At 47.2% G+C, this 57,671-nt stretch carries 36 protein-coding genes and 2 pseudogenes; 20 read left to right on the top strand and 18 right to left on the bottom strand.

The window, feature by feature from the left end; translation table 11 throughout:
• Positions 1-31: 31 nt before the first annotated feature.
• Positions 32-973: a LysR family transcriptional regulator gene (locus L5L98_RS00190; RefSeq protein ID WP_173245870.1), complete on the bottom strand. Its 942-nt coding sequence runs from the start codon at positions 971-973 to the stop codon at positions 32-34.
• Between the two features lie 123 nt (positions 974-1,096).
• Between L5L98_RS00190 and L5L98_RS00185 the strand changes: the two genes are divergently transcribed.
• Positions 1,097-3,085: an alkyl/aryl-sulfatase gene (locus tag L5L98_RS00185; RefSeq protein WP_263138098.1), complete on the top strand. Its 1,989-nt coding sequence runs from the start codon at positions 1,097-1,099 to the stop codon at positions 3,083-3,085.
• Positions 3,086-3,256: 171 nt separating this feature from the next.
• Here L5L98_RS00185 and L5L98_RS00180 read toward each other — a convergent pair whose 3' ends face one another.
• Together L5L98_RS00180 and L5L98_RS00175 are read right to left on the bottom strand one after the other, a co-directional pair.
• Positions 3,257-3,802, bottom strand: coding sequence for a hypothetical protein (locus tag L5L98_RS00180; RefSeq protein WP_263138097.1), 546 nt, complete (start codon positions 3,800-3,802; stop codon positions 3,257-3,259).
• An 88-nt stretch (positions 3,803-3,890) separates the two neighbouring features.
• The gene (locus tag L5L98_RS00175) at positions 3,891-4,760 is read right to left on the bottom strand and encodes a 4'-phosphopantetheinyl transferase family protein (RefSeq protein WP_287478963.1); all 870 of its coding nucleotides are present in this window, start codon (positions 4,758-4,760) and stop codon (positions 3,891-3,893) included.
• A 650-nt stretch (positions 4,761-5,410) separates the two neighbouring features.
• Here L5L98_RS00175 and L5L98_RS00170 point away from each other — a divergent pair.
• From L5L98_RS00170 to L5L98_RS00135, 8 genes are all read left to right on the top strand, one after another.
• Positions 5,411-6,280 carry a transcriptional regulator gene (locus L5L98_RS00170; RefSeq protein ID WP_263138096.1) on the top strand — a complete coding sequence of 290 codons (870 nt, stop codon included), beginning with the start codon at positions 5,411-5,413 and terminating at the stop codon, positions 6,278-6,280.
• On the top strand, positions 6,277-14,397 hold the full coding sequence (locus L5L98_RS00165; RefSeq protein WP_263138095.1) for a type I polyketide synthase: 8,121 nt from the start codon (positions 6,277-6,279) through the stop codon (positions 14,395-14,397). The genes L5L98_RS00170 and L5L98_RS00165 overlap by 4 nt, the downstream gene beginning before the upstream one ends.
• Positions 14,394-16,691 carry a PfaB family protein gene (locus L5L98_RS00160; protein WP_263138094.1) on the top strand — a complete coding sequence of 766 codons (2,298 nt, stop codon included), beginning with the start codon at positions 14,394-14,396 and terminating at the stop codon, positions 16,689-16,691. The genes L5L98_RS00165 and L5L98_RS00160 overlap by 4 nt, the downstream gene beginning before the upstream one ends.
• On the top strand, positions 16,688-22,681 hold the full coding sequence (locus tag L5L98_RS00155) for a beta-ketoacyl synthase N-terminal-like domain-containing protein (protein ID WP_263138093.1): 5,994 nt from the start codon (positions 16,688-16,690) through the stop codon (positions 22,679-22,681). Before L5L98_RS00160 ends, L5L98_RS00155 begins: the two co-directional genes overlap by 4 nt.
• Before the next feature lie 123 nt (positions 22,682-22,804).
• Complete coding sequence (pfaD, locus tag L5L98_RS00150) at positions 22,805-24,451, top strand: eicosapentaenoate synthase subunit PfaD (protein ID WP_263138430.1); 1,647 nt, start codon at positions 22,805-22,807, stop codon at positions 24,449-24,451.
• Positions 24,452-24,806: 355 nt separating this feature from the next.
• Entirely contained in the window at positions 24,807-24,983 is a 177-nt protein-coding gene (locus tag L5L98_RS00145) for a DUF1328 family protein (protein ID WP_028760636.1), read from the top strand.
• Positions 24,984-25,006: 23 nt separating this feature from the next.
• A complete protein-coding gene (locus L5L98_RS00140; RefSeq protein ID WP_028760637.1) occupies positions 25,007-25,201 on the top strand; it encodes a hypothetical protein in 195 nt (64 codons plus the stop codon).
• Positions 25,202-25,345: 144 nt separating this feature from the next.
• Entirely contained in the window at positions 25,346-27,025 is a 1,680-nt protein-coding gene (locus tag L5L98_RS00135; protein ID WP_263138092.1) for a diacylglycerol kinase family protein, read from the top strand.
• Between the two features lie 50 nt (positions 27,026-27,075).
• Here L5L98_RS00135 and L5L98_RS00130 read toward each other — a convergent pair whose 3' ends face one another.
• The 3 genes from L5L98_RS00130 to L5L98_RS00120 form a co-directional block, all read right to left on the bottom strand.
• Positions 27,076-27,735 carry a hypothetical protein gene (locus L5L98_RS00130; protein WP_263138091.1) on the bottom strand — a complete coding sequence of 220 codons (660 nt, stop codon included), beginning with the start codon at positions 27,733-27,735 and terminating at the stop codon, positions 27,076-27,078.
• A gap of 213 nt (positions 27,736-27,948) precedes the next feature.
• The gene (locus L5L98_RS00125) at positions 27,949-29,025 is read right to left on the bottom strand and encodes a major royal jelly family protein (protein WP_263138090.1); all 1,077 of its coding nucleotides are present in this window, start codon (positions 29,023-29,025) and stop codon (positions 27,949-27,951) included.
• A gap of 109 nt (positions 29,026-29,134) precedes the next feature.
• Positions 29,135-30,505 carry a sigma-54 interaction domain-containing protein gene (locus L5L98_RS00120; RefSeq protein ID WP_219250162.1) on the bottom strand — a complete coding sequence of 457 codons (1,371 nt, stop codon included), beginning with the start codon at positions 30,503-30,505 and terminating at the stop codon, positions 29,135-29,137.
• A gap of 246 nt (positions 30,506-30,751) precedes the next feature.
• Here L5L98_RS00120 and L5L98_RS00115 point away from each other — a divergent pair, with 246 nt between their 5' ends.
• Both L5L98_RS00115 and L5L98_RS00110 read left to right on the top strand, forming a co-directional pair.
• Positions 30,752-31,207: a hypothetical protein gene (locus tag L5L98_RS00115; protein ID WP_028760642.1), complete on the top strand. Its 456-nt coding sequence runs from the start codon at positions 30,752-30,754 to the stop codon at positions 31,205-31,207.
• Positions 31,208-31,483: 276 nt separating this feature from the next.
• Positions 31,484-32,038 carry a BON domain-containing protein gene (locus L5L98_RS00110; RefSeq protein WP_105249747.1) on the top strand — a complete coding sequence of 185 codons (555 nt, stop codon included), beginning with the start codon at positions 31,484-31,486 and terminating at the stop codon, positions 32,036-32,038.
• A 285-nt stretch (positions 32,039-32,323) separates the two neighbouring features.
• On the opposite strand, the gene L5L98_RS00105 is transcribed toward L5L98_RS00110, so the two are convergent.
• From L5L98_RS00105 to L5L98_RS00095, 3 genes are all read right to left on the bottom strand, one after another.
• Positions 32,324-32,728, bottom strand: a complete 405-nt coding sequence (locus tag L5L98_RS00105; RefSeq protein ID WP_263138089.1) for a DUF3224 domain-containing protein — start codon at positions 32,726-32,728, stop codon at positions 32,324-32,326.
• Positions 32,729-32,857: 129 nt separating this feature from the next.
• Positions 32,858-33,634, bottom strand: coding sequence for a hypothetical protein (locus L5L98_RS00100; RefSeq protein ID WP_105249748.1), 777 nt, complete (start codon positions 33,632-33,634; stop codon positions 32,858-32,860).
• Between the two features lie 213 nt (positions 33,635-33,847).
• Complete coding sequence (locus tag L5L98_RS00095) at positions 33,848-34,987, bottom strand: polysaccharide deacetylase family protein (protein WP_263138088.1); 1,140 nt, start codon at positions 34,985-34,987, stop codon at positions 33,848-33,850.
• A 331-nt stretch (positions 34,988-35,318) separates the two neighbouring features.
• Here L5L98_RS00095 and L5L98_RS00090 point away from each other — a divergent pair, with 331 nt between their 5' ends.
• Both L5L98_RS00090 and L5L98_RS00085 read left to right on the top strand, forming a co-directional pair.
• Complete coding sequence (locus L5L98_RS00090) at positions 35,319-37,955, top strand: TonB-dependent receptor (protein WP_263138087.1); 2,637 nt, start codon at positions 35,319-35,321, stop codon at positions 37,953-37,955.
• Between the two features lie 66 nt (positions 37,956-38,021).
• Complete coding sequence (locus L5L98_RS00085; RefSeq protein WP_263138086.1) at positions 38,022-39,527, top strand: tryptophan halogenase family protein; 1,506 nt, start codon at positions 38,022-38,024, stop codon at positions 39,525-39,527.
• A gap of 9 nt (positions 39,528-39,536) precedes the next feature.
• Here the strand turns inward: L5L98_RS00085 and L5L98_RS00080 are convergent, their stop codons facing one another.
• Positions 39,537-40,466, bottom strand: coding sequence for an AraC family transcriptional regulator (locus L5L98_RS00080; protein WP_173245916.1), 930 nt, complete (start codon positions 40,464-40,466; stop codon positions 39,537-39,539).
• 504 nt (positions 40,467-40,970) lie between these two features.
• Between L5L98_RS00080 and L5L98_RS00075 the strand changes: the two genes are divergently transcribed.
• The 4 genes from L5L98_RS00075 (at position 40,971) to L5L98_RS00060 (ending at position 46,277) form a co-directional block, all read left to right on the top strand.
• Positions 40,971-42,263, top strand: coding sequence for an MFS transporter (locus tag L5L98_RS00075; RefSeq protein ID WP_263138085.1), 1,293 nt, complete (start codon positions 40,971-40,973; stop codon positions 42,261-42,263).
• Positions 42,260-43,102 carry an ROK family protein gene (locus L5L98_RS00070; protein ID WP_173245922.1) on the top strand — a complete coding sequence of 281 codons (843 nt, stop codon included), beginning with the start codon at positions 42,260-42,262 and terminating at the stop codon, positions 43,100-43,102. The genes L5L98_RS00075 and L5L98_RS00070 overlap by 4 nt, the downstream gene beginning before the upstream one ends.
• Positions 43,099-45,840: a family 20 glycosylhydrolase gene (locus L5L98_RS00065; RefSeq protein WP_263138084.1), complete on the top strand. Its 2,742-nt coding sequence runs from the start codon at positions 43,099-43,101 to the stop codon at positions 45,838-45,840. The genes L5L98_RS00070 and L5L98_RS00065 overlap by 4 nt, the downstream gene beginning before the upstream one ends.
• A 194-nt stretch (positions 45,841-46,034) precedes the next feature.
• Entirely contained in the window at positions 46,035-46,277 is a 243-nt protein-coding gene (locus L5L98_RS00060) for a hypothetical protein (protein WP_006080930.1), read from the top strand.
• 131 nt (positions 46,278-46,408) lie between these two features.
• Here L5L98_RS00060 and L5L98_RS00055 read toward each other — a convergent pair whose 3' ends face one another.
• From L5L98_RS00055 to L5L98_RS00045, 3 genes are all read right to left on the bottom strand, one after another.
• A complete protein-coding gene (locus L5L98_RS00055) occupies positions 46,409-46,918 on the bottom strand; it encodes a YgjV family protein (RefSeq protein WP_263138083.1) in 510 nt (169 codons plus the stop codon).
• A gap of 139 nt (positions 46,919-47,057) precedes the next feature.
• Positions 47,058-47,669 (bottom strand): Crp/Fnr family transcriptional regulator, encoded by a 612-nt coding sequence (locus tag L5L98_RS00050; RefSeq protein WP_263138082.1) that lies wholly within the window; start codon positions 47,667-47,669, stop codon positions 47,058-47,060.
• A gap of 23 nt (positions 47,670-47,692) precedes the next feature.
• Positions 47,693-48,319: a fumarylacetoacetate hydrolase family protein gene (locus L5L98_RS00045; protein ID WP_263138081.1), complete on the bottom strand. Its 627-nt coding sequence runs from the start codon at positions 48,317-48,319 to the stop codon at positions 47,693-47,695.
• A 207-nt stretch (positions 48,320-48,526) separates the two neighbouring features.
• On the opposite strand from L5L98_RS00045, the gene L5L98_RS00040 reads away from it, so the two are divergent.
• Positions 48,527-50,554 (top strand): methyl-accepting chemotaxis protein, encoded by a 2,028-nt coding sequence (locus tag L5L98_RS00040; RefSeq protein WP_263138080.1) that lies wholly within the window; start codon positions 48,527-48,529, stop codon positions 50,552-50,554.
• 19 nt (positions 50,555-50,573) lie between these two features.
• On the opposite strand, the gene L5L98_RS00035 is transcribed toward L5L98_RS00040, so the two are convergent.
• Together L5L98_RS00035 and L5L98_RS00030 are read right to left on the bottom strand one after the other, a co-directional pair.
• Positions 50,574-51,587 (bottom strand): succinylglutamate desuccinylase/aspartoacylase family protein, encoded by a 1,014-nt coding sequence (locus L5L98_RS00035; protein WP_028760658.1) that lies wholly within the window; start codon positions 51,585-51,587, stop codon positions 50,574-50,576.
• Positions 51,588-51,712: 125 nt separating this feature from the next.
• A complete protein-coding gene (locus tag L5L98_RS00030) occupies positions 51,713-52,291 on the bottom strand; it encodes a MarR family winged helix-turn-helix transcriptional regulator (protein ID WP_198572063.1) in 579 nt (192 codons plus the stop codon).
• A 230-nt stretch (positions 52,292-52,521) separates the two neighbouring features.
• Here L5L98_RS00030 and L5L98_RS00025 point away from each other — a divergent pair, with 230 nt between their 5' ends.
• Positions 52,522-53,727: an MFS transporter gene (locus tag L5L98_RS00025; protein ID WP_263138079.1), complete on the top strand. Its 1,206-nt coding sequence runs from the start codon at positions 52,522-52,524 to the stop codon at positions 53,725-53,727.
• A gap of 98 nt (positions 53,728-53,825) precedes the next feature.
• Here L5L98_RS00025 and L5L98_RS00020 read toward each other — a convergent pair whose 3' ends face one another.
• Both L5L98_RS00020 and L5L98_RS00015 read right to left on the bottom strand, forming a co-directional pair.
• Complete coding sequence (locus L5L98_RS00020; protein WP_011790067.1) at positions 53,826-54,389, bottom strand: PhnA domain-containing protein; 564 nt, start codon at positions 54,387-54,389, stop codon at positions 53,826-53,828.
• Positions 54,390-54,523: 134 nt separating this feature from the next.
• The gene (locus L5L98_RS00015) at positions 54,524-56,743 is read right to left on the bottom strand and encodes a TonB-dependent receptor (protein ID WP_263138078.1); all 2,220 of its coding nucleotides are present in this window, start codon (positions 56,741-56,743) and stop codon (positions 54,524-54,526) included.
• Between the two features lie 336 nt (positions 56,744-57,079).
• Here L5L98_RS00015 and L5L98_RS00010 point away from each other — a divergent pair.
• A pseudogene (locus L5L98_RS00010) lies at positions 57,080-57,424 on the top strand (TIGR02453 family protein); the annotation flags it as partial.
• A gap of 13 nt (positions 57,425-57,437) precedes the next feature.
• Here the strand turns inward: L5L98_RS00010 and L5L98_RS00005 are convergent.
• Positions 57,438-57,671 (bottom strand): annotated as a pseudogene (locus L5L98_RS00005) (IS4 family transposase); the annotation flags it as partial.

Below are 57,671 nucleotides of genomic sequence, written 5' to 3'. Positions count from 1 at the left end.
AAAACTGCAACAAAGCTCTGAATCGCTAGCCCTAGCTGCTCGCTAGATTCAGAGCTTTTTTATTCACAGTATTTGCACTCGCATTGAGCAATAAACGCCGTAGCCATTGGTGGCTCGGGTTTTGGGTATATTTACTGCTCCACACCATATACAAATCAATTGGCCTTGTTTTCAGGGGCATAGGTAAAATCTGTAAGCCGAACATCTCAGCGTACTGACTGGCGTACCGCAAAGGCGCTATGCCTATCGTCTCACTTTTGCCGACAGTTGCAAACATACTCAATAAAGATGATTGCTCACTGTACATTTTGCGCCTTGGTAACACGCCTTCGGTAAACAAATCCCCTGCAGTCAAATTAAAACGCCGCATATTTAAAAAGACGTGTTTCTCCTCAAAATACTGCCCATGGGTGATAGCACCTTGAATACGAGGATGCTGCAAACTGACGATACAAACGAGGGTTTCGGTGAAGAGTAATTTGCTCGAGAGCAAACTTTGCTGCGCGGGCTTAATGTCTATGGCAACGGCGACCCGCTCAAGCAAAATATCGCGATATAGCTCATCCTCCTGCGGCGGCGACTCGCGGAAAATGACTTCAATATCCGCATTCTGTAATAAAGCCTGCACGCCTGATTGCAGCGCTTCGATAACCGACTCATTAGCATATACATAAAAGCGCCGCTGGCTCGAGTTGGGATCAAAATGCTCAAACCCCAGTAATACGGTTTCAATATCCGCCATGGGCTGCTCAAATTTACGGTACATCTCCCGTGCCACCGATGTAGGCTCAATTCCCCGTCCAACTCGATTAAACAGCGACTCCCCGACCCAAGCCCTGAACCGGCTTATCGCATTGCTCACGGAAGACTGAGTTAAATCTAACTCCTGCGCCGCTTGGGTGAATGAACGAGTACGGTAAACCACCATAAACACGCGTAATAAATTTAAATCTAATGGCTTTCGTGTCGGCATAAGGGAGCGCACTCATTCACTATATGAATATTACAACCCAAGCTAACTCGAGTTATCTAAATACACAAGCTGGCTATACTCAAACCATCAACGACACTATCCCACTTTTTAGTAGGTAAAATAATGCAAAAATCTTTGATGACAATGAGTATTATCGCAAGCTTCTCTTTAAGCGCCGTGGCCGCGGAACACGAGCATGAACATATTAGCCTGCACTATCAGGGAAAGCCTGCCACCGAGCAAACCATTGCGGTAAACAAAGCCACGGCAGCAAGCCTTAATTTTGCCGATAAAAAAGCCTTTGAAGAGTTTTCTAAAAATCTTATTGCTGAACTAGATGAACCAACAGCAGCCATTTTACGTGCCGATTTCAGCTTTATTGGCGACAAAACCCCAGACACAGTAAACCCTTCACTTTATCGCCAAGCCCAGTTGAATATGGTGTCTAACGGCTTATACAAGGTCACAGATGGCATTTATCAAGTGCGTGGCACAGACTTATCGAACTTAACCCTTATCCGCGGTAAAACGGGTTGGATCCTTTATGACGTGCTGCTGACCAAAGAAGCGGCAAAATTATCCCTCGAATTTGCGCTAAAACACTTGCCAGAGGGCAATAACTTACCCGTAGTCGCAATGATTTATTCCCACAGTCATGGAGATCATTTTGGCGGCTCCCGCGCCATCAAAGACATGTTCCCAAACGTCAAAGTCTATGGTTCCAATAACATCACCAAAGAAATTGTCGACGAAAACGTGCTTGCCGGTAATGCCATGAGCCGCCGCGCCGCCTATCAATACGGCGCAACATTAGAGCGAAACGATCAAGGCATTGTCGATGCCGCACTTGCTAAGGGATTATCCAAAGGCGAAGTGACCTACGTTAAACCCGATGTCACCTTAAATGCCAAAGACAAGTGGGAAACACTCACCATTGATGGTATCGACATGGTGTTTATGGATGCCTCAGGCACAGAAGCCGCCTCGGAAATGGCCACCTATATTCCCTCAATGAAAGCATTGTGGACCGCAGAGCTCACCTTCCACGGCATGCACAACATTTATACCTTACGCGGGGCAAAAGTTCGAGATGCGATAAAATGGTCTAAGGATATCAACGAATTACTGACTCATTTTGGTAATGATGCACAGGTTATATTCACTGCCCACTCAGCCCCCGTATTTGGCAATACTGATATAAACCAATACTTAAGAATGCAAAGGGATAACTATGGCCTAGTGCATAATCAAACCCTGCGTTTAGCCAATAATGGCGTGGGTATTCAAGATATTGGCGATGCGATTCAAACCACTATCCCTAAGGCTGTGCGCGATACTTGGTACACCAATGGTTACCATGGCACCTACAGCCATAATGCCAAAGCCGTGTACAACATGTACCTTGGCTATTTCGATATGAATCCCGCCAACTTAAACCCACTACCGACAAAAGATGAAGCGACGAAATTTGTGGAGTATATGGGCGGTGCCAAAGCCGTAGTGAAACACGCCAAAGCCGACTATGCCCAAGGCGAGTACCGTTTTGTGGCCACCGCACTCAATAAAGTCGTGATGGCAGAACCTAATAACAAAGAGGCAAGACAATTACTTGCCGATACCTATGAGCAACTGGGTTATCAAGCCGAAGGTGCTGGCTGGCGCAACATTTACCTCACTGGCGCCCAAGAGTTACGCGTAGGCATTCAACCCGGCGCGCCTAAATCGGCCTCTGCAGATATTTTAGGAGAAATGGACATATCGACCCTATTTGACTTCCTCGCCGTAAAAGTCGATAGCCTCAAAGCTGCTGAACTTGGGCTAATCAGGCTTAATGTGATTAACCCCGACACCCAAGAAACGCTCTATGTTGAACTAAGTAACGGTAATTTAAGCAATATTAAGGTTGATAAACCGATGGAGGCCGATGCCAATCTTTATATTGATAAACGCTATATTACGGGGATTTTACTCGGAAAAGTCACACTTAAAGAGTTACTGGCTAAGGGTACTGCCAAGTTAGAGGGTGATAAAGATGCCTTCGGTAAGATAGCGTCGACCTTAGTAAAGTTCGATGAAAGCTTTGAAATCGTCCCACTACCAAGCGCGAAATAACCAAATCAACGCCCTGAATCTTCAGGGCGTTTTATGGAAAAATTACACTAGCACTAACCATTCTGACACTTGGCGAGTCGTGTTCTGTAAGCAAAAGAGTGAAGTACGGATAGCCATTTGCACGACATGTTCTCTTGTGCAATCTTTAAAGGCCAGATTAAAATAAGAGAATTAATTCGCTGACTCTGGCGTTGGGACTGAAGTTTTGCACTCAAGCAATAACTGCTGAAAATGTGCGCCTAAGTCTTGCTGGGCAAATTGCTCGCTCGCGGTCACCATTTGCTTAAGGCTTTGTAAGGCTTGATCTAAACCTTGTTGCTCGATAAGACTTTTAGCATAAACCGCCGCATCGGCGCCCTTTTGTAGCAAGCTCGCGACCTGATCAAAACTGATGTCTTGCTCCATTACTTTCTGTAAGTCACCCAGCAGTTCTGCCACTTTAGCCGACTCCACCAGCGAGCCTTCAACATTGACTAACTTACCCAGCGGATCTTGGCTGAGTTTTTCAGCCACACAGGCCGAAACTGTGCCTGCTGCCGCGCTTTGAGCCACAACATCTAAGCCATTGGCACGAATTTGCTCAACCACTTGCTGCAACTGTGGATCTTGGGCTAACCAAGCCTGCTCCAATTGCTGCTTTTCATCGCCACCAAAATAACCACAACCAGATAGCAACACCATCATAGTGGCAGGTATTAGGCACTTAATCCGTTTCATTGTTAAACCTCATTTATTTCATTCAAATTCAAAATATTATGGGCGTGACTATACCCAGCAATGTTTAACCGAAGATGAATAAGACAAGTTAACCATAATTGGCAAGTAAGGCTTCTATGCTGCTCAGTTGCGCCGTTAGCATTATGGAAATCTCGGTGTTACCAGCATGCCCTAAGCTCACGGCAAAACGGTATTCCTCGGTCAAACGCCCAAAATAGGTTTGCCAATACAATGAACTTGCATCAATGGTTTGCAGCGGGATATTAGGATAGACACTCAGCAAAGGCGCCACACCACAGAACGGCATCAACGCTGCATCTTGGCATCTAAGTTCAACAGATCCGGCCACCAATTTATCGAATGGCTTTAGATCAAAGCCGAAGGATTTAAGCGACTGCGCTAAACCTAGGCCAGTCGCCTTAATATAGGATTCCTTTAACGCCCATAAATCGAAAAAGCGCTGCCGCTGACTCGCTTCATCGGCGAGAGCGAGCAAGGCTGACGTTTCTTGGGCGGAAAAATAATGATTTAGGATTGGATAGATATCCGTCTTCGGCCGCGATCTTTCAATATCGACCCCAAATAAACCAGACTCAACACCATGAAACTGAGTCACACCAATCAATAACCAATCGCCGCTATGGCTTAAATTAAACTCAAGCCCCGTTTGCTGTTGCAATTTTGTCGTTAAACTCGGCTTACCCTTAGCGCCATATTCAAAACACCACTCGTGTGGCGATAAATCAGCATAGCGAGATAACACGGCCCGCAACGCTGCCCTGACCTGTAATCCCTTCATTTGCGCCTTGGGATCGCGATAACGCGCAACCTTTGCCAGTTCATCCTCACTTAACCAAGACTCGGCGAGTGATGTTTGCGGCAATGAAATATCACTCAGTGGAATAAAAAATAGATCCACATTCACGCCGTTTTTGCTAGATGTTCTGGAGTCGGTCATTTGAGGGCCTTGCAGGACAAAGCCTTGCGGCTGATGGTTATCATTGTCTGGCTTTTTGGAGAGCACTTAGCAACATTCATATCTGGGTATTGTCTTGATTCATCATTCTCTGAGTTCATTATGCATCTTAAATAGTTTCAACTAAGCCCGAGTTCAATTCTTAGCAGCACTCTAATTAGAGCAATTCTTAGAACGCCCCTGAACGCCATCCTATGCGCAAATTTTTGCAGCAATTGCGCCAAGGTTTTGCGCCCAAATTAACAGGTTTAGCCGCACAGTCTGATTCCTTGCAGAGGAGGCTTAAGCCAATATTGGGCTATTTTACCCCGCTAACTCAAAAAAGCGGTCTTTATCGCCCCTAAAAATTTAATTCTTCCACTATCAAAGTATTAAAAAGCCCAAGCGGTCAACGAAAACCCAACATAACGCACAGAAAATACCATTACTCAACGAAAGCCAATAAATTCCAGTCCCAGATGATTGTATCGACCCGAAACCTCAGGTAATCTGCATCCCCATTAAGTGACACAGATGATAAGAAGCACAGGTTTTACGATGAGTGTCACTATGTTCTTCAAGAGTGCCACAGCTGACTCAGCCAAAATGGCTTCTCAGTCCCAATAGATTATGTCGGATGATAATTATTATTAATGGCAGCTCGCGACTCTCAATCTAAAGCGCCGTCTTACGCCCCTAAGAGCACAACTCAAGCGGCGAAAAAAGACAGCGCACCTCGGCATAGAAACGCCACCACCACGCCTGAAATGCGACTCTTTATCCAGCAATCGGATCTGAGCGTCAGCCAGTTGGCAAAAATTTTAAATATTACTGAGGCAACAGTCCGTAAATGGCGGAAGCGTGAGTCCATTAGTAACAGTTCGAACACGCCCCATCACCTCAATACCACGCTCACCCCGATGGAAGAATATGTGGTGGTGGGATTACGCTATCAACTCAAACTCACCTTAGATAGATTACTTCAGGTTACCCAAACCTTTATTAACCCCAATGTGTCGCGCTCCGGCCTTGCCCGTTGCTTAAAGCGCTACGGCATATCGCGGCTCGATGAATTTGAAGCACCGCAAGTCCCCGAACGCTATTTTAATCAATTGCCTGTGACGCAAGGCAGCGATATCCAAACCTATACGGTCAATCCAGAAACCTTGGCTAAGGCGCTCGCATTGCCGAGTACCGACGGCAATACTGTGGTGCAAGTGGTATCACTCACCATACCGCCGCAGCTCACTGAGCAAGCTCCAAGCTCAGTACTATTAGGCGTAGACACAGCAAGTGATTGGATTTACCTCGATATTTATCAAGACAGCAATACCCAAGCGACCAATAGATATATCGCCTATGTCCTCAAACATGGGCCGTTTCATTTACGAAAGTTGCTCGTTCGCAACTATCACACCTTCTTAGCCCGTTTTCCCGGTGCCCATGGCACGCCAAAGACAAACGCGGCTGGATCCCAAAACAAGGTCACCGTATCCAGGTCGACCCGTGGAGACTCTTTATGAGCCATACCCCTTCTGTACCTAATTCTGCGACTGAGTCAAAAAAAGATAAACGACTCAACAAACGTTTAAAAGATATGCCCGTTGCCATCGTCGGCATGGCCAGCATCTTCGCTAACTCGCGTTATTTAAATAAATTTTGGGATTTGATCAGCGAAAAAATCGATGCCATTACTGACATCCCAGACACCCATTGGCGCGCCGAAGATTACTACGATGCCGACAAAAGCAAAGCCGATAAAAGCTACTGTAAACGCGGTGGTTTTTTACCAGAAGTCGACTTCAATCCAATGGAATTCGGTCTGCCGCCCAATATTCTTGAGCTGACAGATACCTCGCAACTGCTGTCGCTGATTGTCGCCAAAGAAGTGCTTGCCGACGCCAATCTGCCCACCGATTACGATCGTGATCGTATCGGCATCACCCTAGGCGTAGGCGGTGGTCAAAAAATCAGTCAGAGCTTAAACTCGCGTCTGCAATATCCAGTGCTTAAAAAAGTATTCAAAAGCAGCGGCCTGAGCGATGAAGACAGCGAAATGCTGATCAAAAAGTTCCAAGACCAATATATCCACTGGGAAGAAAACTCTTTCCCAGGGTCCTTAGGCAACGTGATTGCAGGCCGTATCGCCAACCGGTTTGATTTTGGCGGCATGAACTGTGTGGTCGATGCTGCCTGTGCGGGCTCGCTTGCCGCTATGCGTATGGCACTAACTGAACTGACCGAAGGTCGCAGCGACATGATGTTAACCGGCGGTGTCTGTACTGACAACTCGCCGTCCATGTACATGAGCTTCTCAAAAACGCCAGCCTTCACCACTAACGAAACCATTCAACCCTTTGATATCGATTCAAAAGGCATGATGATCGGCGAAGGGATCGGCATGGTCGCGCTTAAACGCCTTGAAGATGCCGAGCGCGATGGCGACCGAATTTATGCCGTCATCAAAGGCGTTGGCGCCTCATCTGACGGTAAGTTTAAGAGTATTTATGCGCCGCGCCCTGAGGGCCAAGCTAAAGCTCTCGAACGCGCTTACGACGATGCAGGTTTTGCCCCGCACAGCATTGGCTTAGTTGAAGCCCATGGCACGGGTACTGCCGCAGGTGATGTGGCTGAATTCAATGGCTTAAAATCGGTATTTGCCCAAGGCAATGACACAAATCAACATATCGCGTTAGGTTCAGTGAAATCCCAAGTGGGCCACACTAAATCAACCGCAGGCACTGCGGGGGTGATCAAAGCCGCGCTAGCGCTGCACCACAAGGTATTGCCTGCGACCATTAACGTTAGCAAGCCTAATCCAAAACTAAATATCGAAAGCTCACCATTCTATTTAAATACCGAAACTCGCCCATGGTTCCAGCGCGCCGATGCAACGCCGCGCCGTGCAGGTGTAAGCTCCTTTGGTTTTGGCGGCACGAACTTCCATCTTGTATTAGAAGAATACAAACCTGAGCACAGCCGTGACGAGCAATATCGTCAGCGCAGTGTGCCGCAGACGCTATTATTTGCCGCAGCCAATAAAGCCGCGCTGCTTAGCGAGTTAAAAGCTGCGCTGAGCCAAAGCGTGAACACGAGTGCAAACGCGAATAAGAGCAGCGCTGCGAGCCTGAATGCTATCGCTCAGCAATATCCGCTGCGCGCACTGGCAAGCACAGATGCCCGTTTAGGTTTTGTGGCTAAGGATATCGCTCAGCTGCAAGCTCAGTTAAATCAATCGATTGCGCATTTAGAAAGCGGGCACCTAGAAACCAGTGCAAGCGAGGCGTGGCAATTACCTTCTGGGATCAGCTACCGCTCCCATGCCTTGGTCGCTAAAAATGAATCAAAGAAAGTAGCCGCCCTGTTTGCCGGTCAAGGTTCACAGTACCTGAACATGGGCCGCGAACTCGCCTGCCATTTCCCTGAAATGCGCCAACAAGTGATGGCCAGCGATAAGGTATTTGCTCACCACGGCCAAACGCCGTTATCGAACATCCTTTACCCTATTCCGGCATTCGATGCCGATGCGGTTAAAGCCCAAGAAGCGGCGCTGACCAATACCCTGTTCGCCCAAAGCGCCATAGGCGCGGTTTCAATGGCGCAATATTCGCTATTAACGCAAGCGGGTTTTGCACCCGATATGGTGGCAGGTCACAGCTTTGGTGAATTGTCAGCCCTTTGCGCGGCAGGTGTGATTTCCAATGAAGATTACGTCGAACTGGCCTTCGCCCGTGGGCATGCCATGGCGCAAGTGCCGAGCGATACTGGGACTCAAGTTGATTTAGGAACCATGTTCGCGATTATTCTTAAGCAAAAGAATGATATCGATGCGATCAATAGCTGTTTAGCCCAGTTTGATAGCGTTAAAATTGCCAACTACAACGCGCCGACGCAATTAGTCATCGCAGGTGGCACAGAGCAAACTCAGCTGGCCGCGAAAGCCATTAGTGAACTGGGCTTTAAAGCGATTGCCCTGCCTGTCTCAGGCGCGTTCCATACCCCATTGGTTGGACACGCACAAAAGCCATTTGCCAAAGCCATTGATAAAGCTAAATTCAGCGCGCCTTCAGTCGCACTTTATGCCAACGGTACGGGTCAATTGCACCCAAGCGATGGCAAAGCCATTAAAGCAGAATTCAAACAACACATGCTGCAATCGGTTCGCTTTAGCGAACAACTGCAGGCCATGTATGACGCTGGCGCCCGTGTGTTTGTTGAGTTTGGCCCTAAGAACATACTGCAAAAGTTAGTTGAAAATACCTTAGGTGAACACTTAAATGAGCTTTGCCTTGTCAGCATGAACCCGAATCCTAAGGGCGACAGTGACAGTCAATTACGCTTAGCCGCAGTACAACTCGCGGTAGCCGGTGTGGCGTTAACTGAGGTTGACCCCTATCAAGCCGTCACGTCACAAGAAATTGCCGAGCGTGAAGCGCCATCGGCGATGAACATCAAACTCACCGCCACTAACCATATTAGTGCTGCGACCAAAGCTAAGATGGCCAAATCCCTCGCCACAGGCAGTGTGACTAGCCAAGTGCAATATGTGGATCGCATTGTTGAAACGGTTGTCGAAAGAGAAGTCGAAAAAATCGTTGAGAAAGAAGTCATCGTCGAAAAAGTTGTTGAAAAAATAATAGAAGTGGAAGCGAATCAAGTGGCAACTGTTGAAATGAAACAAACATCCCCAAGCGTTGTGCAAGGCTTAAGCAATCACCAGCAGCAAGCGACGGCGCAGTTAAGCCCAAGCACAGCAAGCGTCAGCGGCGATGCATTAACGGCATTTTTCAGCGCACAATCTCAAGCGGCGCAGTTGCATCAACAGTTTTTAGCTATCCCGCAGCAATACGGCGATACCTTCACGACACTGATGACAGAACAAGCCAAGATGGCAAGCCTTGGCATTGCAATCCCTGAAAGCCTGCAACGCTCGATGGAAATGTTCCACCAGCATCAAGCGCAAACCCTGCAAAGTCACGCCGAATTTATGCAGCTACAAAGCAGTAGCAGCCAAGCAGCCTTAGCCATGTTAAACAATGCACCGATTAACTTTACTCCAGCAGTTGCAAGTCAGCCACGAGCAACTTCGCCGGCTCCTGCACCTGTTGCTCCAGCGCCTGTTGCTGCAACGACAATGCCACATAATGCTGCACCAGTAGCGGCTCAAGCTGTTGCGACGAAACCCGCGGTTAGCACACCTGTTGCGCCTGTTGTGCAAACCGCTCCCGTTGCTTATTCACCTGCTGTGACTGTACAAGTTGCGCCTGCCGCTCCTGCATTAGTCATGCCTGCTGTAGTGATGCCAGAAGTGACACCTGTGGCACCAGCAACGAGCGGTTTAAGCGCTGCGTTAGTACAACAAACCATGATGGCTGTGGTGGCCGATAAAACAGGCTACCCCACTGAAATGCTAGAGCTTGGCATGGATATGGAAGCCGATTTAGGTATCGATTCGATTAAGCGCGTTGAAATCTTAGGCACAGTGCAAGACGAACTGCCGGGCTTACCTGAACTCAGCCCAGAAGATTTGGCCGAGTGTCGTACCTTAGGTGAAATCGTTGACTACATGAACAGCAAACTGCCTGCGGCTGGCCAAGTTGTAGCTTCTACAACAGCGCCAACAGCTCCTGCCGTTAACGGTTTAAGCGCTGCGTTAGTACAACAAACTATGATGGCAGTGGTGGCTGATAAGACAGGTTACCCCACTGAAATGTTGGAACTTGGCATGGATATGGAAGCCGATCTCGGTATCGATTCCATTAAGCGCGTTGAAATCTTAGGCACAGTACAAGACGAACTGCCGAGTTTACCTGAGCTCAGCCCAGAAGATTTGGCTGAGTGCCGTACCTTGGGTGAAATCGTTAACTACATGAACAGCAAATTGCCAGCGGCTGGCCAAGTTGTAGTTTCTACAACAACGCCAACAACTCCTGCAGCCAGCGGTTTAAGCGCTGCGTTAGTGCATGCTTCTGAAATCGAGAGCACTATGATGGCTGTGGTGGCCGACAAGACGGGCTACCCCACTGAAATGCTGGAGCTCAGCATGGATATGGAAGCCGATCTCGGTATCGATTCAATTAAGCGCGTTGAAATCCTAGGCACAGTGCAAGATGAGCTACCAGGTTTACCTGAGCTGAATCCTGAAGATCTGGCCGAGTGTCGCACCTTGGGTGAAATCGTTAACTACATGCAAAGTAAGCTTACACAAAATGACAAGCTGCCTGCAGCGGGCGCAGTTATCGTAGCAACTCATGTGACAACTGCCGCGCCTGCCGCCAGCGGTTTAAGCGCTGCGTTAGTGCAACAAACCATGATGGCTGTGGTGGCCGACAAGACAGGCTACCCCACTGAAATGCTGGAACTGAGCATGGATATGGAAGCTGATCTAGGTATCGACTCCATCAAGCGCGTTGAAATCTTAGGCACAGTGCAAGACGAACTGCCGGGCTTACCTGAGCTGAATCCTGAAGATCTGGCCGAGTGTCGTACCCTAGGCGAAATCGTTGACTACATGAACAGCAAACTACCTGCGGTTGGCTCGGTTTCAGCTACAACAGCAGCGCAAGTCACTGTTACCACTACAACAAATAATGGCTTAAGTGCTGCACTTGTCCAACAAACCATGATGGCTGTGGTGGCCGACAAGACAGGCTACCCCACTGAAATGCTGGAACTCAGCATGGATATGGAAGCCGATTTAGGTATCGACTCCATCAAGCGCGTTGAAATTTTAGGCACAGTGCAAGACGAGCTACCGGGCTTGCCTGAACTTAATCCTGAAGATCTGGCCGAGTGTCGCACCTTAGGTGAAATCGTTAGCTATATGCAAAGCAAGCTAGGCCAAAACGCGGTAAGCCAGAATGCCGCGCCAGTTAGCGCTGTCGTTCAGCCTGAACCTACTATCGATTTACCGCCACACAGTGAGGTGGTGCTAAAAAAGTTGCCAGCGGCGGCTGAGCTAGCGCAACTATCGCCACAGCAATCGTCAAAGCAATCAGCGCAACAAGGCCTGCCACGCGTTTTTGCTAAAGATGCCTGCATTATCATTAGCGATGATGGCCACAATGCTGGCGTACTTGCCGAAAAATTGCATGCTCAAGGTCTAACGGTTGTGGTTGTGCGCTCGCCTGAAAGCCTTGTGGCCAGTGCATCACCGCTCAATAGCCACATTGCCAGCTTCACATTGGCGGCGATTGACGATGCCAGCATTGGTGCCGTAATTAATGAGATCAAAAGCTTAGGTACGGTTGCAGGCTTTATTCATCTGCAACCACAACATAAAAACTCAGCCGATGCGAAAGGTTTAGTGTTGTCCAGTGCCGCCAAGGCATCCGTCGAGCAAGCGTTCTTGTTCGCCAAGCACTTACAACCGTTTTTAACAACAGCAGCGACCGCCAATACTGGTAGTAGTTTTATCAGCGTCAGTCGTATCGACGGTGGTTTTGGTTATCTCAACCACAGCCAAATTGCCCGCAGCGAGTTAAACCAAGCAGCATTGGCAGGTCTGACGAAAACCTTGAGCCACGAGTGGCCAAGCGTGCATTGCCGCGCCTTAGATATCGCGCCAGCACTTGATGCCAAGCAACTGGCCAATGCAGTGATCGCTGAGCTCTTTGCAACCGATAACGTATTGGAAGTCGGTGTTAGCCAAGGCGCAGCCCAAGCACTTGAGCGTGTAACCTTAGTTGCTGGCAAGGCTGATACCCGCCACAGCGCGGCAAACTTGACGAGTGCAGATAAAATACTGGTGACCGGTGGCGCAAAAGGCGTGACCTTTGAATGTGCGCTAAGTTTAGCCAAACGCAGCAAGGCGCACTTTATCCTTGCTGGCAGAAGCAGCCAACAAGCCATTCCCGCTTGGGCACAGGGTAAGAATAACAGTCAACTTAAAGCCACAGCTATTGCCCACATTCAAAGCTTGGGTGAGAAACCCACGCCAAAACAAGTGGATGCCTTAGTATGGCCCGTTCAAAGCAGCCTAGAAATTGCAGCCGCACTAGAAGCCTTTACCGCTGTGGGCGCGAGCGCCGAGTACTTAAGTCTCGATGTTAACAATCCAGATGCGATCGCCAGCACGATAGTGCCGATCACCGAGTTGTCGCCTATTACTGGCATCATCCATGGTGCGGGCGTACTCGCCGATAAACACATCCAAGACAAAACCTTAGATGAGTTGGCACGGGTTTATGGCACTAAGGTCACAGGCATTAGCAATCTGCTAGCCGCACTGGATTTAGATAAAGTAAAACTGATTGCCCTATTCTCTTCGGCGGCGGGTTTTTACGGCAATACTGGCCAAAGCGATTACGCCATGTCCAACGACATACTCAACAAAGCCGCACTGCAACTGGCGCAGCAACTGCCAAATGCCAAAGTGATGAGCTTCGATTGGGGTCCGTGGGACGGCGGCATGGTGAATCCTGCGCTGAAAAAGATGTTTATCGATCGCGGTGTTTATGTGATCCCGCTAAAGGCAGGCGCTGAGTTATTTGCTAGCCAATTACTGAGCAACACAGGCGCACAATTGCTGGTCGGTACTGATATGCAAGGCACAGTTCCAAGTGACGAGCAAGCAACTCAAGGTAGCAATCTAAAAAAGCCTGAAGCGGATCTGACCACTGACGCGTCGGATCCGCATGCTTTGGCATCAACACTTGCTGCAATCGCTTTCACGCGACCGCTAACACTGCAGCGCGCACTGGACCCTAAGGCAATGATCTTTATTGAAGATCACTGCATTAACGGTAATCCCGTATTACCGACTGTGTGCGCGATTCAGTGGATGCGTGAAGCCGCCTTTGATGTGCTCAAGCAACCAGTCAAAGTGCAAAGCTACAAGCTGTTGAAGGGCATTATTTTCGACACTGCCGTGTTACAAAATGGAGTGTTAGAAAGTGCAGCCCCCATCACGCTGGAACTTGAACTTGTACCGATTGCGTTAACGGATAAAGCAACGGAAGACACAGACGAGTGCATGAGTAGACAATTCAGTGCCTTAATCAGCTTTGAAGGTCGTCCGCAATATCAAGCTATCCTAGTCGTTGATGATGCTGTTGATGACGCGGCTAACGATTACTTAGCCACTAACAGCAAAGCAACCGCCTTTGACGCGCAAAGCTTGGCGGGACTTTCTGTCATCACAACTGCGGGCAGCCTTTACAGCGACGGCACACTTTTCCACGGCCCAAGACTGCAAGGTATTGAGTCGGTGGTGAAGTTTGACGATGCGAGCTTAATCGCCAAGGTGAGCCTACCCCATGTTGCGTTAGCAGACTGCGGGGATTTTGTGCCTAATCTCACGCCTAAAGGCTCACAAGCCTTTGCGGAAGATTTGTTGCTACAGGCGATGCTGGTGTGGGCGAGACTCAAATATGGCGCGGCAAGTTTGCCATCAAGCATTGGTGAGTTTATCTCCCATGCGCCGTTTGCCTTTGGCGATAAAGGGTATCTAGTGCTCGAGGTGGTAAAACACTCAGGCCGTGCCCTTGAAGCCAATATTGCTCTGTATCATCAAGATGGCCGCTTAAGCTGCGAGATGAACAACGCCAAAGTCACCATCAGCAAAAACCTTAACGGTGCATTCTTAGCTAATAAAGTTGCTAATAAAGCCATTGAAAGCGTGGAGGCAAAAGTCGAGTGAATTTAGCCCACACTTTAGTAACTATACATAGCGGCCAAACTGAAACGTCGATAGCAGACACGGCTATGACTGAAAAGCTTGCCAAGCCACTGCGTATTGCAGTGTTGCTTGGCGACGCGGTCAATCTTGACTCTCACTCAGCCCAAGTATTAGAGACGTTTGCGGAACGTGAAAGAGTTCAAATTTGCGCTTTAGATGCTGCCCCATCTACAACACAAGAGCCGACAGCTCATGAACCAAAAGTGCATGAACCGTCAGTGTATGAGCAAAGCTCGCTCACTGCCTTGTTAGGCCAAGCAACAACAGCCATTGAGCAAGGCAAGCTCGTTGAACTTAAATTCAATGATGGCAATCTGCCCCAGCCTTTGGCTCAGTCCCTGTATTTGCTTGATGGTTTACGTGCCGCCAAACTGCGTCTTCACGCCCACGCGTTTATTGCTGGCTTTGCCGCTGGCAATCAAACTACAGGTGTTGCAAATGCAGCGGCTGTTGCAAATGCGGCGTTAGTAGCGGCAAAGCGCAGCCCTGCACAAACCGTTCAGCATCAACTCGTCGCCAACACTCTCAACGGGGCCTTTGTTGCGCTGCGCCAAGGCGTAACCGCCCTCGCTGCGCGAGCACAAGCGCCGCTTCATGGCGCAACTGATATTAAAGAGGCAAACGACACAAATCATCAAGCGGGCTATTGGTTTAGCGACCAACATCAAGCGCGGGTGTTGTGCCTAAATCTTGTCGCAAAAACGTCAAATCAAACGGATGAGTCTCGACATCTAAACCAAAGTATTGTGCTGACCCAAGGCACACAACTTACCGCACCCAAAGCCCTTGTTGATGAAAACAGACTATTTGTGCCGATAAGTGGTGACAATATTGATTCACTCATCGCGCAAGTATTGCAGCTAGTTAACACAGTGGAAAATGGCGCTGGCTTGCACGCTGACTTTCGCGCTGAGCAACTCAAACCTTGCTTTGAACGCTATGATGCCAACGCACCACTGGCATTAGTCTTGATGGCAGCATCGATTGATGACCTCAAACTTGAAGCCAAAGCTATGCTTTCGGCGCTTGAAAATGATGCAGTGCGTCATCATGGTCAACACTTTAAGACGCCAGCGGGTAGCTGTTTTACCGCGAAGCCGCTAGGGGATGCGGGGCTGACCTTTGTATATCCCGGCGTTGGCACTGTTTACGCCAATATGTTCAATAACTTGCATGAGTATTTCCCCGCGCTGTATCACCAGCTAGAACGTGAAGGCGATTTAAGCGCCATGCTGCAATCATCGCAGATTTATGCGGCAGATGTTAAAACCGCAGCTGGCATGAGCTTAAGCCAACAAGCGATTAGTGGCGTGGGCGCCAGTTATCTATTCACTAAGCTTTTAACCCAAGTCTTTAATATTAAGCCTAAAATGGCGCTCGGTTACTCAATGGGCGAAGCAGCCATGTGGGCCAGCCTAGATGTGTGGCAAACGCCCCACGGGATGATCAACGCCACCGAAAATAGCGATATTTTCAACCATGCCATTTCTGGCGAGCTAACCGCAGTGCGCCGAGCATGGCAGCTTAAGGATAATGAATCCATAGTGTGGAATAGCTTTGTGGTGCGCGCCGATAGCAAGGAAATCAAAGCATTACTGCCAGAGTTCCCTCGCGCCTACTTAGCCATCATTCAAGGTGATACTTGCGTTATTGCCGGCTGCGAAACAAGCTGTAAAGCCCTACTTGCAAAGTTAGGTAAGCGTGGGATTGCCGCCAATCGGGTCACGGCAATGCATACCGCGCCAGCCCTGTTAGTCCATGGGCAAGTACAAGATTTCTATACTCAAGCAGTGAAACCTGAGGCACTGAAACCTAAGGCGCTGGAAGCGGCAGCACATGGCTCGCCTATTCGCTTTATTAGCGCAGCGCAAACTGCGCCAGTAACCGTGGATAGTCACAGCATTGGCCGCGCGATTGCCGATACCTTTTGTTCGCCACTCGACTTTAGTGCGCTCATTCAAAATGCCACAGAGCAAGGCGCAAGGCTATTTGTCGAAGTGGGCGCCGATAGGCAAACCAGCACACTCATAGATAAAATCAGCCATGCCCATGCAGGCCAAAGCACCAAGAACGCAACTACAGTAGCCATAGCCTGCAATGCCAAGGGTGCTGATGTGATTACCAGCTTACTCAAGTGTTTAGCTCAGCTGATAAGCCACAGAGTACCGCTTTCGCTCGCGCCGCTTATTCAGCCATTAAGTGCTAATGCAGCCCCTTTATCATCAGCTGTATCACCAAAAGGAGAACCCCTGTGAGTTCTCAGCATTCCCCTACGATTGATAAAACTAACGTGCCTACCATTGCGTCAAACCGCGCATCAAAAAGTGCGTCAAAAATTGCGATTGTCGGTCTTGCGACTCAGTATCCTGACGCCGACAATCCTCAAACTTTCTGGCAAAATCTGCTGGATAAAAAAGACTCACGCACCCAAATCAGCCGCGAGAAGCTCAATGCCAATCCCGCCGATTACCAAGGTGTGCAGGGGCAATCTGACCGTTTTTACTGTGATAAAGGCGGCTATATCCAACACTTCCAGTTTGATGCCAAGGGCTATCAACTGCCTGAGTCTGCCTTTGACGGTTTAGATGAAAGCTTTTTATGGGCACTCGATTGCAGTCGTAAAGCCCTTCAAGACGCAGGGATTGCACCAAGCGATGCCGTACTGGCGCGCACAGGTATCGTAATGGGAACCTTGTCGTTCCCCACGGCCCGCTCCAACGAATTATTTTTGCCTCTGTATCATCAAACCGTTGAAAAGGCGCTACAAAACAAACTTAACCAAAGCGCATTTCAGCTGGCTGATTTTGGCAACTCAGTTAACGCTCTCAATGCCAATAACCAAGCATTAAACGTCGCCAATGGCGCGGTTGCCCACACAGCCTCAAAGCTGGTCAGCGATGCGCTCGGTTTGGGTGGCACTCAGTTGAGTCTGGACGCCGCCTGCGCCAGTTCGGTTTATGCGCTCAAACTCGCCTGCGATTACCTAACAACAGGCAAGGCAGATATGATGCTTGCGGGCGCAGTATCGGGCGCCGATCCCTTCTTTATCAACATGGGATTCTCGATTTTCCACGCCTATCCAGATCACGGTATTTCGGCGCCCTTTGATAGCAATAGCAAGGGCTTATTCGCCGGAGAAGGCGCTGGGGTGTTAGTCTTAAAACGCTTAGAAGATGCCGAGCGCGATGGCGATAACATCTATGCCGTCGTTAGCGGCATTGGTTTGTCGAACGACGGTAAAGGCCAGTTTGTATTAAGCCCCAACAGCAAGGGCCAAGTGCAAGCCTTCGAGCGCGCCTATAGTGCCGCAAACACACTGCCTGCCAATATCGAAGTGATTGAATGCCATGCCACAGGCACGCCGCTTGGGGATAAGGTCGAACTCGCTTCGATGGAACGCTTTTTTGAGGACAGACTCGCTGGCTCTGCTGTGCCGCTGATCGGTTCGGCAAAATCCAACTTAGGCCATTTACTCACAGCCGCGGGCATGCCGGGGATCATGAAGATGATTTTTGCCATGCGCTCGGGTCGACTGCCGCCAAGTATTAACTTATCAGCGCCGATATCCTCGCCTAAGGGTTTGTTTAGCGCTAAAAATCTGCCAACAGAACTGCATGCTTGGCCCGATAAAGTCGGTAATGACCGCCGCCACGCAGGTGTTTCTGTGTTTGGTTTTGGCGGCTGTAACGCGCATTTATTGCTGGAATCCTATGTACCGGCAAATACCAGTAGCAAACATCAGCAGAGTACAGCCCAAGTAAGCTACCAACATACACCATTAAATATCATTGGCTTAGCATCACACTTCGGGCCTTTATCCTCCATAAATGCACTGGATAACACGATTCATGCTCGGCAACATGCCTTTATCCCGCTGCCCGCTAAACGTTGGAAAGGCTTAGATAAACATCCTGAGATCTTAGCTAACTTTGGCTTGCCTTCTGTACCGCAAGGCGCATATATCGACCAGTTCGATTTTGACTTCCTGCGCTTTAAAGTGCCGCCCAATGAGGATGACCGCCTGATCTCCCAGCAACTGCTGCTGATCAAAGTGGCCGATGAAGCGATCCGTGATGCCAATCTAAAACCCGGTGGCAAGGTGGCCGTATTAGTGGCGATGGAAACTGAACTCGAATTACACCAGTTCCGTGGCCGCGTAAATCTACACACCCAACTGGCAGACAGTCTTAAAAAACAAGGGATAACACTCACACAAGCTGAGTATCTCGCCCTTGAAAAGATCGCCATGGACAGTGTGCTCGATGCCGCCAAACTGAACCAATACACCAGTTTTATTGGCAACATCATGGCGTCACGTATCGCATCCCTTTGGGACTTTAACGGCCCTGCCTTTACCATTTCGGCGGCGGAGCAATCGGTCGCCCGCTGTATCGATGTGGCCGAAAATCTGTTGTCCCAAGAATCCTTAGATGCCGTAGTGATCGCCGCCGTCGATTTAAGTGGCAGTTTAGAGCAAGTGATCCTTAAAAACGCCGTATCGCCAGTGGCATTTACTGCCACTGACGCAGGCTGGAAAGTCGGTGAAGGTGCTGGCGCGTTAGTGCTAACAGCGCAATCAAGTGCAGCCCAGCCAAGTAATGCCGCTGACAATGCTAATACCAATAGCAGCTATGGCAACAGTTATGGTCACATCAGCGGCCAAGTATTTGGCGCGATTTGTGACATACAAGGTAATAGCAACACAGCGCGCATTTGCGATGACTTGCTAACCCAAGCCAAGGTGAATAGCAGCCAGATTAGCTTGATTGAAACCAGTATTGCGGTTGAGCAACTTGACGATTCAGAGTTGGTACTCAATACCCTGCTGCCGAGTGTGAACCAGCGCAGCCAAGCTGCTGATACCCTAGGCCACAACTTTGCCGCTGCGGGTATGGCGAGTATTTTGAGCGCGCTGCTTCAGCTTAAAAATCAGGTGCAGCTTAAAAATCAAGCGCAACTTAACAAGCATTCTTCTCAAGCTCAGCAGCACGCACTCGTTGCTACTTTTAGCCAAGGTAAATGCTCGCAGTTATTGCTCAGTCAAAGTGCCACGCAAGCGCACAGTTTGCAGCAAAGGCTTGAACAAGACTTAACGCTTTCTGAGCAAAAACACTTAATAAAACAAGTAACGCTCGGTGGCCGCGATATCTATCAGCATATCCTGGATACGCCGCTCGCAGGCCTCGATGCTATACAACAAAAAGCCCGAGCCATGACAGCACTGCCAGCGCGCAGCCAACGCAAACATTTGGCCCAAATAGCGAGCAAAGACACGAATAGCTTTGCAACAAGCAGCCCAACCACGGCTCAACAAAAAGAGACATTAAGCAGCATGCCAATGAATGCCCTAAGCACGCCCAATAAAAACGCCGCTCAAGCAGAGCTAAAAGACGCGGCATTTTTAAGCAATCAGCAACTCGTCCGTGAGGCGCATTTAGCCTTTTTGCAAAGTCGCGCTGAAGGACTGAAACTGGCCGATGCCTTGATGAAAGCCCAGCTTGCCAGCGAGTTAGCCGTCAATGGCCAAGTTGCACCAGTACAACAGCAAGCCATTGTTCAGGCATCTGCGACAGCGGTTCTTCCACATCCTGTGCTTTATCCCAATCATGCAAAAGTGCCTGAGTACACGCCGCCAACACCGATAAGCAAGCCTTGCATTTGGGATTATGCGGATTTAGTCGAGTACGCCGAAGGTGATATTGCTAAAGTATTTGGCCCAGATTATGCCATTATCGACAGCTATTCGCGCCGTGTACGCCTGCCAACCACAGACTATTTACTGGTATCTCGGGTAACGAAATTAAACGCCCAGATGAACCAATATCAGCCTTGCACTATGACCACAGAATACGACATTCCTGTGGACGCGCCGTATTTGGTCGATGGCCAAATCCCTTGGGCCGTGGCGGTTGAATCGGGTCAATGCGACTTAATGCTGATCAGCTACTTAGGTATCGATTTTGAAAATAAAGGCGAGCGCGTTTATCGCCTGCTCGATTGCACCCTGACCTTCCTTGGCGACTTACCGCGCGGTGGCGACACCCTGCGCTACGACATTTCCATCAATCACTTTGCCCGCAATGGCGATACCTTGTTGTTCTTCTTCTCCTACGAATGTTTTGTGGGCGACAAGCTGATCCTTAAAATGGATGGCGGCTGTGCCGGCTTCTTCACCGATAAAGAGCTAGCCGACGGCAAAGGTGTTATTCACACCGAAGCTGAAATCAAAGCGCGCAACCTCGCCTTGAATAATCCGAATAAACCGCGCTTTAATCCGTTACTTAACTGCGCGCAAAGCCAATTTGATTACAGCCAAATCCATAAACTGCTCGGCGCCGATATCGGTGGCTGTTTTGGCGGCGCCCATGCGGCGCATCAAGCCCAATATGGGTTGCAGCCGTCACTGTGTTTTGCCTCTGAAAAATTCCTGATGATTGAACAAGTCAGCAATCTTGAGGTGCATGGCGGCGCGTGGGGCTTAGGTTCAGTTCAAGGTCATAAGCAGCTCGAAGCTGATCATTGGTATTTCCCGTGTCATTTCAAGGGCGACCAAGTGATGGCGGGATCGTTAATGGCCGAAGGCTGTGGTCAATTACTGCAATTCTTTATGCTGCATATTGGGATGCACGCCAGCACAGAAGAAGGTGGCGTCAAAAACGGTCGTTTCCAACCGCTCGAAAACGCATCACAAAAAGTGCGCTGTCGCGGTCAAGTGTTGCCACAATCTGGCCTGCTCACCTATCGCATGGAAATCACCGAAATCGGTATGAGCCCGCGCCCGTATGCTAAGGCGAATATCGATATTTTGCTCAATGGCAAAGTGGTCGTGGATTTCCAAAACCTTGGGGTGATGATCAAAGAAGAAGCCGAATGCACCCGCTACCTCGCGGATAATGCCAACAGCACAGCTAACAATACGACTAGAAATGTAGCTAAAAATGCTGTTTCGGCTGCGCCGCTTGTTTCGACAACACCCGCATCGTTAGCCGCGCCGCTGATGGCGCAGCTGCCAGATTTAACTGCGCCAACCAATAAAGGCGTAGTGCCGCTTAAGCATGTACCTGCGCCGATTGCGCCTGCGGGTTCAAAGTATGCTAACCGCGTGCCCGATACCCTGCCGTTCACGCCGTATCACATGTTCGAATTTGCCACGGGCGATATCGAAAACTGCTTCGGCCCCGATTTCAGTATCTATCGCGGCCTAATTCCACCGCGCACGCCTTGCGGTGACTTGCAGCTCACCACCCGCGTCATTGCGATTGACGGCAAACGCGGCGAGCTGAAAAAGCCCTCATCTTGCATCGCTGAATACGAAGTGCCAGTAAACGCTTGGTATTACGATAAAAACAGCCATCACGCTGTGATGCCCTATTCAGTGCTAATGGAAATATCACTGCAGCCAAACGGTTTTATCTCGGGCTATATGGGCACCACCTTGGGCTTCCCCGGCCAAGAGCTGTTCTTCCGTAACTTAGACGGCAACGGTAAGTTACTGCGCCATGTGGATTTACGCGGCAAAACCATAGTGAACGACTCACGTCTGTTATCGACTGTGATTGCCGGCAGCAACATCATCCAAAATTTCAGCTTCGAGTTAAGCTGCGATGGCGAGCCTTTCTACCAAGGTAAAGCGGTATTTGGTTACTTCAAGGGCGATGCGCTGAAAAACCAACTTGGCATAGACAACGGCAAGATCACTCAGCCTTGGCATGTGCAAAATGGTATAGCCGCCGATAGCCAAATCAATCTGTTAGATAAACAGCATCGCAGCTTTAACGCGCCAGAAGGTCAGCCGCATTACCGTTTAGCGGGCGGTCAGCTTAACTTTATCGACAAAGCCGACATCGTGAAGACCGGCGGTAAAGCGGGCCTTGGCTATTTATACGCCGAGCGCACCATTGACCCGAGTGATTGGTTCTTCCAATTCCACTTCCATCAAGATCCGGTAATGCCAGGCTCATTAGGGGTTGAAGCCATTATCGAGCTGATGCAAACCTATGCGATTGACCAAGACCTTGGTGCGGGCTTTAAGAATCCAAAATTCGGCCAGATATTATCGGATATCAAATGGAAGTATCGCGGCCAAATTAACCCATTAAACAAGCAGATGTCGCTGGATGTGCACATTACCAGCGTGACAGACGACAATGGCAAACGCATCATTATGGGCGATGCCAACTTGAGTAAAGATGGCCTACGGATTTATGAAGTTAAAGATATCGCCATCTGTATTGAAGAAGCCTAGCGAGTTTACGCTGTTAGAAAGACGCTAATCTCGAATAACAAATAACGAATAACGAATAACAAATAGTTGCGCCGCCTTGGCTATCCACATCACCAAGGCGGCACAAATAACATGAGAACACCTATGACTAGCCATACTCTAGATCAATTCAATAGCAATAACGAAAAACTCAGCCCTTGGCCGTGGCAAGTCAACGATGCCGCGCTGAGCTTTGATATCGACGCATTAGGCAAAAAACTCAAAGATTTAAGCCAAGCCTGTTACTTAGTGAATCACAGTGAAAAAGGCTTAGGCATAGCGCAAACGGCCGAAGTAACAACAAGCGACAGCCAAGCGCCACTAGGCTCACACCCCGTCAGCGCTTTTGCGCCCGCCCTTGGCACCCAAAGTTTAGGCGACAGTAATTTTCGCCGCGTACACGGGGTTAAATACGCTTACTACGCTGGCGCTATGGCCAACGGTATTGCCTCGGAAGAACTGGTTATCGCGCTAGGTCAAGCGGGCATTTTGTGCTCGTTTGGCGCGGCGGGGTTAATTCCATCCCGCGTTGAAGCGGCCATTACTCGCATTCAGGCGGCGCTGCCTAATGGTCCTTATGCTTTTAACTTAATTCACAGCCCAAGCGAGCCCGCATTAGAGCGCGGCAGTGTTGAGCTGTTCTTAAAACATAAAGTGCGCACGGTCGAAGCCTCGGCATTTTTAGGTTTAACGCCGCAAATCGTCTATTACCGCGCGGCGGGTTTGAGCCGCGACGAACATGGCGACATCGTCATTGGCAACAAAGTCATAGCCAAAATCAGCCGTACCGAAGTCGCGACTAAGTTTATGGAGCCAGCGCCAGCCAAAATCCTCCAGCAATTAGTGAGTGACGGCCTTATCAGCCAAGACCAAATGGCGATGGCATTGCTGGTGCCTATGGCGGACGACATCACGGCCGAAGCCGACTCAGGCGGCCATACCGACAATCGCCCGCTAGTGACGCTATTGCCGACGATTTTGGCGCTTAAAGATGAAATCCAAGCTAAGTATCAATACAAAACGCCTATCCGCGTGGGCGCAGGCGGCGGCGTAGGTACTCCCGATGCAGCATTAGCCACCTTCAACATGGGCGCGGCGTTTATCGTCACAGGTTCTATCAACCAAGCTTGCGTCGAAGCGGGCGCGAGTGAACACACACGTAAGTTACTCGCCACCACAGAAATGGCCGATGTAACTATGGCGCCTGCCGCCGATATGTTCGAAATGGGCGTTAAATTACAAGTGGTTAAGCGCGGAACCCTGTTCCCGATGCGCGCCAATAAGCTGTATGAAATCTATACCCGTTACGATTCGATTGATGCCATCCCTGCGGACGAGCGTAAAAAGCTCGAAGAGCAAGTGTTCCGCTCATCACTCGATGATATTTGGGCGGGCACAGTCGCCCACTTTAACGAGCGCGATCCTAAGCAAATCGAGCGCGCATTGGATAACCCCAAACGTAAGATGGCGCTGATTTTCCGCTGGTATTTGGGTCTTTCGAGCCGCTGGTCGAACACAGGTGAAGTCGGCCGCGAAATGGATTACCAAATTTGGGCAGGCCCAGCACTGGGTGCATTTAACGCTTGGGCAAAAGGCAGTTATTTAGATGACTATAAGGCCCGTAATGCGGTGGATTTAGCCAAACATTTAATGGTGGGCGCAGCATATCAATCCCGCATTAACCTGCTGTTATCCCAAGGTACGAGTATTCCAGTTAGCCTGCAGCGCTGGAAACCATTAAATCGTTTTTAAACGTATTTAGCTCCTATCATCTTGTATTATAAGATCATAATATCTTCAAGCCGACACAAACTCACAGTGTCGGCTTTTATTTGTCTTTACTTATGAACGACATCAGCTCACAGTCTTTGATTCAACGTATTAGGCTGAAACTCTTACCGAAGCTTAGGTAAAAATTGCCTACCCCTCTTTTAATTCACTCACACCATTTTAAATAAAATGATTTAAATTATATTTAAAATCAATTAACTACTTAAAATTTTTAAAGTTGGCATTAAGATCGCAATCAAGTAAGAGCCATTAGCCGTTACCTTACAAGTGACACAAACGGTCATGAGAAGGATTAATACAAGGGCAGGAGGTTATTATGCTAGGTTGGACATTAGTATTTCTAGTTGTTGCCGTGATTGCCGGGTTGTTAGGATTTGCTGGGATTGCTGGCGCAGCGGCGGGAATAGCGAAAATCATTTTCTTCATATTTATTGTGTTATTAGTGATTTCTCTGCTGATCAATGCCCTTAAGGGTAAATCACCGCGACTATAATTTTTTTAGAAAAGGAGATAGATATGAAACCATTTACCCTGATGACAAGTGCAGCATTCGCATTATTACTCGCCCTAGGTTTAACGGCCTGTAGTGATAACAAAGCCGAAGACGCGGGCGAAAAAATCGATGAAGTAATGACTGATACAGGTAACGCCATCGAAGATGCCTGTGAAGAAGTCAAAGAAGGTGTTAAAGCTAAAGATACTAAGTGCTAAACAAACCTGACTTTAGGGTGGCAATAGACTCGTCTACTGCCACCCTTTTGGTTTAGACTCGCTCATTTCTGCATCTCTCATCTCGACATCTATCCATTCAAGTGCAACGATTTTAACCAAGAACAATGGCATTGGAGGACTTGCATGCTAACGAAGATCCACATCAAATATTTGTACACTGCAAGTGCAGTATTGTTAGCCTATTTTGCAGTAACAGACACTTCTCCCCTGCTCACTTTCATTTGTGCATGGACAAGTCTGTCACTGTTTTTAGTCGGTTCAGCCTATTGGTTTAATCTCGCCAGTATTTTTAGAAAACGCCAAGATGGCACTATTCCTTGGTATATTCGTTGGGGTTTTATTCCCTTTTTATTAGGCAGTCGACTCTATAACCACTGGGCCAGAAAATACGATTCAGTACCGCCCATGCAAAGGATTGATGAACATCTGTATCTCGGCTGTAGACTCTTTTCCGCAGATCTGGAAAAGATTAAAGCCAATAAGATCACTGCCATTCTGGATGTCACCGCTGAATTTGATGGCTTAGATTGGTCGCAATTTGAAGATCATATCGAGTATTTAAATATTCCCATCCTCGACCATAGCGTACCGACCAGCGCCCAACTCAATCAAGCCGTTAACTGGCTGCACCGCCAAGTGCGCGCCAATAAACAGGTACTCATCCACTGTGCTATGGGTCGTGGCCGCTCAGTGCTGGTACTCGCCGCTTATTTGGTTTGTAAAGATAAACAACAGCACTTCGCCGAAGTACTGCAGCAGATAAAGCAAATTCGCAAAACCGCTGGCTTAAACAAATGGCAATTACGCGCGCTCGATCGCATGCTCAGTCAAGGGAAAATTAACATCCACAAAGTGGCGTGGATTATCGCCAACCCAGTCTCTGGTGGCGGGAAATGGCAAGAATACAGCGAGCAAATCCAAGATGAACTCAAAGCCTATTTTGACCTGACTTTAAAACTCACAACAGCAGACGAAACTGCAAATGTCTTCGCCGAGCAAGCCCGTAATGCAGGCGCTGATATCATTATCGCCTGTGGTGGCGATGGTACTGTGACTGAAGTGGCCTCTCAAATCGTTGATACGGATATCGTCTTAGGCATCATTCCTCTTGGCACAACTAATGCCCTCAGCCATGCCCTCTTTGGTTTAGGCAGTAAGCTTATTCCTATCTCTCAGGCGCTGGATAATATTATTCAAGGGCATTGCCAAGCCATTGATACCGCGCGTTGTAATGAGGCGTTAGTGTTGTTGCTTGTGGGCATAGGGTTTGAGCAACAAATGATTGAATCCGCAAACCGTGAGCGTAAAAATGCCCTCGGCCAGTTTGCCTACCTCGATGGCTTATGGCGCGCAGTGAATGCCGATATCACTTTAACCATCCAGCTCAGCTTAGATGATGCAAAACCCACAACATTGACGACCCATAGCCTAATCGTTGCCAATGCCGCACCGTTTACCAGCGTGTTGGCGCAGGGCGATGGCGAACCAAACATGACCGACGGTTTGCTCGACATTACTTGGTTGGATGCTGGCGATGAACCCAAAGAGCAGTTGCTTAGCCTCGCTGAATTAGCGATTGCAGGATGGGTGAAAGAAGGCAATAAAAATGTGCGAGATCAACAAGCGAGTGCAAGTAAAGTCCATCATGCACATGCTAAAAAGGTCACCATCAGCAGCCAGCCTAAGTGTAAATATGTGATTGATGGTGAAGTATTTGAGCCAGCGGATCTCACTATTGAAGTCCAGCCAGCATCTCTTAAAGTGTTTGTTCCTTATCAGGAAACCACAGAGCAAGATGAGTGATCGTTGTGGAGGACATCCAGCCTAACTTTTTAGGCTGGATGACTGGGCATTTATAGAACGAACAAAAAATATAAAATATTCAACAAAATAAATATAACCAGCAGAACCAGTACCCGCATGAAATTAAATTCACTACCTTTGGGAAGTGATTTTTGAGTGGTGTTACTAAAATCCTGAAATTTACAGTCTATTGCCTGCGCACATTGCTGTAGAACTTGTTGTAATTCCTTTCTATCAGTACTGTCACCCAATATCAATTGAGCACCGTTGGGCTGGTGCAATTCTAAATAAGCCAGATAATGTTGGACAGTATCTTCCGTTTGGCGATTGCGGCTGATCTGATGCCAACGGGTGATTTGCAGCTGATAAAGTTGCACTGCTTTGATGTCCGAAAAAGCATAGGAACGCCACCACCACAATCCCATATACCTCCCATTGAATAAACCTTTACCGAGCCACAATTGCTGTTGCTCAGCATCTAACCAACACTGTTGCTGAACAAACGCAGTCGGTAACACGGGTAACAATAGAAATAGTGTTACCCAGCCGAGAACGAGCTGCAGTATCGGATCGGGTTGTAAATAGGTTGCTCTGGCGCAGAGTAAACCAAGCAGTAATAACCCAGCAGCAAACAGCCATAATAGAGGTCGGTACTGAGTACTCAGAGTTTGAATATAAAATGCATTTTTAGAAGGTTGATTGAGTTTCACTGAACTTGTTCCTTGTTCCAAAAATTATCTCACCATTCAATATTGACCTGTGCCAGTAACAATAAGAGGCATTGATAGTTTGCACAATCAACACCTAACTCATTTCTAGACGCTTTCGAGTTAAACCAAAGACTGACATCAACGTAAATAAACAGTTGCGATATAACTCATACTGCAAATATAAGCTGCAACTTTGCTGTTGCAGCTAAGGTGTTATTGACCCGCAGCAGTATCCTCACCGGTCCAGAGTCGCATGATACGATAAGGCGGTTTGGCTGTTTCGGCTTTTCCATTAAAGGCTTTTGCTTTATGCAATTGATTCACTGAAATATATAACCAGCCTGTTTCACCAAATTGCACACTATCTGGAAAATCCAGTAGTGGAGAACTGACCGCTGTTGTTAGTGTGCCTTTGTTATCTAGCATGGAAATGGCATTGTGGTTCAAATTGGTAAAGTAATGATTACCTTGTTTGGACGTTGCTGCGCCATCTGATACAGGCTTGGCTCCGACTAATTTTACCGTGGCGATAATTTTATCATTATTGCCTGTTTGTAAAGCTGCAGTCGATAACTGATACCAGTGAGTGCCATTCATTGCACCATAATAGAGTGTACTTCCGTCGGCAGATAAACTGATTGGATTGACCGCTACACTGGCGACTTTGCCATTAAACAATGTTGTTTTGTTATCGATGTTCATTACTGCATCCGTTTCGGCCTGCAGCGAGCTATGACCTGAAAAACGTATTGTATGACCATCGTCGATACGCACCGCTAAGAGGCCAGGGTTGGCGATATCAGCTAAATAAATCCAGCCTTTTTGAGAGTCGACAACCAAATCCTGCATAAAGCTGCCTTTAGGCGCGAGAGCTTGTGGTAGGACGATTTGTTTATATAGACTGCCGTCCTTAATGTTGAATCCCCAAATCCTTGTCTGGCCTAATTCTAACCCCATATCTGCGGTCCAGAGGTGTCCAGCCTTGTCCTGAGCAATACCTAATAAGGTATCAAATTGAGCAGTATTGGCTGCCGATGTTTTTTGCAAATCCATTGAAGGCCAAGCTTTATAAGCGTTGGTCTCACGATTAACTTCAATCAATTGCAAACCTGATGGTGTATCAAATGGATGTACTGTGGCAAAAATCCGACCTTGTGCAGTGACGCTGACATTGCCAGGTCGTATTGGCAATTCAGCGACTGTTTCAAGACTTCCTACTGCTGGGGTGGCGTTCACAAAACTACTGGCTGTCAAAGAAAGCCATAATGCTGTTGTTAATAAGTGTTTCATATTCTATCTCCGCTTTTTCTGTTTAAGGGCTGTAGAATAGGAGTTATTATTTACAAAAAAAAGAGTATAAAGTTTAGCTCTGTTTCAATATTAATTTGATAATTAATGTTTATTCAGCAGTCGTTTCACCGGTCTCGACTTGCTGCTCGTACTTGCTGAGCTTGTTGTAGAGGGTTTTAACGCTGATCCCCAGTTGTTCGGCGGTATCCGTTTTATTACCCTGAGTGGTTTCTAGTGCTTGATAAATAGCGATTCTCTCTAAATCATCTAAGCGCATGCCTTGGGGGATAACAACTTGTTCACCACCACATAAACCCACTTCATTCGTCTGAGGTAGCTGTAAATGGCTGGGTAAAATATCCTGATCGGCCAGAATATAGGCTCGCTCAATAGCATGTTTTAATTCGCGCACATTACCAGACCAAGGGTACTTAGCAATCATCTGAATACAGTCTTCAGCTAAGCTCTTATTCTGCTTTTCGGCCACGTTACGATAGGCAAGAAAATGCTGCGCAAGCCCAATAATATCCTCGCCACGTTCCCGTAAGGGCGGAACGCGAATGGGAAACTGAGCCAAACGAAAGTACAAATCTTCTCGAAATAACCCAGCCTCTATCGCCACTATGGGATCACGGTTAGTCGCTGCCACAATACGTACGTTTGCACGTTGCACTTTGTCACCCCCCACAGGACGATACTCGCTATTTTCCAACACTCTGAGTAACTTCACTTGATGATCAATCGGCATTTCGGTGACTTCATCGAGAAACAAGGTCCCGCCTTCAGCCTGTTCAAATACGCCTTTGTGATCGCGATTCGCCCCCGTAAATGCGCCTTTGACATGACCAAACAGCTCACTGTCGACCAATTCAGGGCTTAATGCACCACAGTTAATTGCAATAAAAGGCTCGTTTACCCTAGGGCTGGCAAGATGTATGGTATTAGCAACCAGTTCTTTCCCGACCCCACTTTCCCCAATAATAAGCACATTACTGCCTGTCGCAGAGACGCGACGAATTGTACGATATAGCTTGTGCATAGGAGCTGATGACCCAACAAGCAAACCGTATTGGTCTAGCTCGCTAGCAAAAGGATGCAGTCGATTAGGCGATGATGCTAAATACTGTGCAAAATCAGCAAAAATTTCGCTAATTAGGGGCATATCGTAAGGTTTGCGAAAATGGTAACCAGCAAAATGAGACATTAACTGATCAAGATTGGGGTTTGGCTGACCGTCGGAGAGAAAAATAAACTCAATATTTGACATGGCCGCATTATCCAGCAGCACAAGGTAATCTTCTCGACTAAGACTGGATAACTCAATAATGGCAACATCGACGTGATTTGCCCCTAGCTGCTCTATCCAAGGCAAATCATCGACACTGCGTAGCTTATTAAAGTCAGCAGCGCCAGCAAGTTCGATGATTGCTTGCTCGGCGCTAACATCCTGCAAGTGATAAAAAAGTGTCAGTCGAGCCATGCGTATCTACTCCCTGTATGAAAAACTACTGTATGTCAGCCATGAAATTTTAACAACAGCAACGGTAATAGTTGCCGATGTTCTAAGATGATATCTCGATGAACGGAGAATATCAGTCTAAAAATCAGCCTGTTAAAATATCATTAAAAACGAGAACAGAATATGCATGGTAGCTGAACGAAACAAAATCAGTTTACCCAAGCAGTTAAACAATCTATGTCGAACACTGGCATTAGGAGGCCCATAATGAAGTCTAATGTTGTGCAACATCAGACTGATATCCGCGCCGATATCATGTTGATAGATGAAATCATCAAGCTGAATCAAGAAGGACTCACATTTTACAACCAAGCGAGGAGGTATGTCGAAGACTATAATCTTAAGCGTGTTTTTTCCGCCAAAGCTAACATCCACCAACGAATGTTAACTCGGTTTGAACAGCTGAGACGTTTGGCTGACGAGCCAATTAATGGCCTAAGTCACACCGTGCCCGTCACTTATACTCAAGCAACAGAATTGCTGCAACAGTGCCAAATTTCGCAGGCTATGACCGCCCTTGTCGACATAGAGCAGCAAGTGCTAATCCAAATAAAACAAGCAGTAAGGCAAGCGCATCAGCCACAACTTGCAAACCAACTTGCAGAGGGCGCCGCTTGGCTGCAAATGAGTTACGACGGTACGGGATCGCTCAATCACCATTAATTCCCTGTCGCTAAGTGAGCCATATTTAACCGACTCCCCTCCACTTTTACTACAGACATAATACCGCACTGATGAGTGCGGTTTTTTATACTCGAATAATGGCTCAGCATGCCAGAAAAAATTACATTTTGTCGGTAAAAAAGACCGACCTAAAGGAAAATGCCAAGGTATAAAAACGCCAGAAAAAACAATTAAACCATTAAAAATCATAATTTTAAAAACATTGGCACGATTGGCGCATTACCTAGCTTCGAGAAAACAACGGAGGATATGATTATGAAAACTACAACAGCATCAGTACTAGTGGCTTTACTTGTCGGTTCAATCAGTTTAAATGTGGCCGCCGCCCAAGATTGGAAAGGCGGAACCAAGGATGCGTGGATCGATGGAAAAGCAGAAACCACTTTACTGCTCAACACGAATCTCAATTCCTTCGACATCATTACAGATGTCAAAGATGGTAAAGTGACGTTAACAGGTAAAGTGGAAAGCAGTGTGGATAAAGCCCTCGCCACAGAGCTCATCAAGAGCTTAGATGGGGTGAAAGATGTCGATAACCAACTCACTGTGATGAATGAAAAAGAAGGCACCAGTGAAGTTGTTGCCACCTTAACTGACTCTAAAGTTGCCACTGTCATCAAAACGCGTTTACTGTTTTCAACTGACGTATCCGGCACCCAAATTAATGTGGATGTTGCCAATGGCATAGTGACATTGAAAGGTGAAGTTGCCAGCGATGCCGAACGTCAACTAGCACTGAAAATTGCCGAAAATACCGACGATGTGAAAAAGGTCGTTGATAAAATTAAAGTTGTTAAAAAAGTGTCTTAACTCTCGCGACAACGGCATTTTTTAAATTAAACGTATTTTAAGTAACAGCACGCCGATCTAGACTCAAGGTTCGATAGTGCTTTATGAAAAAAGAATCAAAAAAACCAGCCTCAGCTGGTTTTTTTATGTCCATTTTCAGACTCAATCGAAAAGACTTACTCACTTAAATTAAGAGGAGTGAATTAAGATGACTCGAATGATCATAAAGGAGAAGAGTTACAGAAAACTGAGCTAAAACGCAGGCGTTACTCAAGCTTCAAAGCCAAACTAAGCTTCAAAGTCAAACTAAGCTTCAAAGCCAAACTGGAATGCATAAAAATGTTGGCCATTCTCAATATTGATGGTCATAGTGCCAGTTAACCCCAGCAACTCCCCCGCCCCAGAATGGGGTATCACTTCTAAGATCAGACGATTTTGTCCATCGGTCATAATGCCAAAATGTTGTAATACAAAACTGCCCTGCTTACCGCACAAATTACCAACCACTTGTTCAATGGCCACATAGCCAGCTGAGCCCTTGACTGACGTCATAGCACTGAGCATTTCCCCTTTGCTGCGACCCTCAAGCTCACCATAAAAGGTTTTATCTAAGCCCATACGTCCTAACGTCACACCACCAATACCAGTAGCATAGGGGCTATCAGGAGTGAGCTTAACATCAAATTTCCCAGTGATTTTGCTAACTTGCATGACACTCTCCTTGTCGAAATCTTATGCTGACCTATTACCTGCTAACGCTTGCTATTGAAGCAAACATCACCCACTGACCGAAAAACAACTTAGCATAAGCCTGCGTAGATCCATAATGGCATTTACACGCTACTTATGTATGCTGGTCTCACTCACTACCATCTCTATGGTTTTGACTATTTCAGGGCTTTCAGACATGGGTTGGTCAGACGCTCTATCGCGATAAGTCACAGCAATTTTGAATGGGGCTTCGAAAGGATAAACAGGTTCAATACTATCAACTTCGATTCGATCGCCAAGCATGACACTGCCTAAGTGTTTCAAGCTATTGTGTTTAAAATCCAGATTAAACAATCCAAGATACCAAAATACGCCTGAACCTTGAGTCGTCACAATAAAGGGCGCCACAAAGGGCATAGTTTGCATTTTAGGATCATCTTGAATCGGTGCGTCACTTTGGGTGTCCGGCTCTAGAGCTGGATCGAAATTTAACGGTGTAATGCGTAAGTAATCAAGTAATGCTCGACCTTTTACCTCACCATCTTGGTAGTCGCCCATAGCAAACTCTGTTTGTTTGATCTTAATAAAATGAGTCAATGCAACGGACTTGCCGCCCTCAGGCAGCGTTATTTCAACAGGATTGGCGGTATTTAAGCTAAAGAGTTTGAGCATCACTTCCGATGCATTCGCCACAGGCTTTACCTCAAAAGGTGTCACAGTTTCGATCTCATTCGCCTGAGCCTGAGTTTTTTCATGCGCCATGGCTTCATCGTATTGCATCACCTGTCCATCTTCCATCACCATATAAATATCATCATTGGTCATGTTGAAACGGTAAATACCCGCAGCAAGTAAGGCTAATACCACTAAGGTTGCCGCTATGGTTAATTTTACAAACGTACTCATCTTCTCTCCCCAATCGCGCTCGTTATGCGCTACTTTTCTAACACCGATAAACTTCAAATCAATGTCGGAGCAGTATTACAGATACTGAGTTAAAGCGAAGTGGGTAAAGTGTAAAAAATGCCGCTATTTTGAATTTTGTCAGGCTAAGTTCAGCAACATGCCTTTTACTCGACAAATATGATGGGCCGAGTAAATACTCAGCCCAATACATCACTACTTTTCGTTTTTCCACAAGGCTGGGGTTTGGTTCGGTTGCCAATTGCTTTGGGAGAAATGTGCTTGCACTAGGGAATAGATTTTATCTTGATAGGACACAAACTCAGGTAGTTGATAATTATGCTGCTCCTGCCAAGCAGGGGCATAGTTATCTAGCGTATCAAAACGATACCCTTGACGTTGAGCTTCTTCAACAAAACGCTTAATTTTAGGCAAGTTGATGGTTGCACCTTGTCCGCGGTGAGCATTCTCAAACAGGAAGTCGTGGGTCAAGATAACCACTTTCCCGTTATGTAAACCATCACTACAATCTAAGTTCTGCGTACGACTGTTAAGCGGATTCATCGTCGTTCCTGCGCAGGTGTTAATCACTTGATTGACTTTTGCCACCAGCTCAACCCCATCGGCCATGGATTCAGCAGGAAAAGCAACCCCCCAATCCTCTGGTCCCCAGTCTAGATCCCAGCCAAATATTTTATAGTCACTCTCAGCGAGCATGTTTTGAATTTGCACCGCAACTTGCGAACTGTTGGTCGAGGTTTCTGCGGTACAAGCAAAAGCGGGGTCCCAAGGCGGCACTGTATCGGATGTCGCACACAAGCCGTCGCCTTTGAGTTTACTGGTCACTCGCCAACCATTGGTGTAAGGCAAACGTGCCAACTTAGTCATCTTGTTATTGGGATAACTGGCGGCATTAGGAATAAGTTCAACCACTTTGGCCGTGTTCGTCACAAAATAGGTGAAATCGGTGGCCGCATCTTGATAGGATTTTACAGGCCAGAGTCCAACTTGATTACAATATGCCGCCCCAGATTGCACGCCATCAGTGCAGTTATGCAGCATATGATCGTAACTGTGGTTTGCCAGAATATGACCATCGTCTAGCAAACGTTGTAGGGCGACAGCCGCTAATGCCTCGTTTTCATCTCCTTCGCCATACATATGAAACGCATTAATAAAGAACGTCGCCTTAATATTGGCATCCTTTAACGCATCTAACAGCCCTAAGGTCGCGTCAATTGGACCATCATCAAAGGTAAGGTAAATGGTTTTATCGCTGGCGTAGGCCGCACTTAAGCCAGTACTCAAGCTCGCAACACAAAGCCCAACTGCAACGGCTATCGATTTCAGTTTCATGATTTCATCCTATAAATAATGTTTAAAGATGAATAAGTTAGTTCTCTTTACGCACTGGTTAATTCATAACCTGTAGACAGCGAGTTCACTCATCCGTTTAGCTTATCTATAGTGAGTAATCCCGCCGGCATTAGTTATACCATCCTAGCAACAAGCCATACTTTTCTACGCTAAGTCGATAAATCCTGCCTTTGCACCCAGTTAACCATCCCCTTCAAAGACAATAGAAAAATACCAATCCTAGTGTGAAAAGTACCGCATCAACAATTCGATAACAGGTAAGTTAACTGGAGAAAAAAACAACATAAAAGCACTACAGGGATGCAATAACATGTCAGAAGGTCAACTATTTAAGAGCTCTTTGCTCGCATTATGTATCGCTAACGCCTTGTTCGGGATGAGCTCAACCGCAGTCGCGGCGGAGCAACAAGAGGCAACTGCAGAAAATATTGAGGTAATCCAAGTACGCGGCATACGTCGCTCGATTGAAGCCTCTATGAATACCAAACGCTTCGCCGACTCCACGGTCGATGCCATCACCTCGGAAGATATCGGTAAGTTTCCCGATAAAAACATTGGTGATGCGCTGCAGCGAATTTCTGGGGTGACGGTCGATAGACAATACGGTGAAGTGAGCGGAGTCACCATTCGCGGTACAGCGCCAGAACAGAGTCGTATTTTGCTGAACGGTCAAACCGTTGCGAGTACCTCTTGGTATGATCTTGGTCCTGCCACTCGTACCTTCAACATGGAATTATTGTCAGCCGAGCAAGTCAGTGCGGTTGAAGTCCACAAAACGCCAACCGCTAGCCTTGAAGAAGGTGCGCTAGGCGGCACTGTCGATCTCAAAACCCGTAAGCCCTTAGATCTCGATGCTCACACTTATCAAGTGGCGGGTGAGTTGAGCCAAAGCAGCCTGTACGATGAAACAGATCCAAGTGGATCTTTCGTCGGAAGTTGGAAAAATGACGATGAAAAATTTGGTATTTTAGGCGCTTACTCAGTAGAAAAACTCACCAGTGGTCGGCATGTATTAGAATCGCTCAGCGGTTACTATGAGTACTTTTCCGCTGATCCTGCACAAAACCAAGAATCAACTGTAGGGGCGTGGGGGATTGGCTCACAAGCATTTAGAGCCGAACGTGAAAGGACCAGTGCCCAAGTTACACTGCAATTTGCACCGACTGAAAAAACAGAGTTCACCTTAGATTACTTTAATTTTGAACTCGATATCCCCCACGTAAACCATAACTTCTTAACCGTTGGCGCCCGCGGTTCGGGCTCCACCAACGTAGTAAATAACGCCCAAGGCGGCACGGCATCGGCAACGATTCTGCCAGCGTATGCGTCGATTATTTATAACCCTGTGGTACGCCACGCGGTTAATATGAAGTCTGACGTACTCAACTTAACCGGAAAATATGTCGGGGACAGTTTCACCCTTAGCGGCGTCATTGGCCAATCGACCTCAGATGGCGGCACCCAAGGCGGCTCATCTTCTTGGTGGATCCCTGCGACGGACCAAGGCGGCAAAATTGGCGATCCCGCCTTCCCTAATGGTCAAGGCAGTGTCGATGGTGGCTTTAGTTACGATGCCACAGGTCCCTATCAAGTGGTGCTCACGAGCCTAGATGCCAACGATGCTAGCCAGTTCAAGCATGCGCAGGAAGCCAACTACGAAACCACAGTGCAAGATCATAAAGTCACCTACGCACAGTCTGACTTCGAATATCAACTCGATCATGATTTTATTAATAAAATTGCGGTCGGGATTAAGTACAACACCAGTGATTTCGAGCGTAATGCCTTCAACCGTAACCCCGCAGAAATCTTAGGTTTTGTGCCCAATGGCAACCTAGCCAACTGGAGCGATGGCGTACTGTCTGGCCTGCATTCCCAGAGCGGCGGCAATGTGCTCGACTCCTATGCCAAGTTAGATGAAGACAAATGGTGGGCGTTTATCAGCGAGAAATACGCCAATGGCGAGTTAGTGGAAGTCGCCGATCTCGGTAACACCTTCACTGTCGAAGAGGATATGTTGGCCCTGTACGCCCAAGCGGATTTCAGCGGCGAATTCTACCGTGGTAACTTTGGCGTGCGCTACGTTAACACTGACCAAACTTCAACCGGTTTTGCCGATGGCAAACCCTACAATGAATCCGTTAATTACGATAATTGGTTACCGAGTATCAACGTCGCCTTCGATCTGCAAGAAGATTTAATCCTACGCGCCTCGGCCTCTGCTGTGATGGCACGTAACAACTACAGCGATCTTAAACCTGGGTTAGCGATAGCGAAAAACTTTGGTACTGCGACCGGCGGTAATCCAAATTTAAAACCCTATAAGGCGAATCAAGCCGATCTTGGCATCGAATGGTACTTCACTGAATCTTCTATGCTGTCGGCGGCCTTGTTCTACAAAGATATTGATAACGTAGTGTTTGTCACTGAGTCGACTCAGTACATTGAAGGTTGCGGCGCGTCAGAATCCGAGTGGGATAAATGCCGTGTCACAGCCCCAGCCAACGGCGGTAGCGGCTCAGTGACTGGGCTTGAAATCCAGCTACAACATAACTTTGAAAGCGGTTTTGGCTTCTTAACCAACTACACCTATGTGGACAGTAAGAGCACTCGCCCCGATGGCACCGAGCAGATGATTGAAGGCGTATCAGAAAACTCCTTCAACGGCTCACTCTTCTACGAAGATGATCTGTTCAGCGCCCGTATCGCCTATAACTGGCGTTCAGAATACTTAGGCGTAGGTAATATTCAAAACGTGTTAAACGACAGCTATCAACAAGTGGATGCCTCGATTATTTGGCATGCAATGGAGAACTTAGATATCTCACTCGAAGGGGTTAACTTAACCAATGAAGTGGTGCAATCCTATGATGTTAAATACGGATTAACCCAAAACACCATCGAATTTGGTTCACGCTATTTCGTCGGTGCTAGCTACAAATTTTAAACTTGAGTCACACCATAGCCGACCTTAGGGTCGGCTTTTTGCGTTGATAATGCAGAGGTATAAACCATGAAAGTGAAGCAAGCAATCAGAAAAATCATTATCTTAGGTGGCGGCACCGCAGGTTGGATGGCAGCGGCTGCCCTCGCGAATAACCCCGTATTTGCCGCCATTGAGCTCTGTTTAGTGGAATCGGACAACATAGGCACCATAGGCGTTGGTGAAGGTTCAACGCCACACTTGAAACGCTTTATGGACAACTTAGGCATTAGCGAAAAAGATTGGATGGAACAATGCCACGCCAGCTATAAAACTGGCATCGATTTCATCAACTGGAATGGGGATGGGCAGCAATATTTTCACCCCTTCTATTGTCAAATGGATGTGAAACCCGCTGAAGTTTTCTTTATCAACGCCAATGCAAGACGCCGCGGTCATGGCAGTGCCGTTAAACCCGATGCGTTTTTCTCGAGTGGTGTATTGGCGAAACGCAATCTCAGCCCAAGGCCGAATAAAGCATTGCCCTACGCTAACGAATACGGCTATCACTTCGATGCCACTGAACTTGCCAACTACTTAAAAGAATACGCTTGCCAACGCGGCGTAAAACACCTCATCGGCGATGTCATTGAAGTTTCAACAACCCAAAACCAACATATAGACGCCTTAATGCTGGCGAATGGCGAACGACTTAACGCCGACTTTTTTATCGATGCCAGCGGCTTTAGCGCTAAGTTAATTCATAAAACCCTAGGCGTACCCTTTCAATCCTTCGCCAATGAACTGCTCAACGACAGCGCCGTCACTGTTCCTGTTCCTGCATTAATGGACTCCACTCAAACACAGCAAGCCAAGTTCCATACCCGCGCCACGGCGCTCAGTGCGGGCTGGCTATGGCAAATCCCCCTCACCCACAGGCTTGGCAATGGCTATGTTTATAGCAGTCGCCACCTCAGTGCCAATGCCGCAGCCAAGGAATTATTGCACAGTGTTAATCTGCCTGAATCAACCCAAGTTCGGTTTCTCAAGATGCGGGTCGGTGTCAGTGACAAGGCTTGGCACAACAATGTGCTGGCGATAGGACTTGCGCAAAGTTTTATCGAACCACTCGAAGCCACGTCGATCATGATGACCCAATTCACCCTTGAAAAATTTATGTCGTTATTCGAGCGCTATCAATTGAATAAGCAGGCAGAGACCTTAAGTCGGCAAACACTCAATCAGGCAGTCATGCAGTTAGTGCTCGGCATAAAGGATTATATTCAGGCACATTATGTCACCAGCCAGCGCAGCGAACCCTATTGGTTGGCGGCGAGAAAAGTCACCATTTCCCAAAGGCTGACGCAACTATTGCAAGCTTGGTATCAAGGGGAAGACTTTGATTTACTGCTTTACCAATACGATCAGCAACTCGCCTACTTTCGCCCTTCTTGGTATGCGCTGTTAGCGGGAATGGATTACCGCGACCCAAAACTGAAGCGCCCATTTGAGCCGATTTCAACGGAGATCACGGCGCAAGCGATACGCTACAGCCAAACCTTAGTGGAGCAGTATTTTCAGCCTAAGCATCCGTGATAAGAATGGTTAAATTGCCCTTTGTTTACTGCTAAAGCACTGACGAAAGCGACTCGGCGTGACACCTTTAAATTGAATAAAACGCCGATTAAAATTGGATAAGTTGTTGAAACCACACTGATCGCTGATGGTTGATATCGGACTTTGATTTGACAGCAGTAACTTGCACGCCTTAGCTATCCTGAGTTGATTGATAAACTCAGTTAAGGTTTTCTCGGTGCGTTTTTTAAAGAATCGATGGAAATGATTGGTGCTCATGTGCGCTAACTTTGCCAAATCCTGTGCCGACAAGGCCTGAGTGTAATTGTCATAGATATGCTCGATCACTTTATCGAGTTTTTTCACGGTAAAGTCGAGTTTACTACCGTGGGTAAACAAGGTGCTCGACAAGAGCTCTTGCTGACTATCCTGTTGTAATAACGCTAATAATTCCAATAACAAAATATAGCGTCTAAAAGGATTGGCCGTCTCCATCGCGATAAACACACTATGGGCCTTACGCGCCGTTTCCTCACTAAACAACACACCTCGTTTGGCATGGGTCAAAAGTGAATGCAAAGACGCTAACTCACGTTGCTCATTCACAATTTGGTGTAGCCAGACCGCTGGAATTTGTGCCACATAAACGACTTCCTGCACCCTCGCATTCGAAGTGCCGTCTTTTAGCGCGTTGCCATTTGATATCTCGTCAGTTGAAACACCAAGGTTCGCCTCGGATTGCCAGCCGTGGGGCATATCTGGGCCTATGATCACTAAATCATAATCGCCATAACGGGCAATATGATCGCCCACATAACGCATACCATAACTGTTGAGGGTTAAGCAGATTTCGTACTCGGGGTGATAATGCCAGTTGAGATCCATGTGCTCCCATTCATAACGAAAGTAACGCCAAGAACTGTTTTCATCGGGGATCACTTTTTCACACAGAGGTTTCATCCATTAAACTCCAATTGCTCATTCCTTTACCTAAGCTTCAATCAGCTCTTATAGTTCAACGCCATTCACTCAAGCTAGCCGTTATGCCATCCTGTTAAATTATTCAATTACTTAGACCTTATTTTTAATGCCAGCTATGGCCTATTTGAGCCGAGAAAGAGCAGTGCCACGCGCACTATTGTCTATAGCAAGCCAGCCTCACAGTGATACTCAACTATGCTACTCCGATACTATTCTATCCAATGTTAATTAAAGGTAACTATTTTACAAGTAAACACTTTATCAGCAGAGGCTAAAACACGGTTTTACCTATGCCCATCCGCAGCAGCTATCTGCTGCCCACTATCTACAGCAAGTATTTACATCACCTGATGTAATTCAGCCCAATCAGCGCGAACACAATTTGACTATGTGAGAATAGTATTGACAGAGGTGCCATTCGTATCACCACCAAGGCGAGCGTCAAGCCACAATGAATTTCACTTAATTCAATTGGCTAAGCACATGAAACACAAACTCATCATTCTGTTTGTCCTCTGCACTTTCTTTGTGATTTCCTTGATGACCAACAGCATGGGGCCGATTTTCCCTGCGTTAATTGATAGTTATGCTATCGGCCTGACGCTGGCGGGGTTATTTCCCTTTGCGTTTTTTATCGCCTACGGAGTGACATCGATTCCTGCGGGGATTTTAGTAGACAAGTACGGTGAAAAGCGGGTGATCATTTTAGCCTTTAGCCTGGCGTTTATCGGCGCTGTCACTTTTGTGTGTTTCCCTACCTTTAGCATCGCTATGTTTAGCCTGTTTTGTATTGGCACTGGCATGAGCTTATTGCAGGTGGCAGTGAATCCCTTATTGCGACAAGCTGCGGGGCCAGAGCATTTTGCCTTTTTCTCCGTACTGGCCCAACTTGCCTTTGGCGGCGCAGCGACCTTAGCGCCGCTGGTGTATCAGCATTTTGTCGCCTTAGATCAAGCCAATGCAGCATCCGCCAACTATGTGCAACAGCTATTGCCAGAGAACATGAGTTGGCTCGCCATGTATTGGTTATTCGCCGTGGTCGCGCTCACCATGGTACTCTTTGCCAGCCTAGTGAAGATGCCCAAAGTGAATAAACTGGCAGATGAGTCGGCAGGTGCCCTCGAGACCCATTTACGCCTTTTCAAAGATAAAACCGTTTTGAAATTCTTCTTCGCTATCGCCGCCTACGTCGCACTTGAGCAAGGGCTTGCTAACAGTATCTCAGTCTTTTTGTCGCAATATCATGGCCTTGATACCTTAAGTGTCGGCGCCAATGTGGTTAGCGATTTTTGGTTTTACATGACGCTCGGCTGCCTACTCGGTTTACTGCTACTTAAACTTATCGACAGTCAGATCTTGCTGCTCAGTTTTTCCCTTAGTTCACTGGTTTGTTTTCTGGTGGCGATTTGGGGACCGAGCCAACTAACATTAATTTGTTTCCCATTGGTTGGCTTTTTCATTTCTATCATGTGGTCGGTGATCTTCTCGTTGGCGCTCAATTCGCGCACTCAAGATCATGGGTCATTCGCCGGCATTCTCTGTACTGGCATTATCGGCGGCGCGTTTATCTCGCCGATCATTGGTGTTATCAGCGAGCTATCCGGCGAGTTACGGCTCGGGATGTTAGTGCTGTTAATCCCTATGGCTTACATAGGTTATGTGGCCCTAACGGCTCGTCCCTTGATTAAAAACACTACCCTGTTCTCAGCGAAAGCGGCATCAAAGGATGCCGTTCCTATGGCAACAAACAACACGAGAGGCAACAAGCTATTATGAGCGTCCTATGTTTAGATCTTGGGGGAACTAAACTGATGTTGGCACAGGTGGAAGGTAAAACCTTACTCGACACTTGGCGGTATCCTGTTCCCGCCGATGGCAATTTCGAACAGTTATTCGATTTCCTCGTGACCTGTATCCACAGCCACCTCACGCCTGAAACCAATGGAGTTTCCATCGGGGTGCCCGGTATGGTGGATATGCACAGCGGCACTTTACTCGAAGTGCTCAACATCCCAGCACTAACGGCAACGCGGTTAGCCCAGCAACTGCAAAATACCTTTGAAATGGATGTTGTTGTGAATAATGACGCTAACCTCTTTGCCCTTGGCGAAGCTGTACTCAATCACAATCAAGACATGCTCGGGATTACCTTAGGCACTGGCGTAGGCGCTGGGGTGATTTTTAATGGTCAGCTGTATTCGGGTAAACATTGCGCCGCAGGTGAAATAGGTAGTTTGAGTTATCGTGATGGCATTATTGAGCACTACTGCTCGGGGCAATACTTCACCACTCATCATCACATGAGTGGCGAGCATTTGTACCAAAAAGCCTGTGAAGGTGACAGCCAAGCGCTACAAGCCTTCGCCCATTTTGGTGAACACTTGGCGCACATGATCGCCCAAACCTTACTGGTATACGATCCCAAAGATATCATCCTTGGCGGCTCAGTCAGCCAAAGCTTTCCCTTTTTTATTGAAGCGCTTAAACAGAAATTGCAAAGCTTAGTCTATGGCCCGCAACTGACAGACTTGACGATTTCAGCCAGCCAACATCACAATGCAGCCCTCATAGGTGCCGCGCAGTGGTTTTTACAACAAAAGGACTCAGCTAAGTGAAAGGACAAATAACACAGAAAGGGATAATAAAGTGGCAGAGGATTAAGACGGCCTTAGTCAGCGGCGTGATGGCAGTGCTTCCCGTGGCGTCGGTGCTTTCAATACTTGCGATGCCATCAGTACAGGCCGCCAATGCTGTGCAGGAGGCAAATCATGTCGCGCTGAATCAATTGGCCGATAAGCTCCAATTAAATTATCAGCTAACCGCTAGTTATCTTGAAACCTGTCCCGCTAAAGAAGCCCAATGCTATCGCTCCGCCATTGAGCTAACCCTGCCCACTCAGTTATCCAACGACAAGTTATCCAGCGAAGAGTTAAATCATGGCGACTGGCAAATTTATTTCAGCCAATTATCGCCCGTTTATTTCGTCGATGCGGGTGACTTTAGCATTGAGCATATCAATGGCGATTTACATAAAATCACTCCTAAAGCCAGCTTTAAGGGCTTCGTCGCCAATCAAGTTTATCGTATTGAGTTTTATAGCAAAGGTAGCCAAATCACCCGTTCCGAGTTTATGCCAAACTTCTTTGTCGCTATGGGCGATAAGGCGCAGATCATAAAGAGCACTCAAACAAGGCGCGATAAAGAAACAGGTTTAGCCGAGCAAGACTACCTGGCGCCCTTTAATGCAGAGAAACAATTCTTACTGGCAAAAAACGATGCAACCCCCTTTGCCGATGGCCAGTATTTAGCAGAGCAATATCAAGCCTTAGCCGCAGACAAAGCACCTGACATTAGCGGCAAACTTATCCCCACGCCACTTCATAGCCAAAGCCTAAACTCGGCGCCTTTATCCCTTGCTAAAGGTTATCGACTCACGGCTGCAACTGTCGATTTTAAGGGGCGGCAAGCGGCATTTGATTACCTCGATTCTTTAGGCTTTTCGGCCAAGGACAAAGGCACGCCGCTATTATTGCAACTCGATACTCAAACTCCTAAAGTCGCAAGCACTGAAGCCCATGATAGTGAAATTAAAAGCAGCGAAGCCTATCGGTTAACCATAACGACTGAGCAAATCAGTATTCGAGCGAGCAGTGAAGCGGGACTCTTTTATGGCCTACAGAGCCTAGCTGGGTTGATCAGTTTAAGTGACGATCAACTGGTCGCCATCGATATTCAAGACCAGCCTCGTTACGTCTTTCGCGGCCTGCATATCGATTTAGCTCGTAACTTTCACTCGCTCGATTTTATTAAACGCATTATCCCACAGCTCGCCGCCTATAAAATCAATAAGCTGCACTTGCACTTAGCCGACGATGAAGGCTGGCGTTTAGCCATCCCCGGCTTACCTGAACTGACCGATGTGGGTGCAAAACGCTGTTTCGATTTAACCGAGCAAACCTGTTTATTGCCACAACTGGGCAGTGGCATAGCGGACGTAAACCCCGTCGATGGCTACTTAACCGTGGCGCAATACCAAGCAATATTACAACTGGCTGATGCTCACCATATCGAAGTGATCCCTTCACTGGACATGCCGGGGCATTCACGCGCCGCAATAAAATCCATGGAGGCGCGTTATCACCATTACCTCGCCAAGGGAGACAAAGCTAAGGCGGAGGAGTTTTTACTGACTGAATTTGCAGATAAAACCCAATATTCGTCGATTCAGTATTACCACGACAACACACTCAATGTGTGTCTGCCGAGCACCTATCACTTTATCGATACTGTGATTGATGAAGTCAAAAAAATGCACCAAGCCGTAGGCATTCCTTTAGTGCATTACCACATAGGCGCCGATGAAACTGCGGGCGCTTGGGTAGAATCCCCTGCATGTATCGCAATGAAGCAACAAAAAGCCGATGAGTTAGCCGGACTGCATTCGCTCAATGGTTACTTTATTGAGCGCGTTGCTAACATGCTGGCGGAGAAAGGGATTATTGCCGCTGGTTGGAATGATGGCATGGGTGAAGTGCGCCCCGAAAACATGCCAGCCCAAGTGCAATCTAACGCTTGGTCGCAGATTTCAAACAACGGCCATCAAATCGCCCATAAGCAAGCAAATCTTGGCTGGAAGGTCGTTATCTCAACGCCAGAAGTCATCTATTTCGATTTCCCCTACGCTAGCCATCCAGATGAGCGCGGCAATCATTGGGCCTCGAGGGCAATAGACAGTTTTAAGGTGTTTAGCTTTATGCCCGACAACCTGCCCGCCCATGCCGAGCGCTGGCACAATAGCTTAAATCAGCCATTTGTGTCGGACGATAGCCACAGCCAGCTCAAACCGGGACACAGTTTTTACGGCTTGCAGGGGCATCTTTGGAGCGAAATGGTGCAATCGGACGAGCAAGCAGAATACATGTTATTCCCGCGCATGGTCGCCCTCGCCGAACGGGCATGGCATAAGGCGCCATGGGAATTAGCCTATGATTATCAAGGTAAAATCTATAGTCAGCAAACTCAACATTTCGCCCGCCAACTCAAGGGCCAAGCCGAGCAAGTCCTCAAACAGGATTGGCAAATTTTCACCGCGGTTTATGCCAATAAGGTACAACCTAAGTTAGCTAAAGCGGGAATTTTCTATCGCATATCACCGCCTGGGATACGTGTTGAAAATCAGCAGTTAGTGCTCAATAACTTATATCCCAATGCCGAGTTGGAATACCAACTCGACTCAGGACCTTGGCTAAGCTACCGCCAAGCTTTCAAGCTTAATGATGTCAAACACATCCGCGCCAGAGTCAAAGATGGCGCACGTTACTCTCGCCCATCGACTTGGCAAAGCTCCCTCTAATCGTTCATCGCACAATGTCGGCCATCACATGTGATGGCCGATACGTTAATTGACTATTAATACCACTGGTCGATGGGTTAAGCATAAGCTTACATTGAGGCTTTTCAATAACAGCGCAACTCAGGCTATAATCTCGCTATTCGCGATGACACTCTCGTGATAACACTTTATCAAGCCTAAGGATCTGCCAACCGATGACAACTGCTTCTACTAGCCCCTTTGCCGTGTTAAACCAAACCACAGCAACCTCGTTTAATGAACAGAAAAATCTGATTAAACGGGTATTTAAAGGTAAGCCAGTGCAATGTCCTAGCTGTAAACAGACACTTAAAGTCATATTGCCTGAGCAGGCAAAGGCAGAACAAGCCGCAGGAATTTACTGTGCTAAAGGCTGCACAGATATCGAACTCGATATGGAAGCCGTCGCGGGACTCTAATCATTCCAGAGCCAACCCACACTGGCATTAGCTTCACATCGACGGCCAAGCGACGATTACAACAGTCCCCTGTGATTAGCCGTTATAAAATATAATATCTCTCTAATTATCAATGAGATTATTTAAACTGATCACGGTAATTGCTTAAGCTGCCCACGAAAATAGTGTCGATAATAGCCCACCAAATTACTGCCAATAAAGAGTACCTCCATTAACACTGCCACAGGCGATCCCACTAAGGCATTGTGAACGAGCCAAAAACTGGTTCCGACTATCATAAGCAGCCTGAGATCTTTATCCCTTTGACAGAATGCGGCGCGGGTTTGAAACAAGATGCCTATACAACTGATCACAGTCGTTACCCCATTAAAGGTCACAATGCTCATCACAAGTGCAGCAATAGAGAAACACCATAGGGCTACTTTTGAGGTGGTAAAAATACTGGTGAGATAACGCACTGTGGCTATGCCCATTAAGCCTGCGGCAGTCCATTGCTCCAGCAAACAAAAATGAATTGAAATCAAGATGCCAGACACAAAAAGGCAGGCGACTATCCGCTCCCGCGCTTTAAATTGAAACGAAATCAGATCGAAGATAATGGCTATCGCCACCAAAATTTGAGACAAAGTAAACGCAGTCAACTTATTAAGCTCCTTCGCTTTAAGCAATAATGCGCACTCCGATTGAAAGCCTTATAGACTTGAGCGCGCAACTTAAGGCGCAGCATCATGGGAATCGCGCTTTAGCGCATTAACTTAAGTTAACTGGGAGCAAAAACCATTAAAGAGAGTCTTGAAGTCGTCTACGCATACGCGACAAACTGATTGCCGTAATGCCAATATAATTAGCTAGCTGACCTTGGCTTAACCGCTCAAGCCAAAGTGGTGAATGTTCGCGTAAATACAGATAACGTTGCTCAGGTGTGTGCAGCAGTAAAAAGGCTTCCTTTTGTTCTTTATACAATAATTGCTGTTTAAGTAACCCAAGTTGCACTGACTGCAGCGAAGTATCATCCAACACAGATAACGGCATTTGGATAAGTTTACAGGCGCTTAAGGCTTCTAATTGGTAACGAGCGGGAATTTGCTTAAGCCAACTGACATACAAAAAACACAGTTCACCCTCGAAATAAAACTCTTTACAGCGCTCTATGCCCTCCTGAGTATAATGGCAAGCGCGCACGATACCATCCACAACAAAATATGCTTGTGACTGCTCATTTCCTTGGCCAAGAAGCACCTCTCCCGCCGGCACGTTCAACGCTTTAAACTGTGGTAAGTAACGTTCAACAGCAGCTTGACTCGCCCCTAACGCAATCAAATATTGTTGCAGTGGCTGGCAAGTTGACACTTGTAATACAGCAATCTTTTTTAAATCATCAGGTTCAATCATGCGAGCAACTCAGCGATTTATCACTAAACACTTAACCATTGCCATTCGAGCAAAGGTTCAGCACTCGCTTGCAGGCCACGGCTCAGCGTGACGTTAAATACACTTTTAGCGGGAATGCTTCCCACGCCTTTAGGCGTGCCTGTCATTACAATATCGCCCTCATCTAGACTGATAAAGGCTTGCAGCTCAGATAATATAGTCTGAGGTTTGTAGATCATTAAATCGATATGCCCCTCTTGCACCAAGTTATCGTTGATACTCAATGTGAAATGCAGCTGTGCCTCTGCATCATCAATCGCCACAAACGGACTGAATAACGCAGCACCATCAAAGGCTTTTGCTCGCTCCCAAGGCAATCCCTTAGCTTTTAACTTAGTTTGCAAATCACGTTTTGTGAGATCTAAACCGACGGCGACGCTACTGAAACGGCCATTTTGAAACATAAAACACAGCTCGGTTTCATAATGCAAGGTTTCCCCTTGATGCTCAGAATAAAGCACAGTCGAAATGGCCGAATTGGGCTTTAAAAATACCACCATATCCTCGGGAATTTCGTTACCTAATTCATGGATATGCTCAACATAGTTACGCCCAATGCAGAGAATTTTTGTCGGTACGATAAGGTTTTCACCTAACACGACTGATTTCATCTTTAATCCTTTTCAAGATAGGGTTGAGATTATTTTAAATAATAAAACCAATTAGTTAACCTAAATTAAATCTAAACGTTCAATTGAACTAATCACTGTACTTATGACGAACTCTGCTACACTTAAATCAATATTTCAACGAAAACAGCGATCTAACCATTAATAAACCCATTTTACATGGACAGTCATAGAAGAGGTTTTCGCACTATGTTAACGCTTACCATAAAACAAAAAATCATCTTTAGTTTTAGTGCAATTGGCGCGCTGCTCATCGCTGGTAGTAGCTTTTTCTACTATTCACTCTCCCAAGTGCAAACCGCCTATCAAAATATTGAAACCTTAGCCGTACCCGTGCAAAAGCAGAGTAATAGCTTACAACTAGTGCTATTAAAAATGTCACGCCTTGCCACCCTAGCCCATAGTCAGCAAGACACTGCCGCCTTAACCAAAAGTCAGCAAGCATTTACCGCGCTGCAGAAGAAATATCAAAGTATCGAAAATGAGTTAATTGAGCGAGTTGCAGATCAACCTAAGATGCAAACATCCCTAAACGAAGCGCAGGCAAGATACCAAGCCTATTTGCAGCAAAGCCAAGCCATGTTTAGCGCTAAACTCGCCAATGAACAAGCAAAACGGCAGTACCTGCAACTCTTTGAGCGCTTTAACCATGCCAAGACCAACGCCAGTAATGCGATGATTGATCTCGAAACTCTTTCCATCCCCGATAATCCCACTTTACTCGAAGAAATTGTCGGCACAGGTACTCGCATTGACGACATGCTCTATACGCTAGCCAACACTATGGGGGAACTGATCCACACTCAAAGTTTGGATATTATTCAATCGCACCAACAGGATGTCGGTATTTTACTGGGGAACCTCACCACTAACTTTACCTTTTTAAAACAACAAACTGATGGGCTTGATACCTTAGGATTACTGCAAATATTCGAGCAAGAATATGCGATTATCAATACCTTACTCGCAGCGCCTGCCGAACTTTATAAAGTGCAACAAGCCGTAGTTGAGGCACAACGACAAGCAGAGCAACATTACCTCGATGCCGATAAAGAGTTTAATGCGAATAATCTCGCCTTAGATAAGTTAATCAACTTAGCCGACCGCCGATTTACCAGCCTGCAAACCATTGCCAGTAACGATATTCAACAGGGTCAAACCTTAGCGATTGTACTAGCACTGGTATTTATCATCATGGTGAGCTTTATCTCTTTCTTCACCTCCAAGGCCATGCTCAATCCCTTGGCCTTAGTGAACGGCGCACTCGCCAGTATCGCCCGAGGGGATTTATCTAAACGCATTCATAAACGTCATAACGATGAATTTGGTGCCCTAATCGATAACATGAATACCTTGAGTGACGATCTTGCCAAGCTGTTAACCAATATCAGCCAAAATGCCCATTCATTGGACAGCTCTGCCACCCAAACCAATGAGCAAGGCCAGCGCATCGCCAATGCCGCAACGGCGCAAATCAGTCGAGTCGATGAAACGAAAGCCTTGGCAGAACAGATGTTTACTAGCTCAAATCTAGTGACAGAACAGGCCAGTGAGTCGGCGAGACAAATCAGTCAAGCTTCGAAATACGGTAATCAAGTGAAGCAAATTGCCGATGATAATCGCAATAAAATTGCCGAACTGAGCGCCCGTTTAAGTAGCTCAGTTGAAGTCATGTCTCGCTTGAGCATTCAAAGCGATAATATTGGCAGCATTTTAACCACCATTAGCAGCATTGCCGAACAAACCAATTTGCTGGCACTGAATGCCGCCATTGAAGCCGCCAGAGCGGGGGAACATGGTCGTGGTTTTGCCGTCGTGGCCGATGAAGTGCGATCACTTGCCTCACGCACCCAAGCCGCCACCGCCGAAATTCAAACCATGATCACGGCCCTGCAAAAAGAAACGTCCACGGCAGCCGATGCGATTACTACGGGGCAAAATCAAGCAAATGAGTGTGTCGGACAAAGCCAAACCCTGCAGGATGCTATCGCTCACATAGAAAGCACCTTACATACCCTCAATAAAATGAGTCTAGAGATCACCCACGCCGCCCACGAGCAGTTAAATTACAGCCAGCGGATTGAGTCGAGCATGAGTGAGGCGGCACAATCTGCAGACCAAAATGCCAATGAAGCTATGGACATGGCCAAACGCAGCAACGAAGTCACTCTGCTTGCCCATTCACTCACCAGCTCAGTGGAGCGGTTTAAACTGTAGAGGTGATGGGACCTAGATTCTAGGCATATTCCATCAGGAATTCATCGAGCTGTTCGTTGGCAATTTCAATCTCGTCACCTTCGAACTGGGCGATATGAAACATGCCCTCACCTTCGTTAGTCACAGGGATATTACTTATTCCTATGATAATACCGTCGGTTGGCGCGCGAATGGCCACACTGTCACCGCCGTGGGGGCTGACGATATGGGCAATGATATAACCCTTAGTCACCCGCTGGCCAAGTTTAAGCTTCATATTCACTAAACCATCGGATTCACTGCGAACCCAATAACTGCGAATAGCACTGACACTCGCGCCTTTGTTACTCACTCGCCCTTTAAGCATGTCTAAACTGCGCATCACATTGAGCACACCTTTGAGGCCAGATTTTATCGACAACTCGCTAAAACGTAACGCCTCTCCAGCCTCATATAAAATGCAAGGAATGCCCTGTTGATTAGCATAACCTCGCATAGAAACACTGCGCGCTTTAGAATGCATAATAAGCGGTGCACCAAAGGCATTCGCCATGGCGAGCATAGTCTCATCATTAGTATCACAGCGAATTTGCGGCAAATTATCCCTATGGACGGCCCCAGTATGTAAATCAATCACATGGGTTGCATGAACTAATAACTGAGTGGCAAACAGATTAGCTAAACGGCTTGCGAGGGCCCCTTTGCTAGAACCAGGAAAGCAACGATTTAAATCACGACGATCGGGTAAATAACGGGATTGCTGAATAAAACCAAACACATTCACTATTGGCACCACAATTAACGTGCCCGTCAGATTCTTTGGATTCACTCTGGCTAATAAACGCCGACAAATTTCGATACCATTGAGTTCATCCCCATGAATAGCGGCACAAACCAGTAAAGTCGGGCCAGGTTTGGCTCCGTGAAACACTTCCACATGAATATCGAGTTGCGTATCGGTATACAACTTAGCGGCTGGCAGCTTGATCCCTAATTGCGTCCCAGCTGTGACTCGTTTTCCCGCTAATTCAAATGCTTCACGTCTTTTTACCATGGCAACTCCCTTGTTCTATCAAATGTTATCCCGCGCGGTTGGCTCATGTTTACCGCATTTTTGCCAAAATGATCCGCTATTGCATATCAGCCTACTCTAAAGACTAAAGTGGGATTTTAAACGAATTATTGCGGCTCAAATTGGTTCAGCCAAGATTTTAAAATCTGCAGTAACACAGGCCTATCTTCAGCACTCACGCCCGCGAACAACGCACTTTGACATTGAATATGCTGAGGTAATGCCTTATCAATGAGCGACTTACCCTCAGCAGTTAACGAGACATGGACGGCGCGGCGATCTTCCTTACTGTGCTCCCGCTCAATCAGCCCCTTATTTTCGAGTCTGTCTAAACGACTGGTCATAGCGCCAGAACTTAGCATCATGCTCTGATAAAGTTGCGAAGGCGAGAGTGTGAACGGCTCTCCCGAGCGCCTTAACGTCGCGAGCACATCGAACTCCCCCTGACCTAAGCCAAATTCGGCGTGGCATTGCAGCAGTACCACTTCGATATATTTCGTTAAACGAGCGATTCGCCCGAGCACAGCCATAGGGATCAAATCCTCAGTAACCCCTTGCTGTTGCCACTGTTCAACAATTCTATCGAGGCCATCTTCTTTAGTATTCGAATCCGCTTTCTTTTTATCCGTAGAACTCGCGTTAGTATCCGCAGGACTGGCATTAGTTAGCGTCATTTTAGCTGTCATAGGTTTATCTCAATATAAAGATTCTTTACATCATTCTTTACATCTTAGTCATTTTCTCGCAGAATTAAAATATCTTTATATCAAGATACATCTGAAAGAGATTCTTTTTGAATTGTAGTGATGTGGTTTCAACCTACTGTTGTTGAAGGGAAATCATCATGAGTATGCTAAATGCTGCTACAAATCACTTTTTCAGCAAATCAAACTCAGCTTATTTTTGGAGACAATCCATGCGATCCCCCCTGACAGAGAAAGCGAATTTATTGCTGCTCGGACTCGCGTTCATCCTTATTGGTCTAAATCTACGACCCATTCTCGCCTCCGTTGGGCCTTTACTGCCCAGCATACAAAAGGATATCAGCTTAAGTTTTACCTTAGCATCTATGCTGACATTGCTGCCCGTGCTCGCCATGGGACTGGGCTGTTTTGCAGGCTTTAGTATCGCCAAACGTTTAGGATTCAATACCGTAATGACAGGATCATTGCTACTGCTGATCGCCGCTACTGCAATGCGATTCTGGACGATAGATGCCAATTGGCTTATCTGCTCGGCATTACTGGCAGGGGTCGCAATCGCCCTCATTCAAACCATAATGCCCGCCATGATTAAGCTTAATTTCGGTAAACGGGTGCCCTTAATGATGGGGCTTTACGTCACCGCCATTATGGGCGGCGCCGCATTAGCGGCGAGTAGCGCGCCTTTTATCGAGATGAACTTAGGTTGGCGCGCGGGTCTAGGTCATTGGACTTGGCTAGGCATATTCGCACTCGTGCTGTGGCTCCTGATTAAACATAAAGCCGCATTACCGAGCCAAGCAAAAGAGCAAGCTTTGCAACTTAACTTTTGGCGTTTTCGTCGCAGTTGGCTATTGGCGATATTTTTTGCATTAGGCACAAGTTGTTATGTCTGCGTACTTGCATGGTTAGCACCCTACGCGGTCGAGCTAGGTTATAGCCAAACTCAATCTGGATTAGTGTTAGGTTTTTTAACCAGCATGGAAGTGATCGCGGGCTTAGTGTTTCCTTGGCTTGCCAGCAAGTCGACGGATAGACGCGCCATCATAGCCCTACTCTGCTTGCTACAACTCATTGGCTTTATGGGACTGGCACTCGCCCCTCAAGTATCGCTATTTTTATGGGCGGGACTTGCAGGATTAGGTATTGGCGGGATTTTTCCACTCGGGCTGATTGTCACTATGGATCATCAACAGAATCCTATGTTAGCAGGTAAATTAACCGCCTTCGTGCAGGGTGTGGGATATACCATAGCGGCTATCTCGCCTTGGATTGCCGGATTAATTCGCGATAACTTCAACAGCTTTAACAGTGCTTGGTTATTACTCGGTGGCTTAAGTGTGATCGCGTGGATATTATCTTGGCAATTTAATCCGCAGGGCTATGCACGCCAATATCAAATCACCCGCTGCGTATCTTAACTACCTAACTCAACATAAAAAAACCGCCATGTCGGCTAACGATCATGGCGGTTTTTATTGTGTTGAGCTAAATAAATCGCGCTCACACTAAGCGAAACTTAAGACTTTTTAACGAAGCATGTCAGAATCACAATACGAGTACCGTTAACGCGGCCTTCGATATGCTCTGGGTTGTTGGTCAAAGCAATGTTACGCACAGCTGTGCCACGCTTAGCCACAAAGCTAGTGCCTTTCACGTTTAAGTCTTTGATGATGACCACAGTATCGCCCGCATTGAGCACTGCACCATTACTGTCTAACGTTGGCGTCGCATCGTCACCTGCTGCGGCAACTTCGGCATCACCCCACGCTTTTAAATCGTCTTCAAGATAAAGCATATCCAGCAAATCTTGCGCCCAGCTTTCGCCATTTAAGCGCTTAAGCATACGATATGACATCACTTGAACTGCCGGTACAGGACTCCACATGCTGTCGTTCAGACAACGCCAGTGGTTCATGTCCATGGTATCCGGTGCCGCAATTTGGCCACTGCAGGTTTCACAAATCATGATCTCATTGTCACGGCCATCGGAGGCTGGCAGATCATAAATAGAGAGTTCAAGCTCGCTGCCACACAGTTCACACTTGCCGCCACAGCGACTTAGCAATTCATTTTCAGTCATTTTTCTGTTCTATATGCCTAGTAAAACGCGGATTATGCCATAAACTGGCATTTTTCGGCAGGGGGCTGAGGCAATATAACCCTATTTTTTATGAGCTATATATGCCTAGTCCACACAGCCTTAGTGATTAGTCTTTAAAATTCATAGGCTAAACTCAAACGAACATCACGCCCAGCTGCGGGGATCCCATCGGAGAGAAACGGCACCACTTGCAGATCCGTAAGATTTTTTACCATCAAACGCACACTTAATCCCTTTAAGATGGCTTGAGGTTCATAGGCGAGATACACATTCTGTAGGAAATAATTCTCGCTGGGTGACTCGGCATTAAAGATATCACCGTGGGGAACATTGGTTTGCGCATCATACCAAGCACCCTGCCAAGCGATAGAAATGTCATCTGTGATATACATGCCTAAACGCAGACGAATATCGAGCGGGGCTATGTTAGCTAAATATTCATCGTCATCTTGGCTGTCTCTGAGTGACCCATTGTGCTGTCCTTGCAGCCATGAAACCGCAAGATCACTGAACACATCTTGATAGCGATATTGGGCTTCAAAATCGGCACCGTAAATATGGTAACCATCAAGATTTGTGTAACCACTTTGAATTAGCTGGGTTTTATCAGACTTAGCTCCGCGGCGCTGGGCAATATCATCGCGGCCTAGGTTGGCAAACAGAGTAAGCTGCGTCGTCAGCGCATCATCGTTGGCAAGCAGATGCTGGTGCTGCGTCATTAGGCCTAATTTGAAGGCATGTAAGCGTTCGACATCAATATCGCGACTCGTGCCGGTAATGCTGGCTTTAGCGTATTGCACGGCATAAATCTCATCCACCACAGGGGCTTGCAAGCTATAAGCGTAATCAAAGTTTAACCGAGCGTGATTTGTCAGTTGATAATCTATGCCTAATCTTGGTGAGAACCCCGAATGATGGGTTGAGCTATAATCATGGCCCGCAGCAATATCATTGTAATCTGGTGCAATATTTGGTCGACCTATGCTGTAGATAAAGTCATATCGCAGCGAGGGAGTCACAGTTAAGTCATTAGTAAGATGAATTGCATCGCGAATATAGGCAGCATAGGTATCTTGACGGCCTTCAGGTTGGTAGTAAGGTGTGTACCAGCCAAAGTTTTTCTCGGGATTTGTTTCATAACTTTTGTTAAACACTAACGAAGTGCGGTCAAGACTACGGTACTGTAATCCTGTGGTGATCTCATGATCGCCAATCAAGCTCAAGTTGTTGATATCAATGTAGTCACGTTTATAGTCTAGCCAAGATTCGTGACCGAAGTTGCCTACGGAAACCGTCATTTTCTCCCACGCGATATCGGGTCTTACCCAGTGGCGTGCATTCGCCGAATGGGAAATCACCACTTGGGTATCGATCAGGGGATTACTCGGCGAATAGCGATAATTAGCCGACCAAGTGTTATCTTCATAGGTGTTGTAGGCGGTTGTGGCATACAGAGCCTGCTCGTAGGAACCGTACTTTTTGATGTTGTAGTCTGAGATGGCAGGCATAGGGCCACGGCGATTAGCCCAAGGTTTGCGGCCCTCATCAAGATAATGGGTCACGCTCAAGGCTAATTGGTGATCGCCCTGCGCATAATCCATCTTACCTAGGTAGTTATCTTGCTCATAACCTGAATATTCAAACTCTTCACCATTGGCTAAAGTGACATCCCCCGCATCGCGACGCGTAAGATGCAGCAAGCCAGATAGATGTGAATTCACGCGGCCATAAACTGTCCCCGTATAACCCATAGCGTCATTATTGCTGGCGTAGCTGGTTTTGGCTCGCGCGCCAAGGGATTGATCATATTTAAGAAAATCATCAGCCGATTTAGTGACCACATACATGGCACCACCAAAACCGCCATTGCCCGAGCGCACGTCATGGGCGCCTTTGATCACTTCCACTCGTTTGATGAGGTCAGGATCGAGGAAAAATGAGCCGTAGCGATACTGCTCAAATCCCACCGGAGCATTATCCACATAAACGTTAAAATCTTCAGTCTCGCCAAAGCCCCAGATATTAATCCGCTCACCGCCACTGCGGGTACCGCCATCGATATGCGCCCCCGCCATATCATCGATCACTTCGGCGAAAGTTGTCGCCTGCATCTCCTCGATTTGTTCCATAGAAATAATCGCTTCACCGGGTTTAGCGACTGTGATGGCCCTGCGATATTGCTGCCCATGAACCTGCAGGATCTCAATCGGCTCAACCTTAGGCTCGCCCAATACCTCAGCGGCGTACAACGGCATTGAGGGCAATATACATAATCCCATAAGCGACAGATTTCTATTCGCTTTCCACTTATCACACTTAGGCAGGCAACCCATTCAACGTCATCCTATTAACAAACCAATCTAAAAATAGGGCGGCATTATAGGCACTAACGAACAAGATAAGAATAGTTCTCACTTAGCTTTACGTGTAAATAACCGACTTATTGAAAACAAGGTAGAAGCGGCACAATGCAAAAATTTAAGTGAAGATCTTGCCGAAGGATGGCAGTATTGGCACCCAACTTGACAGTCTTAACTATCGTGTTTTAACTATCGTGAGTAAGAACGGGCAGGCGATACGGAAGGATATGTCAGCAACTCACCTTGCTCCTCAATCGGCATTAATACTGCTTGTGCTCGGTTTATCTGCATTAATAAGGTTCCCTGATAATGGCCACTCTAACAACTAAAATCCCTATTGCGACTGGTGCAACGTTCAGCGCTGCGAGCCTGCAATTTTTAAATCAACTGGCACAAAACAACTCCCGCGACTGGTTTAAAGCCCATCAGGCGGAATACGAAGAAACAGTGCGAACGCCAGCGCTGCAGTTTATCGAGCAAATGCAGCCCAGTATTCTCGCCCTCTCACCTCGGCTGACTGCCGTACCAAAAAAAGTCGGCGGCAGCTTGATGCGTCCCCAGCGAGACAGCCGTTTTAGCAAAGATAAAACGCCCTATAAAACCAATGTTGGCATTCAATTTCGCTATTTTCAGGGCAAAGACGTGCATGCGCCGTAATGCCGTTCACTTAAGAGTGAACGGCATTTTTCTTTGGTCTAACCGGGAACTTGTTTTTGCTCATTTTAAGAACTCGTGGATATGCCCTTTCCCGTTTACCATCCAGCTTAAATTGCCGTGCATTTCGTTCTATATCCAATACGTCTCTCGGGACATTCCCCGGTGTTTGTGATGACAGTTGTGTCAACTTGAAGATGATATAACTCGCCGCATCTCGAAAACTCAGTTGATTGGGGTGGACCGA

The organism is Shewanella sp. SM23 (assembly GCF_025654295.1).
GTDB classification, from domain to species: domain Bacteria; phylum Pseudomonadota; class Gammaproteobacteria; order Enterobacterales; family Shewanellaceae; genus Shewanella; species Shewanella oncorhynchi.
The sequence above is the reverse complement of the archived record's forward strand: the minus strand, read 5'-3'. Positions and strand labels throughout refer to the sequence as shown.

Excerpts from the sequence above, each read along its gene's own strand:
- L5L98_RS00190 (WP_173245870.1), bottom strand. The coding sequence starts at position 973 with ATGCCGACACGAAAGCCATTAGATTTAAATTTATTACGCGTGTTTATG.
- L5L98_RS00185 (WP_263138098.1), top strand. The coding sequence starts at position 1,097 with ATGCAAAAATCTTTGATGACAATGAGTATTATCGCAAGCTTCTCTTTA.
- L5L98_RS00180 (WP_263138097.1), bottom strand. The coding sequence starts at position 3,802 with ATGAAACGGATTAAGTGCCTAATACCTGCCACTATGATGGTGTTGCTA.
- L5L98_RS00175 (WP_287478963.1), bottom strand. The coding sequence starts at position 4,760 with ATGACCGACTCCAGAACATCTAGCAAAAACGGCGTGAATGTGGATCTA.
- L5L98_RS00170 (WP_263138096.1), top strand. The coding sequence starts at position 5,411 with ATGGCAGCTCGCGACTCTCAATCTAAAGCGCCGTCTTACGCCCCTAAG.
- L5L98_RS00165 (WP_263138095.1), top strand. The coding sequence starts at position 6,277 with ATGAGCCATACCCCTTCTGTACCTAATTCTGCGACTGAGTCAAAAAAA.
- pfaD (WP_263138430.1), top strand. The coding sequence starts at position 22,805 with ATGACTAGCCATACTCTAGATCAATTCAATAGCAATAACGAAAAACTC.
- L5L98_RS00145 (WP_028760636.1), top strand. The coding sequence starts at position 24,807 with ATGCTAGGTTGGACATTAGTATTTCTAGTTGTTGCCGTGATTGCCGGG.
- L5L98_RS00140 (WP_028760637.1), top strand. The coding sequence starts at position 25,007 with ATGAAACCATTTACCCTGATGACAAGTGCAGCATTCGCATTATTACTC.
- L5L98_RS00135 (WP_263138092.1), top strand. The coding sequence starts at position 25,346 with ATGCTAACGAAGATCCACATCAAATATTTGTACACTGCAAGTGCAGTA.
- L5L98_RS00125 (WP_263138090.1), bottom strand. The coding sequence starts at position 29,025 with ATGAAACACTTATTAACAACAGCATTATGGCTTTCTTTGACAGCCAGT.
- L5L98_RS00120 (WP_219250162.1), bottom strand. The coding sequence starts at position 30,505 with ATGGCTCGACTGACACTTTTTTATCACTTGCAGGATGTTAGCGCCGAG.
- L5L98_RS00115 (WP_028760642.1), top strand. The coding sequence starts at position 30,752 with ATGAAGTCTAATGTTGTGCAACATCAGACTGATATCCGCGCCGATATC.
- L5L98_RS00110 (WP_105249747.1), top strand. The coding sequence starts at position 31,484 with ATGAAAACTACAACAGCATCAGTACTAGTGGCTTTACTTGTCGGTTCA.
- L5L98_RS00105 (WP_263138089.1), bottom strand. The coding sequence starts at position 32,728 with ATGCAAGTTAGCAAAATCACTGGGAAATTTGATGTTAAGCTCACTCCT.
- L5L98_RS00100 (WP_105249748.1), bottom strand. The coding sequence starts at position 33,634 with ATGAGTACGTTTGTAAAATTAACCATAGCGGCAACCTTAGTGGTATTA.
- L5L98_RS00095 (WP_263138088.1), bottom strand. The coding sequence starts at position 34,987 with ATGAAACTGAAATCGATAGCCGTTGCAGTTGGGCTTTGTGTTGCGAGC.
- L5L98_RS00090 (WP_263138087.1), top strand. The coding sequence starts at position 35,319 with ATGTCAGAAGGTCAACTATTTAAGAGCTCTTTGCTCGCATTATGTATC.
- L5L98_RS00085 (WP_263138086.1), top strand. The coding sequence starts at position 38,022 with ATGAAAGTGAAGCAAGCAATCAGAAAAATCATTATCTTAGGTGGCGGC.
- L5L98_RS00080 (WP_173245916.1), bottom strand. The coding sequence starts at position 40,466 with ATGAAACCTCTGTGTGAAAAAGTGATCCCCGATGAAAACAGTTCTTGG.
- L5L98_RS00075 (WP_263138085.1), top strand. The coding sequence starts at position 40,971 with ATGAAACACAAACTCATCATTCTGTTTGTCCTCTGCACTTTCTTTGTG.
- L5L98_RS00070 (WP_173245922.1), top strand. The coding sequence starts at position 42,260 with ATGAGCGTCCTATGTTTAGATCTTGGGGGAACTAAACTGATGTTGGCA.
- L5L98_RS00060 (WP_006080930.1), top strand. The coding sequence starts at position 46,035 with ATGACAACTGCTTCTACTAGCCCCTTTGCCGTGTTAAACCAAACCACA.
- L5L98_RS00050 (WP_263138082.1), bottom strand. The coding sequence starts at position 47,669 with ATGATTGAACCTGATGATTTAAAAAAGATTGCTGTATTACAAGTGTCA.
- L5L98_RS00045 (WP_263138081.1), bottom strand. The coding sequence starts at position 48,319 with ATGAAATCAGTCGTGTTAGGTGAAAACCTTATCGTACCGACAAAAATT.
- L5L98_RS00040 (WP_263138080.1), top strand. The coding sequence starts at position 48,527 with ATGTTAACGCTTACCATAAAACAAAAAATCATCTTTAGTTTTAGTGCA.
- L5L98_RS00035 (WP_028760658.1), bottom strand. The coding sequence starts at position 51,587 with ATGGTAAAAAGACGTGAAGCATTTGAATTAGCGGGAAAACGAGTCACA.
- L5L98_RS00030 (WP_198572063.1), bottom strand. The coding sequence starts at position 52,291 with ATGACAGCTAAAATGACGCTAACTAATGCCAGTCCTGCGGATACTAAC.
- L5L98_RS00025 (WP_263138079.1), top strand. The coding sequence starts at position 52,522 with ATGCGATCCCCCCTGACAGAGAAAGCGAATTTATTGCTGCTCGGACTC.
- L5L98_RS00020 (WP_011790067.1), bottom strand. The coding sequence starts at position 54,389 with ATGACTGAAAATGAATTGCTAAGTCGCTGTGGCGGCAAGTGTGAACTG.
- L5L98_RS00015 (WP_263138078.1), bottom strand. The coding sequence starts at position 56,743 with ATGGGTTGCCTGCCTAAGTGTGATAAGTGGAAAGCGAATAGAAATCTG.